Source organism: Halorhabdus sp. CBA1104, from assembly GCF_009690625.1.
Taxonomy (GTDB): Archaea; Halobacteriota; Halobacteria; order Halobacteriales; family Haloarculaceae; genus Halorhabdus.
Genome location: NZ_CP033878.1, coordinates 446847 through 501377 on the forward strand (window position 1 = coordinate 446847; position 54531 = coordinate 501377).

Consider the following 54531-nt stretch of genomic DNA (forward strand, 5'->3'; position numbering starts at 1 on the left):
CGATCTCGAACGTCGAACACGGGGAGAGTGATCTGGACGACTTCGTCGTCAAACTCGCCCAGCGCTCGGGCAAAGGGATCTCCAAACGGCAGCCACAGGTCGACGCGACCCTCCCCGATGGGTCGCGCGCACAGTTGACTCTCGGCACGGAAGTCTCCGATCACGGGACCAACTACACGATCCGGCAGTTCAAAGACGTCCCCTTTACGCCGATCGACCTGATCAACTGGAACACCTTCTCGCTGGACGAGATGGCGTTCCTCTGGTTGGCGATCGAGAACAACAAGTCGATGATCTTCGCCGGCGGGACGGCCTCGGGGAAGACGACCAGCCTGAACGCGATTTCGCTGTTCATCCCCAGCAACTCCAAGATCGTCTCCATCGAGGACACCCGTGAGGTCGAGCTGCCACAGCGAAACTGGGTGGCTAGCGTGACCCGGCCTTCCTTTGGTGACGACGAGAAAGGCGACATCGACGAGTTCGATCTGTTGGAGGCCGCACTCCGCCAGCGCCCGGACTACATCGTCATGGGCGAGGTTCGTGGGGAAGAGGGGCGTGACCTGTTCCAGGTCATGTCCACCGGCCACACCGGATACTCGACGTTCCACGCCGACACCGTCGGCGAGGTGATCAAGCGATTCACGACCGACCCGATCAACGTCTCGAAGACGCTGTTTACGGCGCTGGATCTCGTCTCGATCCAGACCCAAACGCGCGTCCAGGGTCGGAAGGTTCGCCGGAACAAGACGTTGACCGAGATCAACGAGTACACCCCGGAGAACGACGAGATCAACGTCAGGGACGTCTACCAGTGGCAGGCCGAGTCCGACCAGTTCCTGCAGATGGGTTCCTCATCAACGCTCGAAGACATCAAGTTCGACCGTGGGTGGGACCAGGACACGTTGGACGAAGAACTGTTCATGCGCAAGGTCGTCCTCGCACATCTCATCGAGCAGGGGCTGAACACCTACACCGAGGTTGCCGCGACGGTCCAGGCGTTCATCAACGATCCCGAGACGATCATGACGTTGATCGCCAACGGCCAACTCGAACGGAGTCTCGAAGACCTCCGAGAGATGGAATCAGTTCAGATCACCGTCGATCCGGCCAAAGAGGAGATGGTGCCACGACCGGATCCACCCGACGAGTTGGCCGAGGAAGCCCAAGGCGTCATCGACAACGCCCAGCCGTTGTTCGACCGATACAAGGACCAGGCCAGATCTGACATCGTAAACGCACTTGCGGACGTGAGTGGCGACGAGTTGACCGAAGACGAAGACGACGGGACCGTCGACTTCGGTCAGTTCGTGCCCAAAGCGGGTGTCGAGGGACCTGAGAACGAATGAGCCTCGAACGACGCCAATCCGGCTCGCGGATCGGTGAGGCCGGGAGCCTCGGGGATACCTTCTACCCACTGTTCCGCCGGCTGTTCGACGAAGACGGGGACTTCGTTGCCAACGTCGAGACGAAACTGGGCGAGTCGCGGATGGCCGACAACGTCGAGATGTTCCTCTCGCGGGCGCTTGCCGTCGGGACGATCGCCGGGACGTCGCTCTGGCTGGTCGGCATGTTGCTCGGCTACCTGCTCGTGACGACGTTGTTTGCCGGTGGCGCACCGTCGTTTCTCGGACTCGGTCTTCCCGAAAGCATCCTCCCGATCGTCCAGGCACTGAAACTGCCGTTTCTCGTGTTCGTCTCTGGGCTCGTGTTCGGGACGATCGGCTTTCTGGTCGGGTTCGGTTCGCTGGTGTCGATCCCGTACTTTCGGGCCAGCGCCCGGGAACGGGAGATCAACGTCATGCTTTCCGATGCCGTCTCGTTCATGTACGCGCTGTCGGTTGGCGGCCTCAATCAACTGGACATTCTCGAATCGATCGCCGATGCCGACGACACCTACGGCGAAGTAGCAAAGGAATTCCAAAGTATCGTCCTCGAAACAGAGTATTTCGATACGGACTATCGGACGGCGATCCGTAACCAGGCGATCCGGACGCCCAGCGACGAGTTGAGCCAGTTCCTGACGGACATGCTCTCGATCGTCGACTCCGGGGGAACATGACGGACTTCCTCGAGGATCAGAAGGACAAGTACATGCGCACCAGCAAACAGGAGCAACAGCGCATGCTCGAGACTCTGGAGTTGTTCGGCGAGATGTACATGACGCTCTCGCTGTTTCCCCTCTTGCTCATCATCATCCTCGTCGTGATGTCGATGATGGGCAACGCGAGTACGCAGTTGATGTATATCACGGTTTACGGGCTGATTCCGTTGATCAACGTCGCCTTCCTGGTGCTGGTGTCGACGGTCACGTCCGACGAGAGTTCGAGTGGGTACTTACAGCCGGACGACCCCGAGAAAGAGGCCTTGATCGAGGGCCAGACCAACCTCTTCGATCTCGGCTTGATCGAACGGTACAAGGGCGAGTACAGCGTTTTCGACCGGATTAACGACCGTGAAGGGACCCATCAAGCCCTCGAGATCATGCGGTCTCCGCACATCTTCTTCCGGGACAACCCACTGTACGTGCTCGCGTTGACTGTCCCGGCGACACTGACGGCCCTGGTGATCTCCGTCCTGATGGGGTGGGCACCGACGTCCCTAGAAGGGATGATGAGCGATCCACTACAGGGAACGTTCTTCTGGCTGTACGTTCCGGCCTACATCAATTTCATTCCGCTTGCGATCTTCCACGAGTGGAACGTCCGTCATCGGAAGGCGATCATCGGCAAACTCTCCGAGAACCTCCGGAAACTCTCTAGTGCCAACGAGACTGGGATGACGCTGCTCGAATCGTTGAAAGTCGTCGCCAACACCTCGTCGGGCCGACTGGCCGATGAGTTCACGATCATGAACCGGAAAGTCCAGTACGGCACGAGTCTCAAACAGGCCCTGCGGGAGTTCAACAACAAGTATCACGTTCCGCGACTCGCCCGGACAGTCAAGCTTGTCAGCGAGGCTCAGGAAGCCTCGAACCAGATTCAGGACGTCCTCTCGACGGCCGCACAGGCAAGCGAAAATCAGGACGACATCGATCGTGACCGGAAATCCCGGACGCGGATGCAAGTCGTGATCGTGATTATGACGTTCCTGACGCTGTTGGGTGTGATCGCGATGCTGAAAGTGCAGTTCTTCGAGACGATGGCTGGACTCTCTCAGCAGGCCTCGAGTGCGGACGGGGGCAGTTCCGTCCAGAGTATCGGCTCTGACATGCCCGGTCCCGATCTCCTCTCGATGCTGTTCCTGCACGCCGTGACACTGCAGGCCATCTCCTCGGCCATCATTGCCGGCTACATTCGGAACGTGAGTCTCGTTGCCGGCCTCAAATATGCCGTTGCATTGTTGACAGTGACGCTCAGTGTCTGGATCGTTGTGAGTTGAGCCAATGATACGTCGGGATTCGAAGGACGCGAACGAGAAGGGTTGGCGAGAGGCCGACCAGCAGGACCGTGCCCAGACGATGCAAGATTTCGTTCTGGGAATTAGCATCTTCATGATTGGCTTCATGTTCGTGTTGGCGCTGTTTCCGGGGTTGTTGACGCCGTTTGAATCGTCGCTCGACGGCAATACTGAGGCCGCAGCCGATCGCGTCACCGCCGAGATCGTCTCGAACTTCTCGAAGCCCGCCGAGCCAAACGTCCTGAACGCCACACGACTGAACCAGACGGTATTCAACGATTCTCGGTCGGTTGCGGACCTCAAGTCGCAATTTGGACTCCCGAGTGATACAGGACTCAACATAACATTACAGCGACTGGATGGGATGGCACATCTCAACGCGTCCGGCAATCCAGTCACGAACGATCGGACTGCCATCTCGGTGCGGATTGTCGATACCGGGTTCTCTGGCTGTGATCCGGGTTGTCGACTCGTCGTACGGACGTGGTAACATGAGACAGGAACGAACGCGTACATTGGGAACGGGGGACGATGACCGCGGACAGGCATTTACACTCGAAGGGCTCGTCGGTGCAATTCTCATTCTGACGGCACTGTGGTACGCGATGCAGGTCGTCATCATCACGCCGACGACTGGCGGCACTGTCGACCCGGCAGTCCGGGCAGACCTCCGCCAGCAAGCCGATGACACGTTGATGGTGGCTTCACAGTCCGAACGGGAGCGTCTGTCGACGCTCGTCCGAAACTGGTCACAGCAAAGTCGGACTTTCGCAGGCGCTGTCAATCCGGATGTCGGCTATGGGACCCAACGCATACCGGGTTCATTTGGAGATTTGCTGGTCGAGAATTTCGCTACCAGGGGCCGGCTGTACAACGTCGAGATGACGTATCTGGAAGGGGATCCGTCGAACGGAACGGGTGCCGTCACGGTCGCCTCACAGGGAACGCCCTCGGAGAGTGCCGTCGTAGCGACCCATCGGGTCGTCCTCTATGACAATATGACTCTTACGTCGCCGTCGGCTGGAGCGGCGGAATTGTGGGAGTACGATACCCACCCGACGCGTAACCCGGGCAACAAGAGTGGGTACTACCCGGTGCCCAATGCCGTCGACGGTCCTGTCTACAACGTTTTGGAGGTGCGACTGATCGTATGGTGACTGATCGAATCGGGCCACGGGGCGAGCGCTTCGAGGCGGCCAGCCGTGGGCAGATGCTCTTGATCGGCGCAGTGCTTATCGCCGTCACGATTGTCGCCCTGGCACTGGTCATCAACACTGTACTGTACACTGCAAACGTCGGCTCAGCGCAGGAAGCGACCCAGATCAACGACGTCGACGAATTCACCTACGAAGCCACCCGCAATGCTCGCTCGATCATGCTCCGGGTGAACCACGTCCAGCGCAACCGGTCGATCTCAGACGTCAACGCCAACACGACACGGGCTCTCATGGAGTACAGCGACGGCCTGTCTCGTTCGTTCGCGACGACGGGAACAGTCTACGCGAACGTTACCTACAGTGGAACTGTGGTAAATGGCACGCGAATCGTCCAGTGGCAAGACCGGAACTTCTCGGAACCAGGTAACCCGACCAATGGGGACTGGGGAGTTGTACCCGGTTCAACGAGCGACATCGGTTGGTTCCTACTGAACGTGAACGTTCGAGACACGTCGACGACCGAGTCGACGATTTCTGTCACTCACGGGAGTGAGACGCTCAACTACACACTGAACCAATCAGCCAATGATAATCTCAGTGTCATTGTGACTGACGGCTCCGGATCCGTGCTGGACGCTGTGTCGTGCCAGTCGACCGGGGGGCGCGCTCTTGTAGATCTCTATGGTGGGTCGAGCCCAACCGGCGAGTGTACGTTCCCTGGCATCGAGGAGACACTCAACGCGCCCATGACCGTCGATGTCCACAACGGGACTGAAATCACTGGCCAGTACGCGATCGTGACCAATCGAACCTGGGACGGGACTCCCTGGAACGGTCTTCCGACGTGCACTGCTTCTGGGGGAGAACGATGTCTCACACCAGCGGTCTGGCAAGGTTCGATCGATCTCACTTATTTGAGTGAGACTGTCCAACTCAGCCAGCAACGTAACGTCAGCGTCTACGGGGGACCTCATGAACGACCACCAGCAAGACACACAGATATCGCACCGATCAGATTCGAACTGCCATCACCGCCTGGATACTGACAGAGCACTTTCGACACCGATCACGCACACTCTCTCCCTCGGGATCACGACAGTACTCGTCGTGGGGTTGTTGATCGCCGCCAACGGCTATCTGGCAGACCAAAAGCAGTACGCTTCCGATACCGTGATCGAGAGTGTCGGCACTGAACTGGCGACAGAACTGGAAACCGTCGGCAGACTGGCCCGCAATAGCCAGCAAGCCTCGTTGCAGAGCAGCCAGCCACGAGATATCGTCTCGAACGCCTACTCCGTGGAGCTACGATCGCCAGGTGAGTGCACGCTCGGCATGGCGGCGAATGCGTGTCTGGTGGTGGAGATTACCCGAACTGGTGAGAACACGGTGCGTGAGTTTGCCGTTCAAAATCGCTCTGACGTCCGGCTCTCGATCGATCGCGTCGATCAATCTACGTTCGGCGTCTCGGCGACCAAGACGACGGGCGTGACGACTGACGCTGCCGTCGTCCCAGTCGAACAGGACCTACGTGTTGGCGTGGGAGCCGATGTCGGTCGATCCGGTGGCCAGAATATCACCAATCTACAACAGGAGGCGCCGATCATCGAGAACTTCACCATCTCTCCGGGGTTTCCCACCAGCAACGAGACCGTCACATTCAGCGCAAACACGACAGACCCGGATGGAACTGTTGTGAACCATACGTGGTATATCGACGGCACGCCCCATCCCAACGAGGGCAATACTTTCACGACGACGTCTCCACTTCCCCCCGGTGAACACAATGTGACGCTCAAAGTTACTGATAACGATGGACTAACGGCATCGAAACGGCCACGAGGAGAAAACGTCACGACATCCGGATTGACCGGGACGATCGTTGATTCAGGATCGGGATCAAGTGGAGATTACGTCGAATTAGAGCTAACAAATCACTGGCCAAAAGATGTTGTGTTGGGGGGATTAAACGTCGATGCCGGTTCAGGGTACGATTACATTCACTATATCGAAGGGTCAGTAGATGGCGACGAAGATTGTAGATTTTTTGGATGTTCACCAGACACGCCAGATCCAGAGATCAAGATTGATTATACCGACGATGGGAGCTGGAACCACCCGCAAGAATTGAACGGTGCCGACCCAGCAACCCTCACTGATGGTGAGCGATACATCACTATCACGTCAACTGATATGATAGACCGATCAGACACGGCGACGGTCCGCATTCGTGGCCTTCGTGGAGGGGGGGATCCAGCTGACACGACATTCCGCGTCGAATACTGGGTCACCATCGAGGGGGAAGATGTTGCAGTCTCGACGATCGTCAACGGAGGAAGCTAACTGTGAGACCGGATCTCTCTCGCGAGGGAACGACACCCGGCCAAGACAACGCCGACACGTTCCATAGCTCGGTGACATCCAAGGCACAGAGTGACCGGGCTGTCTCTGATCTGGTTGGGTTCATTCTCACGTTTTCTATCATCATGACGTCGGTCGTCCTGGTCTCAACAGTTGGCTTCGCCCAGCTCGACGATTTCAAAACGAACCAGCAACTCGACAATGCTGAGAGTGCCTTCGAGATTTTCGCCAACTCCTTCGATTCGATCGAAGAGGGCGGAGCTATCATTCGCCAGGAATCACTGGATCTCTACCAGGGAACCATCGGTATCGAGCGAGGGTCGACGGCGACGGTGACGCTCAATCGAGCGAGCGGCGCCGATCGCTCTTTGACAGTCCCGCTGCACGCATTGGTGTATTCGAAAGGTTCAACGAACATTTCTTACGAGAGTGGCGCGACCTTTCGCGGGCGAGAAGATGGCGGAACGATCAACCAGCAGCCAGGCTTCGTCTGTACAGATAATGTGGCTGTGTTGTCGTTCGTGACGCTCCAGTCGCCAGAGACATCCGCGAGCGGTGGCGGCGCACTGGAAGTGACAGCGGCAGCGAACGGAACTGACCTCCTGTATCCGATCAATCAATCCGGTCGGGGGTCTGTGAGTGACGTTACTTCGATTTCAGTCTCGTTTGCCTCTGCGCGTGAAGATGCGTGGCTCGATCACTTCGACGAGGCAGCAAACTGGACGGTCTCGGGGCCAACAGCACAGTGTGGGGCTTCAGACTCGCTCGATCGAGTCTTCGTTCGGCGACAGAACGTGACGATCGAGTTTGATCGGTGACAGCCGAATCAGGCGTTTGGCTTGGGTTCTCCCGCCACTTCACCCCTCAATTCTGACATTATTGATATCGATGTCAACAATGCCGCTCGGTTTGGCGCTCTCCTCGCTCAGGCCAACCGTGTATAGCATCAACATGATATTGTCTGTCTCGCTATCGGCCTCCTGGGGAAAGTCGTAGGCGACAATCACTTGGTTACTTTCGAGCGTCAACCCGTTGGTCCTATTGTATAGGCCTCTATTTTTCATCACCGTGGTGAGGTTCGTTTGCCATTCAGACGTTTTCCAGTTGTTCGTCAGGTTATCTTCCAATAGGGTCGCATCCTCACTCGTAAACACAGTCACCTCATCCTCGCCCAATTCTTTCAATCCAGACTTGTTCATCCGCGCACATCGAGTCACTGGCGCTGACTCTGTCCCATCCGTACCATTGATGGCTGTCGTTTGACCTGTTGACACCCAATTATCACAACCCCAATCCGGGGGCTGTCCTGTCATCGCACTAAAGTTCACCATGTCTCCCTCGGAGACTGTGAACGCGTGGCTGAACGTCGACGGGGCGGTGGGATCATTGACGTTGAGGAACGTATTATTGCCCGTCGTGACGTTCGCGATGTCGTCGACGTTTCCGGTAATCTGTGGCGGATAGGCGGCTGTTTTACTCGATAGGTTCGTAGAGAGTGGGAGGTGTCCGACCTGTTTTGTACTCGTTATCTGTTGGCTGAGTGATTCAAATGCCGATTCTAACGCACTGGCATTTGCGGCGTAGTAGTATTCTCCGCCCCCGTTGAGTGCGGTTTGGTTGAGAAAGCCGGGATTGAGGTCACTCTCGCTCGATCCGAATCCGATCGTGAACACCGTCGTCCCGGAATTGTGTGCAAGTGTTGCGATTCGTTTCGTCGCATCATCAGGGCCATTTTTTATATTTCCATTAATATAGAAATCTTGATTCTGGTTATAGCCCTCATTTTTCCCATCAGTCAACATGACGATATACTTGTTACGAGAGGCGTTCGACCGCGTATTCAGGATCTCGTTCGCTCGCCTCATCCCCGTTGCCGTATACGTGTTCGAATTGTATGTTGTCTTATTTGTGGTCGAGTGAAATTTACCGAAGTCACCAGTTAATATACGACCATTCGATCGAAACGTGTGTGCCCTATACGGCCTGTTATACCCAGTACCCCTAAATCCAACGAGGCCAACCCGATCGCCGTCATCGAGATAGGTCGTGAAAGTTCGCATCGCCTGTCTGGCGTCTTCGTACTTTCGATCTCCGCCCGTGCCTGGTGAGGGATCTGCCATCGACCCGGACTCGTCGACGACGAACACCACGTCGAGTGGCGGTCGCGTTATGTTCTCAGCACTGGATATTTTCTGCACGGATCCGATCTCGATGTCGTCGGCAACCGGTTCCGCGTAGACTGTGTATGAGTTATTTGCGTCCTTGCTAACGGAGATCCCGTCACTCGTCACCGTCACATCGTCCATGTAGCTGGCATTGGTCACGTCGACGACGTTGTTCTTTGCGTCGTTCGTTCGCTCGGGTAACGCGCTTTGGTTCAGGCGGATCGTCGCCGTTTCGGTGCCATCGTTGACAACGAGGTAACTTCCACTCCCGGCTGGCGGCGACGATCGAGTATCGTACCCTGTTTCGCCCGCCAGATGTTCGCCCCACGCCTGGTACATATCGCTCTGGATCCGCACTGTGACGTTGTCGGGCCGCTGACAATCTCCCTGCAACAACTGGTTCATCGCTGTGGTCGAATCGGCCGCTGACGAAGTTGCGTTCAAGATAGCCTGGTTGTCCTCGGCGGCAACGCTACCGGTCATATTCGTCAGCGAGAGACTAACCTGTCCGTCCTGGACCGAGACAGTCGGTGGCGTTACGATCGACGCTGCCCCATTTTCCGAGAGCCGCCAGACGCCACCCGCTTCGTAGACGATCGTCGTCCCGGCCTCGTCTTCTAGCCGAATTGAATCGAGAGAGACGTTCGCTGAACAGGTTCCGTTGCCGTTGACTGTGACGTTCACGTATCCGCTGTCCGTGACAAGATCGGGCGATCGCTGGACCGTCTGGTCTGTTTCGGCGAACGAAAAGCCGACCGCGCGCGATTCGCTTGCGGTCGAGAGCGTTGCCAACCGGGAGTCGACCTCCTGCATCATCGTCTGGGTCGCCTCCGCATCCTGTTGTTCCTGCAGCCCGCCGATTGCAGACGCCCCAAATATCACGATCGCAACGGCCCCAGTCATGACGATGCCGACCAACAGGACGTAGCCGAGTAACTCGGACACACCCCGATCTGCACCCACATTCGACGCTATCAGCCCCCGGCGATTCATTGGTAGTGTACACATGGATCGCGTCGTAGAAGTATAAATGTATTCGAGACTGGCTAACGAGCCCACTGATCGTTCCGCTGCCACGCTTCGGTACTGTGTTGGGTACGTCTCAGTCAGCGCCAGCGGATTGGTCCGGCCGGCACCGCACTTGTGTGACGTACGTTTGTGTCAATTCGACCAGGGCAGACCGAAACTCACTCTCAGTCGGATCAGTCGAGAGGTCTCGAAATTGCTCTCGAAAGTACTCGAACCCGAGGTTTGGCGCATCTGTGGCGGCCGCCTGTGCCAAATCGTAGATCCGATGGTCCGGGTCGGCCAGTCCGTGACGCTCGACCAGTGCTACCGCAAACGCTGCGTTGACAGCGGTGATCTCGGGATCGTCGCTACCGCTCGACCGTTCCCACCCGACAGGCTCGCTGGGTCGGTCGATTAGTGCCCCCGCAAGCCCGGATTCGAAGAACCTCGCTAGCTTCGCTGTCGGCGATACGTCGATCCACACGTCGTCAGCGTAGATGTCTCGGGCGTGATTGATGATCTGATAGCACTGGGTGAGCGTTCGTCGCTCGACGCTTCGACCCGCAAGCGCGAGGAAGATAATTTCGTCCGTCGAAAGCGTATGTGATGGATGTCGCTGCTCGTGTTGGTGCATGTGGGCAAACTCGTGTAGCGTCAGCTCCCGTGCCATCACACTGGTCGCTGCCTGCTGGGAGATACTCAGGATGTGGCCATCCGAACCGTGACTGACGCGCGTCCGCTCGTCGGGATCTCGGTGAATCGACACGGACACGGGCTGGTTGAGGCCGTATTCGCTCTCAAAGATGTCTCGCGCCCCGTAGAACGGTTCGGCTGGGCCGGGACCTTCGACCACCAATTCCATGTGTATTGTTCACATGTTTTTGCGGCGTATGACTCTTCTGGCTCCGGCAGCGGCCGGTAGCGAGTTCCGTACCGCTCACCGATTCACTCTGATGTCCTGGCACTGTTGTTACGGTCGGTATTTCCTCTGTTTCGCCGTTCGCGCGTCTTCGATATGCTATCGGCCGAAATCCCGTTGGAAGGTCTTTACCGGTCGTCGTCTATCGAGCGTCCGTGTTCGTCTGTTATTCGCACGCTCACACGGAAACACTACCCTTTTACCGCACCTACCGGTAGAGACCGATATCATGGGCCGACGCAAGAAAATCGTACAGGAATGTGAGACGCTGATGGACAAACCGGAGCACATCCGGAACATCGCCATCGCGGCTCACGTTGACCACGGGAAGACGACACTCACTGACAATCTCCTCGCTGGCGCGGGCATGATCTCCGACGAGACGGCCGGCGAACAGCTCGCGATGGACACCGAAGAGGACGAGCAGGAACGTGGGATCACCATCGACGCGGCAAACGTCTCGATGACCCACGAGTACGAGGGAACCAACCACCTCATCAATCTCATCGACACGCCGGGCCACGTCGACTTCGGCGGGGACGTCACCCGCGCGATGCGTGCCGTTGACGGTGCGCTGGTGGTCGTCGACGCCGTCGAGGGCGCGATGCCCCAGACCGAGACCGTCCTCCGGCAGGCACTCCGGGAGGGCGTCAAGCCGACCCTGTTCATCAACAAGGTCGACCGCCTCATTTCCGAACTGCAGGAAGGTCCCGAAGAGATGCAAGAGCGTCTGCTGGGCGTTATCCGGGACGTCAACGAACTCATCCGCGGGATGACCGAGGAGATGGACGACATCGACGAGGACTGGACGGTCTCCGTCGAGGAGGGGACTGTCGGCTTCGGATCCGCACTCTACAAGTGGGGCGTCTCGATGCCCTCGATGCAGCGCACCGGCATGGACTTCGGCGAGATTATGGAACTCGAACGGGCCGACAACCGCCAGGAACTCCACGAACGGACGCCCCTCTCGAACGTCGTGCTCGACATGGTGTGTGAGCACTTCCCGAATCCCGTCGACGCCCAACCCCGTCGTATCCCCCGGATCTGGCGTGGTGACGCCGACAGCGAGGTTGCCGAGCAGATGCAGTTAGTCGACGAGGACGGCGACGTCGTCCTGATGGTCACCGACATCGGTGTCGACCCCCACGCTGGCGAGGTCGCCGCGGGTCGTGTCTTCTCCGGGACGATCGAGGAAGGCCAAGAGCTGTACGTCTCCGGGACGGTTGGCAAGAACCGCGTCCAGAGCGTCGGGGTCTACATGGGCGGGGAGCGCGAGGAAGTTGAGGAAGTTCCCGCCGGCAACATCGCCGCCGTGACGGGCCTAAAAGACGCTATCGCTGGCTCGACAGTTTCCAGCACGGAGATGACGCCCTTCGAGTCGATCGAGCACATCTCCGAGCCGGTCATCACCAAGAGCGTCGAGGCCCAGCGCATGGACGACCTGCCGAAGCTCATCGAGACACTCCAGCAGGTCAGCAAGGAGGACCCGACGATCGAGATCGAGATCAACGAGGACACTGGCGAGCACCTCATCTCCGGGCAGGGCGAACTCCACCTCGAAGTCGTCACCCAGCGTATCGAGCGCAATCAGGGCATCCCGATCACGACCGGCGAACCGATCGTCGTCTTCCGGGAAGCGCCCCAGGAGGAGAGCCGCGAGGTCGAAGGCATCTCGCCGAACCGCCACAACCGTTTCTACATCACGGTTCACCCGCTCGATGAGGACATCGTCGATGCGATCCAGCTCGGCGAGGCTTCCATGGACATGCCCGAACTCGAACGCCGTGAAGCCCTGCAGGAAGCCGGCATGGACAAGGATACGTCCCAGAACGTCGAGCACATCCACGGCACGAACGTGATCATCGACGACACGAAGGGGATCCAGCACTTGAACGAGACGATGGAACTCGTCCTCGAAGGGATGGAAGACGCCCTCAACGACGGGCCACTCGCGGCCGAGCCGGTCCAGGGCACGCTCATCCGTCTCCACGACGCGCGTCTCCACGAGGACGCCATCCACCGCGGCCCGGCCCAAGTCATCCCGGCAGTCCGCCAGGCCATCCACAATTCCCTGATCGACGCCGAAATCCGGCTGCTCGAACCGATTCAGGACGTCCGCATCGACGTGCCCAACGAGCACATGGGCGCGGCGAGTGGCGAGGTCCAGGGTCGGCGTGGCCGCGTCGACGATATGTACCAGGAAGGCGATCTGATGGTCGTCGAGGGTATCGCACCCGTCGAGGAGATGATCGGCTTCTCCTCAGACATTCGGAGCGCGACCGAGGGTCGGGCCTCCTGGAACACGGAGAACGCCGGTTTCCGCGTCATGGCCGACAATCTCCAGCCCGAGAAGATCACCGAGATCCGCGAGCGCAAGGGCATGAAGACCGAACTGCCAGAAGCGATCAACTACTTCTAGAGACCACCTGGTTTCCACCTTTTTACTTCGGTGGGTTCGCTGCGCGAACCCACCTCGCAAAAATCTGGACCAAAAACTTCCGAGCGCCGAAGGCGCTCGCCGAAACGACGGCGCAAGCGCCGTCGTATGCTTGAGGACAGCCATTTCGTCCATTAAGCTGAAACTCGACCCTACCCCCACTGTCTGTCCCTGTCTCGCCCTTCACGCCAGTAGATATATTTCATCGGACGTCGTGTGTCGTATGGCATGGAGTACACGACACTCGGTTCGACCGGGATGGAGGTTTCAAAGATCGCGCTGGGCTGTATGAGTTTCGGCAGCCAGGACGACTGGATGCTGGATGCGGAAGAGGGCAGGGAACTCGTCGAGCGGGCGATCGACCTGGGCATCAACTTCTTCGATACCGCAAACACCTACTCGTCGGGCGAGAGTGAGGAGATTCTCGGTGACGTCCTTGCTGATTACGACCGTGACGAACAGGTCGTCGCAACGAAGGTCCGGTTCTCTGGAGCCAAAGACCACCGGAATGCGGCGGGACTCTCTCGGAAGACCATCGAGCAGGAGTTAGACCACTCGCTGGATCGGCTGGGTATGGATACCGTCGACCTCTATCAGATCCACCGCTGGGATTACGACACACCCATCGAAACGACGCTGCGGGCACTGGACGATGCGGTCCGACGGGGGCAGATTCGACACATCGGGGCCTCCTCGATGTGGGCCCACCAGTTCCAGCGTGCGCTCCATATCTCAGACCGTGAAGGGCTGGCTCGCTTCGAGACGATGCAGGATCTCTATCACCTGACCTATCGGGAGGAAGAACGCGAGATGTACCCGATCACGAACCGCGAGAACATCGGGGTCATTCCCTGGTCGCCACTCGCAGCCGGGTATCTCACCCGTCCGCACGACGAGTTTACCGAGACCGCGCGCGGCGAGCACGAGATCGATTACGGAACGCCCTATCACGAAGGCCCGGGCAGCGAGGAGATCAACAACCGCGTTGAGGAGCTTGCCGACGAGAAGGGCGTCTCGATGGCCCAGATCGCCCTGGCGTGGCAGTTCCAGAACGAGTACGTCGACGCGCCGATCGTCGGCGTCTCCAGCATCGACCATCTCGAAGACGCAGTTGAGGCCTTAGACATTACGCTGAGTGACTCAGATATCGAATACCTCGAAGAGCCGTACGAGCCGGTGCCGGTGTTCGGCCACGAGTGACCAAGCGGCTGGATGAAACCGGATCACAGCAACGAGCGTACTTTTGCGGCAATTGAACCTCTCAGCGAGCGCTGTTCGCTGAAAAACTGTGCCCGGGAACGGCGCCACAGGTAGGCCCCCACGATACCCAGATTGTAGAACGGAAGGGCGGACAAGGTTGCCCACACTGACGGCACGCCGTCCCAGTCGCTGTGAGTCTTGACGTATCGAGCATCCGTATAGACGAAATACGGAAAGATTCCGATCGTCATGAGGACGAAAAGCGGCCAGGCTATCGTTTCCACACTCGGGACGGTCGCCAGGATTCCGATGCACCCGGTAATGATGCCTACCCCACCGAGTATCTCCGCTCGGCGATCACTCCCGAGGGGCGTCTCCTCGGGTGTGACAACCACAGCGTGAACGCCCTGTCGTTCGACAAAGACTGTCTCGCCATAGAGGTTCGGTAACTCGATGTCGAGTGTGTCGAGCAACCTGGACAGCCCTGTCTCGCTATCGCCGGTGGGCCAGGCAAGATAGGCGGTGGCTGTTTCCATCCCGAAATCAAGTGTCAGGGCAATTGCCGTCGACGGGTCTCCTTCGAGGGGGTATGTCTCGGGAACCTCCCCGGCCTCGACGTGCTTTGCGTCGGTAACGACTGCGCGTCGCGGTTCGTCAGACGAGCCGCCAGGTGGGCGCTCGAAGTCCTCGTCCAATTCGTGGAATCGTGAAATGGCATCATCAGCTTCTGACTCGCCTTTCGTGGGGCTGGTCGGGCTTTCGAATTCCGTTCGTTCGGTAGTAGCACTGTCGACCGTAGTTGCGGAGGTAGAGTCGCCGCTGTGGGGGTTTCTGCCGGCACTTCGACGGTCTGTTCGTCTTCTGCCACAGTGTTTATTCGATGTCATATGTGTAAATTCTGTCGATGAACCGAAAGAGTCACCGTGAACGTGATCGAGCAGTCGTGTTCAAGAGATACTTATACCTCCCCGCCTGTGAATCGGATACGATGTACGCGCCCAGACACGCGTCTTCGCCAGTCGAGGTGAGTCTCAGATGAGCGATCCCCAGGACGAAGTCCGGGCGTACACAGTTCGGCTCGAACTCGTCGACGAACCCGGAGAACTCCTCCGGGCGCTGTCGCCCATCGCCGAACACGGCGGGAATCTCCTCAGCATCTACCACGAGCGCGGGAACCTCACCCCGCGTGGGCATATCCCCGTCGAGGTCGATCTGGAAGCGACGCCCGATCGGTTCGACGGGATCGTCGATGCTCTGCGGGACGCCGGTGTGAACGTTATCGAGGCCGGCCAAGAGCGTTACAGCGAGGAACTGACGGTCCTGTTGGTCGGTCACCTCGTCGACACCGACCTCTCAGATACGCTCTCCCAACTCCGGGCTGAGAACGGTGCCGTGGCCGACCTCTCGCTGTCCGCGCCGGAGGGCGTCGAGGAAGCTTCGAGCGCGCGACTCCGGTTACAGACCGAACAGGGGGCTGTCGAGGATACCCTCAATGCGGTGCGATCCGTCGCCGAGGAGAAGGATTTGCGCGTCGTCGAGCCCCTCGCACCCGGGGGTGAGGCCTGATGGACCTCGCGATTATGGGGACCGGCACGGTCGGTAGTTCCGTCGCCGAACTCGCCGCCGAGTACGGCCACACGGTCACTGCGATGGCCAACGTCGATGCCGCAACCATCGACCCCGACGGCGTGGACGTCACCGCGGCACTCGATCGCCAGCGGACCGATGGGATGGCCCACCTTGGCGACGGCGATCCCGACGAGCTGCTGGCGGCCGAGTACGACGCCCTGATCGAGGTGACGCCTGTCACGCTAGGCGACGCCGAACCCGGATTTAGCCACGTCGAAGCCGCTCTCGAGCAGGACAACCACGTCGTGCTGGCCAACAAGGGGCCGATGGCCGAACGGTACGCCGACGTGCGCGCCCTCGAACGGCAAAGCGCGGGCAGCGTCCGCTTCGAGGCGACCGTCGCCGGCGCGATCCCAGTTCTCTCGACCATCGAGGATTACGGGCCTGGCACGATGACGGCCGTCCGGGGGATCCTCAACGGAACGGCGAACTTCATCCTCTCGCGGATGGCCGCCGAGGGGCTGGACTACGAGCACGTCCTCGCCGAGGCCCAAGATCTTGGCGTCGCCGAGACGGACCCCTCCTTCGACGTCGAGGGGACTGACGCCGCGCTGAAGTGCGTGATCCTGGCGAACGTCCTCGCGCAGGGCGACCGAGCGTACACGCTCGAGGATGCAACTGTCGAGGGTATCAAAGACGTCCCAGGGAGCGCGCTCGAACTCGCCCGCGAGGACGGCCGGACGATCCGGCTCGTCGGCGAAGTGGCCGACGGCGAGGTCCGCGTTGGCCCGCGACTCGTCCCAGAGCACAGCGAACTCGCGGTGACGGGCACGACGAATATCGTCCAACTCGAGACCGAAAACGCAGGCCGGCTCAACCTCTCGGGCCGTGGCGCGGGCGGTCCCGAGACAGCGACTGCCATTCTCTCGGACGTCGGCCGGCTCGAGTGAACACGCTCGATAGAGGACGATCATCGATATCATCAGAAGACACTCATTTGCTTCAGACGGGGCCACCGGCTCGAACAGACCAACGACTGTGGCCCGTACCGTGGGACGCGTTCGCAAACTACCCGACACAATCGGGTCGCGATTTGTGGCGTATCGAAACCGTTTTAATTACTTCTGCCGAACGATTGCGACACAGCGCCTCTGCGCGTGAGATTACAATGAGTGAGGACATAGCGCACCAGAACCTCGCCATCATCGGACACGTCGACCACGGGAAGTCCACTCTCGTCGGTCGCCTCCTGTTCGAGACCGGCAGTGTTCCGGAGCACGTCATCGAGCAGCATCGAGAAGAAGCCGAAGAGAAGGGCAAAGGCGGCTTCGAGTTCGCCTACGTGATGGACAACCTCGCCGAGGAGCGCGAGCGCGGGGTCACCATCGACATCGCCCACCAAGAGTTCGACACTGACAAGTACAACTTCACGATCGTCGACTGTCCCGGCCACCGGGACTTCGTGAAGAACATGATCACGGGCGCGTCCCAGGCCGACAACGCCGTGCTCGTGGTCGCCGCCGACGACGGCGTCCAGCCCCAGACCCAGGAGCACGTCTTCCTGGCCCGTACGCTGGGCATCGACGAGCTCATCGTCGCCGTCAACAAGATGGACCTCGTCGACTACGAGGAATCCCGCTACCGGGAGACCGTCGAAGAGGTTACGCAGCTGCTCAAGCAGGTCCAGTTCAACACGGACAACGCCAGCTTCATCCCGACGTCGGCCTTCGAGGGCGACAACGTCGAGACCCTCAGCGACAATACGCCGTGGTACGACGGGCCGACGATTCTGGAGTCCCTCAACGACCTCCCCGAACCCCAGCCGCCGACGGATGCGCCGCTGCGGCTGCCGATCCAGGACGTCTACACCATCTCGGGCATCGGGACTGTCCCGGTCGGTCGAATCGAGACCGGCGAGATGTTCCCCGGTGACGACGTGACCTTCCAGCCCAGCGACGTGGGCGGCGAGGTCAAGACCGTCGAGATGCACCACGAGGAAGTCGACAGTGCGGGCCCCGGCGACAACGTCGGATTCAACGTTCGTGGCATCGGTAAGGACGACATCCGTCGCGGCGACGTCTGTGGCCCGGCTGAGGAGCCGCCGTCGGTCGCCGAGACCTTCCAGGCGCAGGTCGTCGTCATGCAGCACCCGAGCGTGATTACCGCCGGCTATACGCCGGTCTTCCACGCTCACACGGCACAGGTTGCTTGTACGATCGAGTCTATCGACAAGAAGATCGATCCCTCCTCCGGCGAAGTCGCCGAGGAGAACCCCGACTTCATCCAGTCGGGTGATGCGGCGGTCGTCACTGTTCGACCGCAAAAGCCACTCAGCATCGAGCCGTCGAGCGAGATTCCCGAGCTCGGCAGCTTCGCCATCCGTGACATGGGCCAGACCATCGCGGCTGGCAAAGTGCTCAGCGTCGACGAGCGCGAATAATGCAGCAGGCACGCGTCCGTCTGGCGGGGACGAGTCCCGAGGATCTCGATGCCATCTGCGATGAAGTTGGCGAAATCGCGAACAAGACTGGCGTCGAGCTTTCCGGTCCCGTCCCGCTACCGACGAAGACGCTTGAGGTTCCCGCGCGGAAGTCACCTGACGGCGAGGGGACTGCGACGTGGGAGCACTGGGAGATGCGCGTCCACAAACGGCTGATCGACATCGACGCCGACGAGCGCGCACTCCGTCAGCTGATGCGTATTCAGGTCCCCAACGACGTCAGCATCGAGATCGTCCTCGAAGACTGACTGCGATCCGGCACCATCGGCGTAGTCGGCCCGTCGTGAGGACGTCAATCGCTCTCACGCGTACGCGGGATCGTCGCATTCAACTATCCCCGTCCGCGAACTCTCAGCGCGGGCTCGTAGATCAGTGGCAGATCGCTTCCTTCGCAAGGAAGAGGCCCCGGGTTCAAATCCCGGCGAGTCCATGACGCCCTTTCATCCTGGCGAACTATTGTGATCGGTTTACCTAGCGAACGACGGAGTTATCCCAATCAGCGCCACTGCTCCCGAAGTCGGATACCTTCTCTAATCGACCAGCCTCGTCTACAGAAGGCACCCAAGATTGCCTATCGTTGTATATCGGCCGCGAAGCATTACTGAGCGGAGTTGGACGTTCATCTCCGATGATGCGAGTGGGATGAGGCCAAGTGGACGGTAAATGGTGGCATTGCCGCGAATCGACAGTTTCCAGGTCGCTTATCGCTGATGGGAATTCGGTTGGGTTCGTCGATACGCTGGAGACTGAACAGTTGCATCGAATCTACCACTACCGAGGAGTGGCCCAAGCGAGACCGTCCGTGCTCTTTAGGCGGCCAGCACAGGGAGACCGATCGTCAACACGAGGCCGACGATAGCGACTGCCCATCCCATTGCGACCTGGCTCGTCGTGTACGCACTCTGGGGGGCAGTACTCCTGTACGGTGGCTCTTGTGCCGGGGGCGTGGGGTTGTTCGGGTCGTACGCCGGGCGGTCTCCGTCGTGGTCGTCGGCCATACGTTTGCGTTCGCGTAGCGAGCACTTCGACTTACCGGAACGAGCAACGTCGGGATGGTTTCTTCGTCGTGAGCAATCGGATGTCGTGTGAACCTATTCAGACCGAGCTGAGGGCGTTCGTGCGGATTACTTTTGACCGTGCCCCGTATAACACGAGCCAGATGACGCTCACCAAACGGATCATTCCGTGTATCGATGTCGACCTCGACGAGGACGGCAATGCAGCCGTCTATACGGGTGTGAACTTCGAAGACCTCCAGTATACGGGCGATCCCGTCGAGATGGCCAAGCGGTACAACGAGGCGGGTGCCGACGAGTTCGTCTTTCTGGACATCACCGCCAGTGCCGAGGGGCGGGCGACGATGCTCGAAACCGTCGAGCACGTCGCCGACGAAGTGTTCATCCCCTTGACCGTCGGCGGAGGGATTCGGACTCGTGGGGACATCAAAGAGACGCTGCGGGCCGGCGCGGACAAGGTATCGATCAACACCGGTGCGATCGAGAACCCGGGTCTCATCGAGGAAGGGGCGACCGCTTTTGGCAACCAGTGCATCGTCATCTCCGTCGATGCCAGGCGGCGCTACGACGAACAGGGCGAACACTACGAGCGAGTCGATGGGGAGTCCGTCTGGTTCGAGGCCACTGTCAAGGGCGGCCGCGAGGGGACGGGAATCGATGTTATCGAGTGGGCCAGGGAAGCCGAACAACGCGGTGCAGGTGAGCTATTCGTCAACTCGATCGACGCCGATGGGACCAAGGACGGCTACGACATCCCGCTGACGCAGGCGGTCTGTGACGCCGTCGACACGCCGGTGATCGCGTCTTCGGGCTGTGGTGGACCCGAAGACATGTACGAGGTATTCACTGAGGCCGGCGCAGATGCGGGACTCGCGGCTTCGATCTTTCACTTTGGCGAATACTCGATCGAGGAAACCAAACAGTACCTCGACGAGCACGAGGTACCGGTCCGGCTGTGAACGAGTGGCTCGACAGACAGGGTGGTGCTGGGGTGGAAGTCACGAGAGTTTTGTACGTGTAAGTCGGCCGTACGGACATGAAGTGGCGCTGTCCGCAGTGTGGCAAACCACACGAGCGGAACGATCCGCCGTGTGATAACTGCGGACATCACAATTTCGAGCGGGCCGTGGTCCCCGAGGCACCGAACAGCGACCGGGAATCGTTTGTCTGGGTCTGTGCGGAATGTGGCCGACAGCACCAGCGTAACAACCCACCGTGTGCCCGCTGTGGACACGGGATATTCGAGAAACAGCCCCTCGAAGCCGAGGAGATCAATCTGTCGACGCGTGGCTACCTCGATCTGATCGGCCGGGTGGAACTAGCAGCCATTGGCGTGCTGATCGGATTACTCGCCGTCGGCGCGCTTGCGATCACCGGAGTCGTGACGGTGCCCGGACTCACGCCCCAGGGGCCGCCGACCGTCGAGAACGTACCCGGCAACGCCACTGCGGCTGACGGACTGTCTCTGGGGGACGTCGAGACTGCGTATCTGGCGGGACTCAACGACCGCCGTGGGGCCGCTGGGAGTACCCCGCTCGAGCGGGCCGCGACGCTCGATGCGGTCGCCACGTACTACAACCAGCACCGGGTCAAGTCCGTCTACGGGGACGGCACGCTACCCGCACGTGACGAACTCGAGGCAAACTTCGCTGTCCAGTGTCGGGCAAGCATCTACTCCCTCGGACCGGTCCAACCGAACTGGACGTCCGTCGATTCGCCGGCAGCACTCGGTGAAACGCTGGCTACCGACCGACTGGTAGATGAAGCTGGCACCGTCCAGCGAACAGCGAGTCGGACGGGTATCGACATGCATCGCGCGCCGGATGGCACGCTCTTCGTTACCCAGGTTATCTGTTAACCAGTCATCGAAGTCACACGCAAAAACTAGCAATACATATAACTGGTCAATCGGCTGACCGAGTGCAAACGAATAGAAACATCCATACAATACTTCGGAAAACGTTGCCTGAATGCCGTCGTTATCTTACGAACCGGTCACGTACGAGGAACTGTCGCCCGATCGACGACCCACTCTCACCCAGGCGCTCGTCCCGATCGGCGTCATGCTGGGATTACTCACGCTGTGGATGGTTTTCCTCCCGATCGAAGAGCCCAGTCCGCACATGCCGCTGCTGTGGAGTGGCACGTTTACTGGCCTGATCGGGTGGTACTGGTTCGACCGCAGTTGGGAGGAACTCTACGAGGGGATCATCGACGGCCTCCAGATGGGTATGCAGGCAATCTTGATCCTGATGATCGTCTACATGCTCATCGCATCCTGGATCGCAGCGGGGACGATCCCGACACTGATCGTCTACGGGTTAGAAGTGCTCACTCCGTCGGTGTTTTTGCCTGTCGCGGCCGTGCTGGCCTTCGGAACTGCGTTTACGGTCGGCTCGTCTTGGACGACCGCTGGGACACTCGGGGTGGCCTTCATCGGGATCGGGACCGGGCTGGGTATCCCGGAACCGATGACGGCTGGGGCCGTTCTCAGTGGGGCCTACACTGGCGATAAGATTTCGCCGCTGTCGGATACGACGAACCTCGCGGCGGCCGTAACTAACACCGATCTCATGGACCACGTCAGCGCGATGCGTGTCGGGACCGGGGTCGCATTCGGCCTCTCGGTACTCGCTTATGCCGTGCTGGGCCTGCAAGCAGGGGGTGAGATCCCAGTCGGGCAACTCGAGACGATCATCACGGGACTCGAAGGCTCGTATACGATTTCTGCGCTGACGTTCGTCCCCTTCGTCGTCGCGTTTGCACTCGCATTGCGTGGCCATCCGGCGATCCCCGCGCTGTTGGCTGGTGTCTTCGTCGGTGCTGGGACGGCCGTGGTCGTGCAGGGACTCGCGCCGGTCGAGGCCTGGCAGACGATCCACTTCGGGACTGAACCCGCGACCGGCGTCGAGTCGATCGACAAGCGGCTCGCAGTTGACGGCCTCTCGGGGGCGATGTGGGTCATTTCACTGGTGATGATTGCACTGTCGCTGGGTGGCATCTTCGAACGGACCGGCATCTTGGCAGTCCTCGCCCACGGGCTCGCACGAACGATCCGCGGGGTCGGGAGCCTCACGATCGGGACGGCCGTCTCTGCGTTCTCGATGAACGTGCTGGCGGCCGAACAGTACATGAGTATCGTCGTCCCGGGATTGACGCTGCGAAACCTCTACGACGAGTACAACTTGGACAGTTCGAACCTCTCCCGGGCGATCGAGGCGGCCGGCACGACGACCAGCGCACTGATCCCGTGGACGACCGGGGGTATCTATATGGCTGGCGTGCTCGGCGTCCCGACGCTCGAATACGCGCCGTACTATCTGCTCGGCTTTCTCTCACCGCTCGTGTTGATCGTGATGGGCCTGACTGGCTGGCAGATTCGATTCCAAGAACACGCCGGAGAATCTGCTGGGCCGTCAGTAGCCGACGTCCAGCCGAACGTCGACGACAATTGAATTACGCTGCAGTGTCGTAGGCCGTTTCGAGGGCGTCGGCTTTCTCGACGACGCGTTCGGCCCCCGTCTCGAGGGCGTCCAGGGCATCGGTGTCGTCGTCGGTCTTGATCGTGAGAATGGGATCGGTCTGTCCACCGGACTGCTCGGGATTCATGTCGTAGGTCGCGGCGGCAACGCCGTCGGTTTCGAGCAACGCGCCTTTCAGTACGTTCATGAAGGTGTGATCCTCGCCTGCGACCTCGATCGATAGGGAGGTGTCGCCCTTTTCGATGACCCGTAGTTCCATGCCCGAACCTACGGCCTCGCGCGCATCAACGTTACGCTACAGGACCGAATGCTGACCCGATGCGGGCGGTTCGACGGCCCGGGAGAGCCTTCCAGGGGATCGAGACGGCTTGGTAAGGGTTAAACGTCGGGACCGGAAACAGGACGGTATGAGCGAGAGCCAACAGAAACGGACGCAGAAGTGTGTCTCCTGCGGGATCAACATCTCGGGGACCAACGCCGCTGCGTTCGACTGTCCCGACTGCGGACGCCGCATCTACCGGTGTCCGACCTGTCGCAAGCAGAGTACGCTGTACGAATGTCCCGAATGCGGGTTCACGGGCCCGTAACGACACGCACATAACTACCTACCGCAAGTCATACCCATGGGAAAAGTAGCAGCCGCGATCAAGGTGATGCCGGAAAGTCCCGAAATCGATTTGGACGCCCTCGAGGACCGCCTCGAACAGTCCCTCCCCGAAGGCGCAAAGATCAACGGGTTCGACCGCGACGACGTCGCGTTCGGCCTCGTCGCGCTCATCCCGACGGTCGTCGTCCCTGACGACGCTGGCGGGACCGAGGCCGTCGAGGAGGCCTTCTCTGACGTCGAAGACGTCGAGAGTGTCTCCGTCGAGGACGTCGGCCGCCTGTAGGGCCGGAACGCACGTTTTATAAGTCCAACCGGATTATCGAACTCCAAGAATGCCCAGTTCGAACGGACCACTCGAAGGCACGCGTAACAAGCTCAAAAACGACCCGCGAGAGCGCGGCACCTCGCCGCCGGACCAGGCTGTCGAATCGTTCGACATCGGCCAGAAAGTCCACCTGGCGATCGACCCCAGCGTCGCTGACGGCCGATTCAACCCGCGATTCTCGGGCCATACCGGCGAAGTTACCGGTGAACAGGGGAAAGCCTACAAGGTGCAGATCAACGACGGCGGCAAGGACAAGACCATCATCGTCAAGCCCGCACACCTGCGCGCACAGACCGAGGACTGAGGGATGACGATCTTCAAGGAGAAGCTCAACGAGGAGTTTCTCACCTTCGCCGAGGCGAAAGAACTCCTCGTAGACATCGAGCACGAGCGTGCGGCCGACGAAGACCGGGAGATGCGCTACGAGCTGACCCGCGCGATCGAGCACGTCAACCGCTTTGCGACACTCGATCCCGAGGAGTCCCGAGAGTTCGCCGAGGAGTTGCTCGACCTAGAGAAAGTCGACGAGCCGACCGCCTACAAGATCGTCAACCTCCAGCCACGCGACCGGGACGAACTCCGTGCGATCTACGCCCAAGAGCGATACACGCTGGACGGCGACGAACTCGACGCGATTCTCGACGTGGTCGCAAAGTACGTCTGATTCCCTGCCGGCAACGGGATCCGGCCGTCGCGATGCCCGGCAGGCCCGCGTGATTTTAAGTGCCCCCTCACCGTAGCGATGGGACATGAGTACCGACGGAAGCGACTCGGATCCTGGCCGGGCCGTGATTCTCGATCATCTCCCACACGGTCGTTCGGAAGACGACCGCCCCCAATACCAGAAACAACCCCTCGCCTACGCGGTAACTACCGAGAACTTCCGGCTGGTCGAGTTGACCTTGCTCGCAGACGCGAGCCTCTCGATCGGCGACCGAATTTCCATCGAGACGGATATGATCGACGTCATGCGGGACGTCGAGTACGAGGATCTCTCGGGTGGTGCACAGTCAGAACTGGACTACGCCATCGAGGAAGTCATCGAGGACAACGAGCAGCGCTTCGTCGATTTCTTCAACGACGCCCAGCCGATCACGACCCGCCTTCACGCGCTGAACCTCCTGCCGGGGATCGGCAAGAAACTCCGGAACACGATCCTCGATGAACGAAAGCGCAAGCCATTCGAGAGCTTCGCGGAACTGGCAGACCGCGTTGGCGGTCTGCACAACCCACAGGAGGTACTTGCTGACCGGATCATGGACGAGATTCGTGAAGAAGACCTCAAATATCGGACGTTCGCCCGGCGCGAGGAATGAACGACGGTACCGAGAGCGATCCGACGGCAAGCGGACACCGAGATCCGGACGCGCTGCTCGCCCGCGCCGGGGCCGCTGGCAATCCCGACCGCGACCAGCACTTCCTCGTCGACGATCGGGTCCTCGACCGGATTCCGACCTACGCGAGGGAGGCCGCTGTCGATTGCTCGCACGTGCTGGAGATCGGCGCCGGGAATGGCGCACTTACCGATCGACTACTCGCCGTCGCCGATCGTGTGACGGCAATCGAGCGCGACCCCGATCTGGCGACGTTTCTCCGCGAGGAGTTCGCCGACGCGATCGGCGAGGGTCGGCTGACGGTCATCGAAGGCGACGCCCTCGAGGTCGAACTGCCCGCATACACTGCGTCGATCTCGAATCTGCCCTACGGTGCCTCCAGTGAGATCCTCTTCAGGCTGCTCCCGGACGGCAACCCACTGATCGCGATGGTCCAACAGGAGTTCGGAGAGCGGATGGCCGCCGCGCCGGGAACCGACGAGTACGGCCGACTGTCGGTGACGGCGGGCCACTACGCCGACGTCGAACTCGTCGAACCGGTCCCGCCAGAAGCATTCTCGCCGCCACCAGCCGTCGACAGCGCGATCGTTCGGGCACTCCCGGGCGAGCCCGACTACACCGTTCCCGACGACGCATTCTTCCTGGACTTCGTGAAGGCGGTGTTCACCCAGCGACGCAAGACCGTCCGGAACGGGATCCGGAATACGGCCCACATTTCCGGGTTGGACGATCCCGGCGCGGTCGTCGAGGCCGCCGACGAGGAACTGCTGAGCAAACGGGCCGGCAAGCTCCCGCCTGCCGAGTTCGCCCAGTTGGCAACCCTGGCGTACGACGTCGGCCTTAACGATGACTGACGACGAGGCGTCGACCGAACGGGACGACGATCGCCCGGCCCTGGCCGAACAGCGCAGCGTCGATTCGGTTTACGGGGCAAGCGAGGACTCCCACCTACTTGCGGAGGCCGTCGTCGAGGCGGTCGAAGCGGGCGAGCGCGCTCTGGATGTGGGGACTGGCTCGGGCTATGTCGCCGCTGCACTCGCCGAGGCTGGCGTCGACGTGGCTGGCACGGACCTGAACCCGGCAGCCTGTCAGCAGGCACGCGAAGTGGGGATTCCGGTCGCGCGCGCGAACCTGCTCGATCCGATCCCCGCCGATGCGGTGGATGTGGTGGCGTTCAACCCGCCGTATCTGCCGGCCGACCCCGACACGGACTGGGGCGACTGGATGCAAACGGCCCTCTCGGGTGGTGAAGACGGGCGTGCCGTGGTCGATCCATTCCTTACAGATGTCGCACGGGTGCTTCGGGAGGGTGGACGGGCGTTCCTGCTCGTCAGCAGCCTCACCGGGATCGAGGAGGTTCGCGATTTTGCTAGAGAGCAGGGCCTCGGCTCGTCGATCGTCGCCGAGGACTCTTTCCCTTTCGAGCGGCTGGTCGTTTTGCGGTTGGCCCCCGATTGACGCTCGTCACACCTCACATAGCTCGAACTCGATTCGCTCCACGTCAGCCCCCTTCGACAAGCGGTTCGTTCTCTCGATCGGGCCGTTCTCGGCCGTCCGGTCGACATGAGTCTCGCCACAGGGACACATGTCGAAGTCAGCGGGCTCGAAGTCGATCCCGTGGTGACTGTCGTCGTGGTCCTTCAGGACATCGACGACCGTCGCCTCGAATGCCGTCATGTCGTCTGCATCTGGCAAAGCGCAGGTCGGTCAGACGGCCTGCTTCGGGAGGCCAACCTACAAACGTTCCCGCGGGTAAGTCTCCCATCGGTCGTCTAGGCCCGTTCTCACTTTGCGGGAGTGCGCCCGGGGACATGAATAGGCTGGCATGCAACGCCCGCTCACTATGGGTTTACGAGCCTTTCTGAACGACGAAGAGCGGACGACCCTCACTGAGCAAGTCGATCCACGGTTCGAACTCCCGGCGCTGGCTGTCCAGGAGGAATCCCAGCCGACCGTCTTCGATGACGTCGAGGGGTATCAGAACGTCCGCGCGGTGGCCAACACGCTTGGTTCCCGTGAGATGATCGGCCGGGCGCTCGACGTCGAGCCCTCGGCAATCGTCGACGCGATGGGCTCGGCGATGGACGATCCGCTCTCCATCGAGGAGACGGCCGCCCCCTCGTTCGAGCACGTCGCGAGCGAGCCGACCATCGACGAACACGTGCCGATTCCGGTGTTCTACGACGAGCACGAACGCCAGTACTTCGCTTCCTCGGTCGTGATCAGCGAGGATCCCGAGACTGGTGTCACCAACTGCTCGTTCCACCGAATGATGTTCGAGGAAGGGAATCGACTCGTCATGCGCCTGGTCGAGCGCCACCTCCACGACATCTACTCCCGAACCGAGGGCGGGCTCGACGTCGCGGTCGTGATGGGTGTCCATCCGGCGGTCGAGTTGGCGGCCGCCACGTCGTTTGCGCCCGAGAAGAGCGAACTCGCGCTGGCCAATCGCCTGCTCGATGGCGACCTGGCGACCGCTGCGGTCGACGGGATCGAAGTGCCGGCCGACGCCGAGATCGTCATGCGGGCGACGATCACCGACGAGCGGGCCGAGGAAGGGCCGTTCGTGGATCTCTCCCGGACGTGGGATCGCACGCGCTCTCAACCTGTCGTGACGGTCGCGGACCTCTACATGCGGCCCGACCCCTACGCGCGGATCATCGTCCCCGGCCGAACTGAGCATGCTCACCTCATGGGTATCCCACAGGAGCCCCGGATCTACCGGATCGTCGAGAACACCGTCCCGACGGTCCAGAACGTCGTGTTGACGCCCGGTGGGTGTTCGTGGCTGCACGGGGTCGTCCAGCTCGAAAAGCGCAGCGAGGGGGATCCAAAGAACGCGGGGATGGCCGCGCTTGCGGCCCACCCCTCGATGAAGAAGGTCACGGTCGTCGACAGCGATATCGATCCGGCCGATCCGGCAGCCGTCGAGTGGGCGACTGCGACCCGGATGCAGCCCGACGAGGACATCACCGTGATCGAGAACGCCAAGGGATCGTCGCTCGATCCGTCACAGGACTACGATCGCGGAACGCTCGCGAAGTGGATCGTCGACGCGACGGTGCCAGGCAATCGTGACCGGGCGGACTTCGCCGAGGTGACGGTCCCTGGCGCTGAGGAGATCGATCTCGCCGACTATCAGTGACCTACCGGACAACACAACCATGCATCTGACACAGCACGAGGAAGACTTACTCGAATCGGACAACGACGCCGTCCGGAAGGCGATGGAACTGCTCGTCAAACTCGGGGATATCTACGGCGCCGAGGAGATGATCGAGATCGAGTCCGCCCAGGCCTCGGGCATCTCCTACAAGTCGATCGGCGACCCCGGTGTCGAGTTTCTGGAGGGATTCGCCGAGGAGGGTGCCGAAACGTCGGTCCCGACGTTCGCCAACCCCGCCGGGATGGACTTCGAGCGCTGGGAGGAACTGGGCATCGACGAGGCTTTCGCCGACAAACAGCAGCGTATTCGTGACGCCCTCAAGGAGATGGGGATCGTCCTCTCGTTTACGTGTACGCCGTATCTCGCGGGCAACCTCCCGCGGCGCGGCCAGCACGTCGCGTGGGCCGAATCCTCGGCCGTCTCCTTCGTCAACAGCGTCGTGGGCGCCAAAACCAACCGCGAGGGCGGTCCCTCGGCGCTGGCCGCGGCGATCACCGGGCGGACACCGAAGTACGGTCTGCACCTGGAAGACAATCGCCAGCCGACTTATCGCATCGATGTCGAGGCCGACATCGAGAGCCAGGCCGACTTCGCAGCGCTTGGCTCCTGGACGGGCCGACTCGTCGAGGACGGCAAGCCGTACTTCACTGGGGTCGATTCGGGCGGGACGGACGATCTGAAGGCCCTGGGTGCGGCGATGGCCGCCACCGGCGCGGTCGCGCTGCACTTCCTCGAGGGCGTGACGACCGAAATGGAGCCCCCGGAGAACGTCGAGACAGTGACCTTCGGCGAGGGCGAACTCACCGAGGAGTACGCGGAACTCACGACCGCGGACGATCCGGAGCTTGTGGTCATCGGGTGTCCACACTGCTCGCCCGAGGAGATTCAGGACGTCGCGGCGACCGTCGAGGGCAAGAGCCTCACGAGCGATCTGTGGGTCTGTACGAGCGCCTCGGTCAAGACCTGGGCCGACCGGAATGGGCTGACCGAGACGATCGAAGCGGCCGGTGGGAAAGTGCTTGCCGACACCTGCAACGTCGTCTCGCCGATCGAGGAACTGGGCTATGAATCCAGCGCAACCGACTCCGCGAAGGCCGCGACGTATCTGCCCGGCTTTTGCAACCAGGACGTAGCGTTCAACGACAAGGAGACGCTGCTCGCGGAGGTGACCGAGTGATGACAGCAGAATCGACCAACGGGACGGCAGACGGTGCGATCGACGCCGAACCGATCACTGAAGGAATCGGCCGTGGTGAAGTCCTCCGTTCGCCCGTCCCGATCAGTTTCTACGGCGCGGTCGAACCCGACACCGGTGAGTTCATCGAGGATGGCCACCCGCTTGAGGGTGAGAACATTGCGGGGAAAGTGCTGGTCTTCCCGCGCGGAAAGGGTTCGACGGTCGGCTCCTACGTCCTCTACGGGCTGGCGAACAACGGCTGTGGGCCCGCTGCGATCGTCAACGAGGAGACCGAGACCATCGTCGCCACGGGCGCGATCCTCGGGGAGATTCCCTGTCTGGACTCGCCTGAGGTGGCCCTCGAAACGCTCGAAGACGACGAGACAGTCGAGGTCGACGCCGATGCGGGCGAGATACGTCGACAATGACCGAGACGCGCTTCGTCGTCGGCGTGACGGGTGCTTCGGGCATCCCGATCGCCGTCCGGACCGTCGAGGCTCTGGCTGAACACGGCGCGGTTCACACCGTCGTGACCGAGGCTGCCGAGTCGGTGATGGCTCAGGAGTCGGGGTCCCGCGAGGCGACGATGGGGCGGCTGCGAGCGGCCTCGGAGCAACTCTACGGGGAGAGCGAAGTGGGGGCGCCGATCGCTTCGGGCTCGTTCGATACCGACGGGATGGTGGTCGTCCCGGCCTCGATGAACACTGTCGCGGCCGTCGCGACCGGTCGTTCGGACTCGCTGGTGACACGGGCGGCCGACGTGACGCTGAAGGAACGCCGTCGACTCGTCGTCGTGCCTCGGGAGACGCCGCTGAGCCAGCGCCATCTGGAGAACCTGACGAAACTCGCGGAGCTTGGCGTCGACGTCGTGCCCCCCGTGTTGGGATTTTACTTCGATCCACAGGAGCCAGCCGACTTCCTCGATCACGTCGTCGGGAAGGTCCTCGAACGCTTCGACCTCGACCACGACTGCTACGACGCCTGGACCCCCGAGTGAGGGGCCAAACGGCCAGCGACGGGTCTGTGGTGCGACTTACGTCGCCTCTAACTGGCAAGGCCCAAGCGTCTTCGTCGTCGAGTGCTGTTCGATGGACGTGCTGACCCGGCTCGTCGTGATGATCGGGCTGCTTGCAGTCGGTGTGGGATTGCGAACAGGTGACATTTTGACCGCGAGACGCGTCGGGTGGCTCAACAGTGTCGCCTTCTACGTCGTCCTCCCAGCGCTGGTGTTCGATTCGACCCACGACGAACCCCTGGGCGAAATCATCTCGGTGCGACTGCTAGTCGGCGTGGTCGCCCTCGTGGCGGTGACGGCGGTGATTGCGATGGTGGTCCATCGACGACTCGAATCGCCATCCGCACGAGCGGCGGCCACAGTCCAGTCCTATCACACCAATTTGGGCTACATTGGCCTCCCGGTCGTGGCGAGTGCGCTCGGCGAGCGGGCGGCGGCTATCGGCAGTGTCGTCCTCGGGATCGGTGCCCTGGTCCAGATTCCGCTGACGGTCATGCTCCTCGTCCGGATCACTGGCGCTGGGACGAACGTCCGGGATGAACTCGGGCGACTGGTAACGAACCCAGTCTTGATCGCGTTGCTCGTCGGACTCGCAGTCTCGCAAGCACCCTTCGCCGTCACTGGCCGGCCTGCCGCGGGTATCGCGTTGGTTGCCGAGGCGGCCCTGCCCATCGCGCTCCTCTGTGTCGGGGGCTCGATCGAACTCGAATCGATCGACTTCGATCGCTCGATCGTCGGGCGCGTCTTGGCGCTGAAACTGCTCGCCATGCCTGCCATCGCTTGGTTGGTCTTGCTCGCCGTCGGGGCCACACCTGCCACACTCCGGACGGTAGTCGTCATGTTCGGTGCGCCGACGGCCGTCTCGACGTTCATTTACGTCACTGAGATGGGTGGCGATCGTCGTCTGGCTTCGGTGAACGTCTTTCTCACGACAGTGGCCTCGGCGATCACACTTTCGGCGTTGATCGCACTCGCACCCTGAGCTATCGGTCGATTCGACCGTCGGCCCCGCGGCCGAACGTGTTCTGTCGCCGCCCTCGTCGTTCCCAGTCGCTGGGAGCGAACGCTTTCCATTTATATGTGCTCGACCTGTTTTCTACCTGTATGTCAGACGACGTTGTCGACCTGCTGCGAAAAGCGTACGTAGACGAGATCGAGACCGCGATGAACTACCTGGCCAACGGGACCTATCTCGAGACGGTCCGTGGTGAGATCGTCGCCGAATCGCTCAAAGAGGACGTCGAAGAGGAACTCCATCACGCCGAAGAACTCGGCTACCGGCTCCGATACTACGGCGAAGTGCCGCCGGCATCGGCCGATTTCGAGGCCAACCAGGACTCCCTTCAGCCCCCGGCCGAAGGGAGCGACGTCCTGACGGTCATCGACGGCGTTATCGAAGCCGAGGAAGATGCCATCGAGACCTACGAAGCACTGATCGAGGCCGCCGAAGCAGCCAACGACCCCGTTACAGAGGACCTGGCAACGGAACTGCTCGCGGACGAACAGGCCCACCGGGCGGAATTCCTTAGCTACCGGCAGGACTTCGCCTGAATCGACCCGGGGCCGATCGGACAGGCTGTAAAGGGAAGATTTTACTCCGGAGAGTGGCAATCCGGTACCGGTGAATACCGTGTCTATTGATCAAGCGCCTGACGGCGATCTTGCCGACCGAATCGAGTCGTATCGCCAGACGGCACCGGCCGTCCGCAAGGACATCATCGAGATGGTCTATGCGGCCCAGTCGGGCCATCCTGGCGGGTCGCTGTCGGCCGTCGAGTTTCTACTCTGGTTGTACAACGAAGAACTGAACGTCGACCCCGAGCAGCCGGACGACCCGGACCGAGATCGGCTCGTCTACAGCAAAGGCCACGCCTGCCCCGTGCTGTACGCGCTGCTGGATCGCTACGACTTCATCGATTGTGACCCTAACGAGGAGTTTCGCCGCCTTGGTGGCGAACTGCCGGGACACTCCTCACCGAAAGTGCCGGGTGTCGAGTTCCCCTCTGGATCGCTCGGTCAGGGCCTCTCGTACGCGAACGGGCAGGCCTTGGGTGCGGAGTACGACGACGACGATTTCGATGTCTACGTCGTACTCGGCGACGGTGAAGTCCAGGAAGGCAACATCTGGGAAGCTGCGATGTCCGCCGGCGAGAAGGAACTGGACGTCGTCGCGATCGTCGACCGCAACAAGAAGCAAAACGACCTCCCCGTCGCCGAGACGATGGAGATCGACCCGCTGGCCGAGAAGTTCGAGTCCTTCCGGTGGGACACCTGGGAAGTCGACGGTCACGACTTCGAGGAGATCGCCGCGGCCTTCGAAGAGATCAACGAGACTGATGGTCCGCGAGTGTTGATCGCCAACACGGTCAAAGGCCACCCGATCGACTTCATGGAGGCCCAGCCCAACGGCTATCACGCCGGTGCGATCACCGACGATGAACTCGAGGAGGCGATGGACGAGCTTGGGTTCGACGCTGCCGATGTGGAGGTGGACCAATGAGTGAGAAGATTTCGACCCGGAACGGCTTCGGGAACGGCTTGTTGCGTGAGGCTGAGGAACGCGAGGACTTCATCGTCATGGACGCCGACCTGGCAAAGTCCACGCGTGGGGGCTGGTTCCGCGACGAGTACCCCGAACGCTGGATCAACGTCGGCATCTCAGAACAGGACCTCTTTGCCACTGCTGCGGGGATCGCCGAGACGGGGCATCCGGTCTTTGCCAACACGTTCGCGATTTTCTCACAGCGTGGCTTCGAGCAAGTCCGCCAGCAGATCGCCCGTCCGAAACAGAACGTGACGGTCGTTGGTAGCCACGCCGGCGTCATCACCGGCGAAGACGGCCCGAGCGCCCAGACGGTCGAAGACATTTCGGCGTATCGTGCGCTCCCGAATCTGCGTGTCATCTCGCCCGCGGACGCCGTCGAGGCGAACGCGCTCGTCACCGCACTCGCCGACGACGACGACCCTGCCTATCTCCGACTGGTTCGTGAGTCGATCCCCGTCATCCACGACGAAGACGACTACGAACCGCAAATCGGCAAAGGCGAGGTACTGCGAGACGGTGGAGATATCACGCTCATCGCCCACGGCGCGATGGTCCACGTCGTCCAGGAGGCCGCCGATATCCTGGCCGAGGCTGGCATCGACGCTCGTGTGATCAACATGTCGACGATCAAGCCCCTGGACGAACAGCTGGTCGTCGAATCCGCCAAACAGACCGGCGCAGTCCTGACCGCCGAGGACCACAGCGTCATCGGTGGGCTGGGCAGTGCTGTTGCGGAAGTACTGGCCGAGCAACAGCCGACGAAGATGACCCGCGTCGGCATCGACGACGAGTTCGGGACCTCGGGCAACGGGCTCGATCTCTACGAACACTTCGGCTTCACTGGCGACGCGATCGCCGAAGAAGCCAAAGAGCTGCTGGCCTGAACGTCGAAAGGCCTTTTTGTGGCAGTCGCCTAATAAAGGATACCTATGCGTACGTACATCGATTCGGCGTTCGTTGACGAGGTACGAGAAGCCGACGAGCTGGGACTGGTCGACGGGGTAACGACGAACCCGTCGCTGGTGTCTTCGACCGATCGCCAGTACCGTGACATCATCGACGAGCTCGACGAGTTCGTCGACGGGCCGATCAGCGTCGAAGTGATCGCCACGGACTATGAAGGCATGCTCGAAGAAGCCCGAGAATACGATACCTGGGGCGACAATATCGCCGTCAAGTTGCCGATGACCCGCGACGGCATGATGGCCTTGCAGACGCTGACGGCGGAAGGCGTCCAGACCAACATCACGCTGGTGTTCTCGGTCAACCAGGCGTTGATCGCTGCGAAGAACGGCGCGACGATGGTCTCGCCGTTCATCGGCCGGCTAGACGACAACGGCCACGACGGCGTCGGCCTCATCGAGGACATTCGGACTGTCTACGACAACTACGGCTTCGAGACCGACATCCTCGCAGCCTCGATCCGGAACCCCCGCCACGTCCAAGCGGTCGCCAAGGCGGGCTCGGATATCGTGACGCTGCCGCCGGATGTCGCCGACGCGATGTTCGATCACCCCCGCACCGACAGCGGCCTCGAGGCCTTCCTCGACGACTGGGGCGACCGCGAGAGTCCCGCCCTGAAGTAGACCCGTCTGACTCTCTGTTGCCGTCTCGGCTTGCTGTGCCGTTTTCTCGACCGTCCGATGATCCGCTGATCTGACTCCCGTATATCGATCGTGTCGGGTTTCCGATCCCGGCATATAGGCGAGGGTCTCGCACGGTCTTTTTACTGGGTGCCACTAACGCACTGTCGCCTGTGGTGGCAGACGAATCGGCACCGAGAAACGTTTTGGACGCTGACGATTCGAGTCTGGCGGCGCTGGTCGCCGATATGCTCGAACGCGAGAGTGACGTCGCCGTCGAGACGATCGCCGACGCTTACGGCCGGGCTGTGGAAGTACTCAACGGAGCGGACGGCGGCGCGCGCTTTGGCTTCGTCGAAATCGGCGTGATTGGGAGGGAATCTGTGCCCAGTGGCTGCTCACTCTGCCATGCCCCAGACGTCGTCGTCCCAGGAGCGGGCTCGGTCGTCGTAGACTGGCTCGTCACGGTCGAGGTCGTCGATACGGGCGTGATCGGCCGCTTCGAGTTCGAACTCGAAGAGAGCGATGTTTTCCTCGATGTGTTCCCGAGATTTCGAACGCGGCAAGACGACGACGTCTTTCTCGACTGCCCACCGAAGCACGATCTGGGCGGGCGTCCGCTCGTATTTCTCGGCGAGTTCTTGAATCGTCGGGTCGTCGAGCACGTCGGTCCGGGCGAGGGGGGCCGCAGCCTCGATGACGATATCGTTGTCTCGGCAGTACTCGACAAGGTCGGGCCGCTGGAAGTAGGGGTGAAACTCGATCTGGTTGACGGCGATCGGCACCGAGCTGACGTGCTGGGCCGCGCTGAGTTGATACCGATCGAAGTTCGAAACGCCGACATTGCGGACGAGCCCCTGTGATTTCAACGTCGCCATCGCGTCCATCGTCTCTCGGACGGAGATCGCCGGGTTCGGCCAGTGAATCAGGTACAGGTCCAGATAGTCCGTCCCCAGGTCGGCCAGCGTCGACTTCGCTGCCTCGATCACCGACTCGTAGTTGAGATGTTTGGGGAGGACTTTCGAGGTGAGGAAGATATCACCACGGTCGTGGTCGGTGAGGACCTCGCCCAGAGATGCCTCGTTCATGTATCCCTCGGCGGTATCGACGTGGGTATACCCAGTCTCGAGGGCGGTTTCGACCGGCGTTTTGACCGCATCGCTCTCTAACTCGTAGGTTCCTTTGCCGACGACTGGTAGCTCGTCGCCGCTCGGGAGCGTGGTGGTCGGGATCGACATAATCGGGCTGGATTTTCGAGCGGGCCGGCCTTAACGTGCCCGCTCGACTGCGACGGCCTCCGGCACGCCGGTTCACTGTTCGGCCACGGCCGCTCCGATCGCTCGGAGGACCGAACCAGGGTTCTCGGCGGTCGCGATCGCCGACGCCGCGCCGACCGCATCAACGCCCAGATCGAAAGCGCGGCTAACGTCCGTGGCGGATGTGATCCCACCGCCGATCCGGACGGCCGTCTCGGGGGCGTTTGCGTCCCGCATGTCGAGAAACGCCTTGACCCGTTCCGGGTGAGTCTGCGTGATCGGGGCTTGCCCCCCGATGTCATCGGGACGCTCGAAGAGGAATTGGTCGGGGTCGAACGGGGCAACGGCGCGGCCGGCTTCGACGCTGTCGACACAGACGATCGCATCGAGCCCCGCGTCTCGACAGCGCTCGACTTTCCGCTGGATGTCCGCGATCGTATCGCGGTTCTCGGCGTGGTTGATCACGGCGCCGACTGCGCCCCCATCCGAAAGCGTCTCCGGGAGGATTTTCCCCATGCCGCGTCCTGGATCGACGGGATCGACCGCTGGGGCGATGACCGGTAGCTCCGTCTCCCGTGCCAGCAGGCGTACGTCGGGGAGCTGGGGCGTGAGGACGAACGTCCCGCCGGTCTCGGTGGCGATCCGTTCGATCATCCCCGCGAGTTCGAGACCATCGGACCCGCCCGTGCCCGGATAGAGCTTGTAGTTGACCTGGAAATGTGGATAGGGCAACCTCATACGCCCGGGCTTCCCGGGTGAGGGACAAAACGGTTTCTACGGGACAGTCGGCAAAACCGCTGGTCGACGGGTCGAACCGAAATGTCTTATTGCCCCTCCGGACAAGGGTCAGATACATGATCACGGGTACGTCGACTGCGCAGGCGATCGCGACGGGTGTCTCGGACGAGCTGGGCGAACCGCTGGTCGACCTCGAGGACGACGGGACGGCTGTGACGGGCGACGGCGTGACCGTCGAGGACGACGACCGGATCGTCGTGGTCGGCTCGACGACCACTGCGCGTGCCCATCTCGAACTGATGGAACTCCAGGAGCGAGCCAACGCTTTCGAGCCAGCCGAGGTTGTGACGGTGATCCCCTATCTCGGGTACGCCCGCCAGGACAAGCTGTTCGAGCCGGGGCAAGCCATCTCGGCACGGGCGGTCGCACGCGCCATCAACGCCAGCACCGACCGAGTCTACTCGGTCAACCCGCACAACATCTCCGTACTGGAGTACTTCGACGTACCCTCGGCACCCATCGACGCCGCCCCGCAGCTGGCCGAACCCCTGCCGGCGGACCTCGCCGATCCTGTCTTTCTCGGTCCCGACGAGGACGCTGAATGGCTCGCAAACTCCGTCCGGGACACCTACGGCGACGGCCACGTCGAGAACTTCGAGAAGATTCGTCACTCTGCGACGGAAGTCGAGATGACGGCCGAAGGCAAGGACTTCTCGGGCAGCGATGTCGTCCTCGTCGACGACATGATCGCGACCGGCGGGACGATGAGCGAGGCAGTCAACATCCTCGACAACCAGGATACCGGTCGCGTCTACGTCACCTGTATCCACCCCTGCTCGTCGAAAACGCGCTCAGTAGACTCCACCGGGCTGGTGTCCAGTCGCTGTACGCGACCGACACGATCGACCGCTCGATCAGTCAGGTCAGCGCTGCCAAACCCATCGCTGACGCACTGGCAGAATAATCAGTTTCTGACGCTCCTGTATACGACGCCCCCGGAAGACTGCTCACTCGGCGTCGATGCCGATCGCCGCGCGCAGTTCCGCCAGCGCTGCCGGGACGTCTTCGCGGCCGAACAGTGACGAGCCGATGACGAAAGTATCGGCCCCCGCGGTGGCACATTCTGGCCCCGTCTCGCTGTCGACGCCACCGTCGACTTCGATCTCGACGTCGCTGAGTGCGGCCAGTCGCTCGACTTTCTCGACGGTTTCGTGCATGAACGACTGCCCCCCGAATCCGGGTTGGACGGTCATCACCAGCGCCAGGTCGATGTCGTCAAGGAGGGGCTCGATCGTCTCGACCGGCGTGTCTGGATTGATCGCGACGCCGGCGTCCAGATCGGCGTCGTGGATCTGGTCGACGACGGCCGCCGTGTCCTCACAGGCTTCGGCGTGGACAGTCAGCCTGTCGGCACCGGCCGTCGCGAACGCGTCGACGTAGCGATCGGGCTGTTCGATCATGAGGTGGGTGTCGAAATAGACGTCCGTCCGAGACCGGAGCGATTCGATGACCGGCGGCCCAAAGGAGATGTTCGGCACGAAGTGGCCGTCCATGACGTCTAAGTGCAACAGTTCGACTGAATCGACTGCTTCGACCGCGCCGGACAGATCGGCGAAGTCGGCCGCGAGGATCGACGGTGCGATACGCATGGTACTTCGGGATTGCAAACGAGGCAGTAAAACGGTATCTATCGTGGTAGGGTCCCTCTCGGGTCGTATCGAATCCCGAAGCTTAAGTCCGTCTGTTGGCATACGCCGGACATGGAATTTTGCGACGACTGCGGCTCGATGATGAAAACCGAGGGTGATCGGTGGGTCTGTGGCAGTTGCGGTGCCGAGAAGACCCGCAAACAGGACACGGAAGATGGCATGGTCACGACCCAAGGCCAGCAGGAAGGCGAAATTGTCGACCTCAGCGAGAGCGAAGAGGACGCCCGCCCCTCGACAGACGCCCACTGCCCGGAATGTGGCAACGATCGGGCGTTCTGGGAGATGAAACAGATCCGGGCCGCAGACGAGTCCGAAACCCGGTTTTTCACCTGCACCGAGTGCGACCACAAGTGGCGCGAAGACGACCATTGACCCGTGTCTGAGGAAACATCAGACGTCGACGCGCAGTATCCGACGGTTCCACTAGAGCGCCTCGAGAACAGTGGCTGGGCGCTTCGCGACGAGCGCCTCGAGGTCCGGGCCCGCGTCATGGGCGTCACCGTCCACGCACACGAACGGCGATTCGAGGACGATGGGCTCCGTGAGCGCGTTCGGGCTGGTGGTGGGCCGGATCACCTCTGGCGGCTGTTCTACGCGACGCGACTGACCTTCAGCCCGTCGCTGCCCCCCGCGTTCGGCCCCGCGATGGCCCTGCCAAAGGTCCGCAGTGCTGCCTGCGAGGAGTTCGCCGACCAACTCCGCGACGAAGGACTGACCGACGTCGAACAAGGCGACGACGAGCGTATCGAGACCGACTCCGGCGCGCAGGCGAAAGTGACACGCTACGACGCAACGCTCCCGGTCGAAACGGATAACGACCAGTGTGAGGTGCCCATGGAAGGCTGGATCGGTATCTGGAACGACGACGCGATGCTTCTCGCCGGTGGGTTGTATCCGACGGAATCGCTAGCTGAGGCGCTATCGATTCCGGACGTGGATTACGATCCGGAAGGGAGTCACGAAGAGTTGCGAGCGTTGATCCGCCAGGTGAACGCGTGACGTCGCAGGAACGAACAGCCACGAGAGTTAATACGTCGGCCGTTCGTTCACCGAATGGACACGATGCACGGGATCAGCTCTGATGAGAAGCGTGGCGTAATCTCGGTTCTGGGCATTCTGCTGATGCTGTTTGGCGCAATTGCCGGGTCGTTCGTCATCGGCATGGGTGACACCCAGCAGCGAGGGACAGCACCACCACAGGTACAGTTCGAGTTCGAATCGGACGAGACGGGAGCGGTGACGATCACTCACACGGGTGGTGATATGGTTCCCCGATCGGAAGTCGAAATACAGAGTCCCGGCAGTGCCGGTGAGTGGACGACCTCGGGATCCGACGGCGAGATCGCCGCCGGTGACGAGATCACTGTCACGGGGCTCGAACGTGGGGATACAGTCCGTATCGTCTGGGAATCGCCCGAAAGCGACGCGTCTGCCGTGCTCGCGACTTACGACGTTCCCTGATTCAGGTCTTCTGGGGCCGCTCGCTCGTAGGTCACGAACGCTAGTTCCTCGGTCCGCCGCCGGTCGCGGACCGTCCAGGCTTCCTGTTCCCATTCGGGGAAATACGCGTCACCCGCCGGCGTCTCCGGGACCTCGGTGATGAGCATCCGGTCAGCCACCGGGAGGAACTGCTCGTACACTGTCGTTCCGCCGGCGACGTAGGCGACATTCGACCCGGTTTCAGCCGCGACGTCGATCGCCGTGTCGATGTCTGCGGCGATCCGGACACTCGTATCTTCATCCGGGCCTGTGTCGTCCGGCACAAATCCGGACCGTGAGAGGACGATATTCGTCCGTCCGGGAAGTGGCCCGTCTAGTCGCTCGGCGATGGACTCGTAGGTCCGCCGGCCCATGATCACGGGTTTGCCCATCGTCGTCTCCTTGAAGTGGGCCAAGTCCTCCGGGTAGTACCACGGGATCTCCCCGTCACTGCCGATGACCCCGTTCTCGGCGACGGCGGCCAGGATGACGAGTTGAGTATCGCGTCCGCGCTTGTCTGATGTTTCGTCCACCATCGGTCACTCCGCGACAGCAAATTCGAGCCCCGGTGCCGACTCGTAGCCCCGAAGCTGGATGTCCTCGAATTCGAGGTCCGGGAGTGGTTTTTTGGCGACGTCGATGGTCGGCCGCTCGCGGGGCTCGCGAGTCAGTTGCTCCAGCAGGTTTGGCACGTGATCGGCGTGCTCCGCACCGGGTTCGGGTGGCGCTTCCGCCTCGATCCAGTCTTTGACGGCACCGTACTCGCTCCGGTCTTCGACCGCCTGGACGCGCTCGCGCAGTTCTGTGCGGTTGTCCCGGTACCACTGGCCGCGCTCGCCACCGCCACAGTAGATGTGGGCGTCGACGACCGTGTGAGAGAACCGGCCGACCTCGAAGCCAGTCCGATCGGCGACGACGTGAGCCAGCAGCGCGTAGGCGGCGATGTTGAACGGGATGCCCAGCGCCACGTCGCCCGAGCGCTGGGTGAGATGGACGTTCAACTGGTCGCCCTGGACGTTGAAGACGAAGGTGTAGTGACACGGCGGAAGCGTGCTCACCGCCGCGTTCGCGGGATGCCAGGCGTTGACGACGAGCCGGCGGGACTGGGGGTTCTCCTGAAGTTGGTCCATGACGTACTGTAACTGGTCGAAGGTTCCCTCGTCGGTGACCCAGCGGTGGCTGTCGTCGGGCCAAGACTCGCCGGGGAGTCGGTCATCGCCCTCGGGAATGGGGTACCGTCGCCAGAAGCGCCCGTAGGCTGTATCGAGGTGGCCGTCCTCGTCGGCCCAGTCGTTCCAGATTCCCGTCTCCTCGCGGAGATTGCGAATGTGTTCTTCGCCCGAAAGGTACCACAGCACCTCGTGGAGCATCGAGTTCCAGCGAAAGCCGTCCATCTGCTTGGTCGTGAGCAGGGGATAGCCCTCCTGGAGGTCGACTTCGTAGCTGTATCCAAAGGCCGAGAGCGTGTCCACACCGGTCCGGTTGGGCTTGTACGTCCCCTCCGTCAAAACGTGTTCGACGAGATCGAGATACTGCTGCATTCTTGAACGAAGTCACGCGCCGCGAGCGTTAATAGCTGGCTACTCCGATCCGCAGACTGTCCCGCTATCCTCACGCTCGCGTACAGACGAACACGGTCCGGTCGTCTTCCGGGCCATAGCCACCGACGGTTTCGACGGTGAGGCCCGCTTCGCGGAGGGCCTCGGCGATCGTGGCGTCCTCGAACGGCGTCATGGGGCGCGAATCGACGAAAAACTCGCCGTCGGGCGTCACTGTCATCGATCGCCAGTCGAGTCGCCCATCACAGGCGACGTGCTGTGAGAGGCGTGCATAATCACCGTGTTCTGTCGTCCCCACATCGAGGGCCGGGTGGTTCCCGTCGGGTGGGAGCGGCGAATTGTCGAAAACGAGGATTCCATCGGACGCGAGGCGTGTCTCGATGGCGTCGATAGCGGGCTGGAGATCGTCGGGAACGAGGTGATTGACGACGCCCCGGATCATGACGATCGCGTCGAAGGCGCCATCCACGGTGAGATCGGGGAGTGTTTCCTGTCGGAAGTCGACCTCGTATTTCTCCCGGGCGACCTTGAGCATCCCGTCGTACTTGTCGATCGCCGTCACATCGAATCCCGCGGCGGCGAACCGCCTCGTGTGCTCGCCGGTCCCACAGCCGATCTCCAGCAGTCGCTCCCCGTCGACATCGAAGCGATCGATCACGTCAGTGACGAAGGAGACGTCCCTGTCGTAGTCCCACTCGGACTGGATGGCGTCGTACAGTTCCGGGTGATCGGTGTACAATCGCTCGGGCATGCCGCGTTCCACGGACGGCCCCGAGGAATTGATTTCGGCTCGGGCTGGGGCAGGCTCAAACCAGTCGCGCGAACGTCAGATACCCCGTATGCCCGACGCCGGCCGTCGACGGTCGCGACCCACGCGAATCGAAGTCCATCTCTCGCTGGATCGTCTCCAAGGTCTCGATTTCTGACAGCCCGACCTCGCGAGCTGTCTCGACGACTGCCTTAGAGCTCTCGACGAACGGCGAATAGACCGCCACGAAACCGCCGTCGGCCAACAGGTCTGGGGCATGCTCGACAAGTTCCGGGGCGTCTCCCGTATCGAGCGTCAACACGTCGAATGGGGCATCGTCCCGGAGTTCGTCCAGCTGTTCGGTCCCATCGCCCGTCCGCACGTCGACGGCCTCGCTAACCCCAGCCAGCGCCATGTTCTCGCGGGCCACCTCGGCAAACTCGCCGTCCTGTTCGTAGGTAACGACCGACGCGCCCATGCGGCCCATGTATCCGGCGAGCACGCCCGTGCCCGTGCCGACGTCGAGGACACGATCGCCGCCAGCGACGCCGGTGTGGCCGACAATCAGGCCCACATCCCGGGGCATCATCGGCGCGCCGGTCCGCTCGAAGTGCTCGAACAGATCCGGGCCGCGCAGTGCCCGCACGTCGAAGGCGGTGCCGAGATGGGTCTCCAAGGTGTCTCCTGGCTGGGCGTCCGCCGGGATTTCCAGCACCCCCAGATCGGTCTCTAAGGTCTCGCCACGTTCGCGGAGGTACTCTCGTCCCTCCCCGACGAGCAGGACGCTCACTCGAGGTTGGCGACCGCTGCCGCGAGGTCGCCGTCAGCTTCTTCGAGGGCTTGGCGGGCCGTCGCTTCGTCGACGCCGGCTCGCTGGACGACGATATCGACGTCAGCCTGCGGGATCCCTGCCTCAGCGTCGTCGGCTGCCGTGTCGGCGTCCTCGCTCGCGCCACCGTCACGGCGCTCGGGTTCGCCGACGATCTGGTAGGTCTTCTGGCCTTGTGCCTCCATCAGTTGGACCTCGGCGTCGTCGAAGACAAGATCGCCGTCGGGCGTTTTGATGATGACCTCCTCGGCATCGATGTCTTCCATGTCGATTCCCATCTGTTCCATCATCTGCTTCATCTTCTGCGGATTCAGACCGCCGCCGCCTCCTCCAAACATACACTGGCGTCCGCTATGCGTAATAAAAAGCCTGGCGACGTCAGGTTCGCTTCTCTCTCGGTGTCAGTCGTCGGCCCCGTCCCGGACGGCGACAGCCATCCCGGTCTCGAAGTCCGCCATCGCCGTTGCCGGCAGTTCCGCTCGCCCGACCGCGAGCAACTGATCGTCCGCCCGGACGACGAGTACCTCGTCGTCCTCGCGGATCGACGGGTCCGCGTCAGTGACGAACTTCGCGAAGGCATTGCGACCATCACGGACGTACGGATCGCTCTCCTCGCCGACGACGACGCGATTGCGTGGCTCGGCAAGCGCGGCCGTGAGTCGCTGCCCCCCAGCGTAGCCAAGCGTGAACCGGCCATCGAGACCCAGGGTGACGAGCCGTCCGTCGGGGCCATGAATTTGGCGTGGCCGGCCCGATTTCGACCGGGAGACAGACAGCGCTTCCCGATCGGCAAACAGTGCTTCACCGGCACCGCTGCCGAACTGATACTCGGCGATCCGCGAGAGGCGACGCCATTCGGTCATGGTCCGTTCGTTGTCGACGCGACGGTTTAACCGCTGCTATCAGCCACGGCAAGCGAGACCGGGTAGTGCTCGATTTATGCGGCCGGGGGTGATACCGGTGAGTATGGCTGTCGACTCACAGAAACAACTCCTCGGGTTCGTGTTACTGGTCGTTTCGAGCGCTGTCATGCTCGCCGGTGGTGTGTCCGATATCGTTCCGGCCGTGGCTGGCGCACCGGCCGCTCTGGGTCTGGCCGCGGGCGCACTCCTCGTCGGAACGGCAGCCCAAGGCCGGCCAGTCTAGGCGAGCCCACTCACAGCAGGAACCGATCCGTGTCCTCGCTGAGGTCGGTGAACGACTCCGCACGGTCGATCAACTCCTCGGAAGTCGATTCGCCGAATGCGAACACTTCCACTTTGACGCCCTCGTGTCTGACGTGTGAGACCAGCCGCGAGAAGTCACCGTCCCCGGTACAGAGAACGAGTGTATCGACGTGCGGGGCCAGCGACACCGCGTCGAGACTCATTCCGACGTCCCAATCGGCCTTCTTCGAGCCGTCCGCGAACGTTTTGAGATCCTTGATCTTCGTCTCGAAGCCGATGTCGATCAGTGCTTCGAAGAACCGCTGTTCGTCGTCGGCGTTGGCCCGAATGACGTACGCGATCGCTCGCGTCAGCCGCCGGTCTGCGACCGCTGCCGAGAGGAGCGATTCGTAATCGATGTTCTGGGAGTACAGGCTCTGAGCCGTGTGATAGAGATTCTGGGAATCCGCCAGTACGCCGACCCGCTGGTCGGGATGGATATCGGTCATTGGTCACTCTCCGACCGGTGGCCGCAAAGGGTTTGTGGCGACTCCGTGCCCCGGTGTCCCGAGCCATGCGTGCTATTGAATGTCGTGGCAACCGTTACATTGATGAGGGAATATCGTGAATGTTCGGTGTGGTACACAATGTCGATGGGCTCTTACGACGATGAGGAACACGAGCGCCGTGAGCGAAAGAACAGTTCGGTCGATGCCAGTTTCGACGACGACCGGACTGTCTACCACGGGAGCGTCGAGTACGAGACCGATGACTCGACGGAAGAGCTCCTCGAGACGTACAAGGAGATCCAGTCCGACTGATCGAGTCTCGTTCGCTGTGGCCCAGCGTCGGCGGGATATCCCCGACGATCATTCGGTAGTCCCTTCCCAGCCAGCCGGCTGCGGTGCTCCACGTGGCGCTTCGATCGATTCGGCCAGAGCCGGATCGGCCGTCTCGGTACGTGCCCGTCGTTGCCAGTCGTCGATGGCGCCTCCAACCCAGGAGTCGGTGGTCTGGATCCGCTCACGCGTCCGTTCGTAATAGCTTTCCTCGATTTCGACAGTCCCCGGACTCGCCGCCGCGGCGACAGCCACGAACTCGGCCCGATCTCGGGCCGTCGCTTCGCCGTCACGGATCCGAGCCACGGCTGCCTCGATGCGGTCCGGCTCCGGGTGAGCGAACACGCGGGTCCCTACCGCTCCCGGTCCCAACATCGGCTCGGCGTCCGGCGGTGCTTCGGTGTCCAGTAACCGATGGCCGCCGTGTTCGCGTTCGACCCGCTCGCACTCGGTTTCGGCCCCAAGCAGCAGATTCGACCCGGGATACGTCTGGCACGTCTCGGGATAGCTTTCGGCGTCGTGGATCCGACACTGGAGGGAGTCGGGATCGAGGAATACACACGTCGACAGCCAGGTCGGCTCCGCTCCGAACGGCCCGACCGGCTTGGGGACGTGTCGAAGCCCGATCAAGAACGTCGGTCGTCTGTCGATCGCGGCCAGCTCGACGCCGCCGACAGTGACGCTATCGCCGTCTCCCGTCCACAAGCGCGGCGTCAACGCGTCTCCTTGCCCTCCCTCGACGAACCGCCGGATTTCCTCGCGACGGAGCGAGACCAGGTTGTAGGCGTCGTCGAGTGGCTCGTACGGCCCGCGACGTTCGTGTTCGAGCGCCCCATCGGCGAGTGGGCGCCAATCGATACAACAGCCGGCACACCCCTCGCAGTCGACCTCCATGCATGTAGGTGGGTAACACGGGCTCAAAAATCGTCGGCCCCCGGTGACACGGCGAGTAGTTGGTTCCTCTCAGACTTCGAAGGTTGCGAGTGTCCGGCCCGCGCGCTCACAGACGGGGTGGTACGTGAGTTCTACCGTCGCCCCGGCCTCGAGGGCTACCGTGACCGTATCCCCAGGCGCGACTGCACCCATCGATCCCGACGTTTCGCCGGCCCAGCGGCCTGGCTCGTCTTGATCGAGTGACTCGTCAGTCCGGAACCCCTCCCCGCACAGATAGAGCCGCGTTCCCGGGATCGCATCGCCACCGGCGTGTACGATCGTGGCTGCCCGCTTGTCGGGACCGTCGGTCACCTCGAAGCGTACCGCGGGTGTCGTTCGCACGGCCCGTTCGAGCGCGGGGAGTGGGGTCAACGTGTCCTGTGTGAGTGTCGATATCGTCGCTGTGACCACGCCGACGCGCCCTCGATGTCCGACGTCGACGCCGTCGTATTCGGAGAGTGGCCCGGCGGTAGCCAGCCGGTCGATTTCGTCGGTCGGCACGTTCGAACCTGGCGGGAAGACGAACCCGAAGGTGACCTTCGCCAGCTGCTCGTTGAACCGCCAAGCTGCGCCGGTCGCCTGAACGTTCGTCAGTGGGACCCTCCCCCCGCCCGTCTGGCCGACGATGATATCACCATCGCCCAGCACCTTCATCAGATCGGCGAACGTATCGTCTACCGCCCGATAGCGGGATCGATCGCCGTCTTTTGCGTCGATCACTGTCTCGACGATACCCGCACCGTCAACAACACCGGGTCCGAACAGGATCGCTTCGTCCGACACCGCGACGTGCGTACTCTCGTCTGGAGAGACGTACAGGCTGTAGCCGTCGTACTCGCCCGTCGCCTGGAAGCCCGCAGCGCGGAGCTTCTCTGCAGCTCGCTCAGCTGTACTGGTGTGTTCGAGAACAGCAGCGAAGTGACCGATCCGATAGACCCCGGATAGATCCGTAAACGACATCCCGAGGACGTCGACAGCGCGGGCAATGCTCGCAGCGAACCCGTTTTGAACGTCCGGGGCGACGGCGTTGGATCGCTTCAGTGCCGTCGGCGTCATCAGCAAGAGGTTGAACTGCTCGATCGTCCCCAGTGTCTCCGGTGATGGGACCCACGAGAGTGTGTTCGTCCCCATCACTCCCGACAGGCCCTCGTCGAGACAGCCAGCCAGCAGTGGCGTAGCCGCGACGCTGGCCACGCCAACGCTTCGGAGCACGTCTCGACGTCGCCACATATCTATCTCCTCAACCCCCACAGAAGTGAAACTTTTGGAGCCGGCTAGCTTACAGTTGGCCTTCGATGCGTGAGGCCACTGAGACCGCGGCACACAGATCAGGTCCGCGTGCGTGCCGATCGGTAGGGTTAACCGCGATCATGGGTTGGCCACTATCGTGGATCCGTCTCGCATCGTCGATGCGTTCCCTGCTCCCGAATACCGGGGTAATCAGGCCGCTGCGCTCGATCGTATTCGCGACGCCTTCGACAGCGGCAAGGATGTCGTCCTCGTTCGCGCGCCCACCGGCAGCGGCAAGTCGCTACTTGCCCGCGCGATCGCTGGCTGTGCCCGGCCGGGCAGCCAAGCCAGCGCAACTGAGGCGATCGGTGCCTACTACACGACCCCGCAGGTGTCTCAACTAGACGACGTTGCCGCCGATTCGCTGCTCTCGGATCTGGCGATCGTTCGTGGCAAGTCAAACTACAAGTGCATCCTGCCGGGTGAGACCGACACACCCGTCAACGGTGCGCCGTGCGTCCGCGAGCGGGAGTTCAACTGCGAGGTCAAACACCGGTGTCCGTACTTCTCGGACCGAGAGATCGCTGCCAATCAGTCGATCGCGGCGATGACCCTCGCGTATTTCATGCAGACGGCCGGCTCGGATGTCTTTGGCACGCGTGATGTCGTCGTCATCGACGAGGCCCACGGCCTGGGTGAGTGGGCCGAAATGTACGCCAGTATCGAGTTGTCGCCCGACACAGTGCCGGTGTTCGACGAGCGACCGCCGCCGGCGATCGACGATCTCGACACGGCAGCCGACTACGCTGCGGGCCTGGCCCGGACGTGTGATCGACGCCTGACTGACCTCCGCTCACAGGCCGAACTCGATCCCGACGAGGCCCAGGAACGCGATCGACTCACGGAGCTGCAGTCGGATCTGTCGTGGTTTCGCGAGGAGTATCGCGACCCTGAGAGTCCGACCACCTGGGTCCTCGATCAGCCGGACGGTGAGGGAACTCGCGTCACGATCAAGCCCCTCAATCCGGAGCGGTACCTGACTCACACCGTCTGGGACCGCGGGAACAAGTTTGCGCTGCTTTCGGCGACGATCCTGAACAAGGAGGCCTTCTGTGCCAGTGTCGGCTTAGATCCCGACCGCGTGGCGCTGGTCTCGCTCGATCACACGTTCCCGGTCGAGAACCGTCCGTTGTTCGACGTCACGCAGGGCAAGATGACCTACGAGCACCGCGAGACGACGACTCCGATGGTCGCCGAGACCCTCCTCGCCCTCATGGGGCGCCACCCCAAGGAGAAGGGCCTCGTCCACTGTCACTCCTATGCGATCCAAAACGAGCTGGCCGACCACCTCGACTCTCTCGGCGTGGACCGACGGGTGCGCAGCCACGACAGCGAGGACCGGGACGGCCAACTCGCTGCCTGGAAGCGTAGCGACGACCCCGAAGTGTTCCTCTCGGTGAAAATGGAGGAAGCGCTGGATCTCGAAGGCGATCTCTGCCGGTGGCAACTACTCTGTAAAGCGCCGTATCCGAACACGCGTGATTCTCGCGTCGCCCGCCGACTCGAAGACGGGGCCTGGGCCTGGTACTACCGGACCGCTCTCCGGACGGTGATCCAAGCTTGCGGACGGATCATCCGTGCCCCCGACGATCATGGGGCGACGTACCTGGCGGACTCGAGTCTGCTGGATCTCTTCGAGCGCGCTCGCAGCGACATGCCCGGCTGGTTCCAAGAGCAGGTCGACCGCATGGGACATCCCACTCTGCCAGACCCCGATCCCGACGCGGCACTGTCTGGCCTGGGCGTCAACGGTTCGAGTGGTGGGGGCGGCCGATCGGGTTCGAGCGGGTCCCGCCGCTCGCGACGCAATTCCCGGTCGGGATCGAACCCTGTCGCGGACGTCTGGGACACCGAGTGAGGGCCACGAACAGACCGTGAGAGCCGTCGGCACGATCACACCCTTTTTATACTAATCCGGTATAAAAAGAACGTATGACGACACCCGACGACTACCTCCGAGAACAGCTTGCGGAAAACGACCTCTCGACCCCCGACACTGCGATGGTGCTCGGGTCCGGGCTCGGCGGTATGACCGCAGAGATGGATATCGCGCTGTCGATCCCCTACGAGGAAGTCCCGACGCTCGAAGCTTCGACCGTCGAAGGCCACGTGGGCCGGTTCGTCGTCGGGACGGTTGGCGACGTCGACGTTCTGGCGATGGACGGCCGCGTCCACTATTATGAGTCCGGTGACATGGCACCGATCGTGGCCCCGATCCAGACGCTCGGTGAACTCGGCTGTGAACGGCTCGTCATCACGAACGCCGCCGGCGGGGTCAACGCTGACTTCGAGCCCGGCGACATCATGCTCATCGAGGATCATCTCAACATGATGGGGACCAACCCACTGCTCGGCCGGGCGGGACTGGGCGACGGACCGATGTTCCCGGACATGACCAACGCCTACAGCCCGGACCTGCTCGCGGAGGCTCGGGACCTGGCTGATGAATCCGACTTGACCATCTACGACGGTGGCGTCTATGCGGGCATGATGGGGCCGAGCTACGAGACGCCGGCCGAGATCGAGATGCTCGACACCCTCGGTGCGGACGCCGTCGGCATGTCGACGGTGCCCGAGACGATCGTCGCCAATCAGGTGGGGATGGACGTCGTTGGGATGTCCACCATCACGAACTACGCCGCCGGGGTCGTCGGCGACCCGCTCTCCCACGAGGAAGTCGTCGAAACGATCGACGAAATCGAGGACAACCTCCGGACGTACGTCGCGACGCTGCTAGAGCGAATCGACGAGTAACGTTCGAGCGACAGCGGCACCACTTTTTAGATGATGCTGATGGCAGCGTAGCCGACCGACGATCCGATCATCAACACGACGAGGAATACTGCGAGCATCTGCTGGCGATCCATACCCGCCAGTCGTGACTCCGCGGAGAAAGGTGTTATCCTCGCCGCCGGCGCGTCAGTCTACCCGTGCGTCGATCACGACGTGGGCGACTCCTTCGCTGTAGGTCTTTATCTCGTTGGTGTCGAGAATCTCGACGGTCCGACCACGCTCGGATGCGGCCGTTCGCAGGCGCTCGATCGGTCGTTCGAAGACCAGGCGCTGTGGTGTGGCTTCGTGGAGGTGGACGACTCCACCGGGTTCGAGTGCCTCGAGTGCGGCGTCGAGATACTCGTAGGCGTCGTAGTAACCCATGACCACACGCTCGGCATCGACCCGCTCGACGACGTCCCGACAATCCGCTCGGTAGGGCCGCACGTGATCGGTCACGTCGTTGAGGCGCGCGTTCTCGAGTAAGTACTGGAAGGCCGTGGGATTACGCTCGACGGCCGTCACGTCCGCGCCCGCCCGGGCCATCGGGAGCGTGAAGTAGCCGATCCCGGCGAACATGTCCAGCACTGACTCGTCCGCGTCGCCCTCGACATCGCTGCTTGCGGCTTTGGCGCTCGCTCGATCCGTCGTCTCGCTTTGCTCGACGACGCGCCCCATCCGAGCGCGTTCCTCCTTGTTGCCGGGCGAGAACATAACCTCGCTGAGATCGAGCGCGTAACGCGTGCCGTGTTCTGTGTGGATCGTTTCTGTATCGCCCTCGCCAGCGATCACCTCGACATCGGGCTCGCGATGCTCACCGGCGATGCCACCGCGATCGAGAACGGTGTCGGCCTCGCCGTGGATCGATAGTAACGCCTCGCCGAGTTCGTGTGGGCGAGGCGCGTCCCCGCTGTCGACGAGGACGACGCTGCCGATCACGGCCCACGACGACGGTGCCTGGGTAATCTCCGTGTCAGTCCAGCCACGCTCTCGCAGGTGATCGGGCAGTGTCCGCAATCGGGGGTCGCCGACTTGCCGGACGACCTCGCGAAAGTCGACTGCTTTGGGGACTGTCGTCACCGGGATCGAGACCCCGCCGTCGCCGTCGGCCCGAACGTGCCGATCGCTGTCGTAGACGCCTGCCTCCTGCAGGGCGTCGATCGCCTGCTGGGCACGGGGCCGCTCGACGACGACGGCCAGATCACCCTCGGCACTGACGGCCTCGATCGCGGTATCCGCGTTCGGATCGTCGCCACTGTCCGTGTGGCCACTGTCTTTCGGCGGCTCACTCATTTTCGTCCCTCGGCAGCACGTGCAATCCGGCTCTCGATTTCAACACAGGGACTTCGTCGCTACCCTCCTCGAGGTAGTCCGGCCGCGGGATCGACTTCGTCTCGTAGGTGTCTGGATCGAGTACTTGGACGGCGTTTTCGTCCTCGATTGCGACGAGGGTCGTTCGGACGCTATCGCTCCGGTCGCCCAGTCGCGTCGCGTCCGGCGCGTCACCGTCCTCGAAACCCGCTTCGTAGTCTCTGCCGGTCTTCAGTCGCGTCCCCTTGAGGTTACTCTGGACACTCCGGACCAGGACGGGGCCATCGCCGTCCTCGGGATCGATAATCTCGCCCGGCGCGTAGGGCGGCAGTCGGACCGCGTAGGTGACCCGGTAGACCTTCTCGCCGTCCTCGTCTTCGGTGATGAGTCGCTCGGAATCCGAAAACGAGCCGCCAAACTCCGAGACGAGGCGCTGGGCGATCTTCTGGCCGATCTTCGTCGTCGAGACTTTGATGTTCAGCCCGCCATCGACCGAGCCGACATCGGTGACGAACGCCTCACGATCACCCGTCGCTTCCATCTCGGCGACGATCTCTCGGGCGATCGCCTCGGCGCGTTCCTCCTCCTCGTCGGTCGGCGTCCGATCGACAGCCCGGATCTGGACGGTACTGGCAAAGGAGCCCCCGGCGATGCGGCCACACCGCTTGCAGGTCTCCCGAGAAATCTTTACCGGGACGATAACTTCCTCCGAGAGGGCTGTTCCCCGAACGACGCCCGTGAACGTACAGTGCATGCGGATCGTGTTGCGATCGACCTGTTCGGGCGCGACCTGCCAGGAAACGTCCGTCGCCTCGATATGGACGCCCAGGGCCTCGCTGGTGACGTCGACGGCGACATCGGTGTAATCCTCGGCACCTACGTCGACCCAGCGGTTGCCCCGGTGGACGGCCCCACACTGTGAACAGACCCGTACCTCGATCCGGTCGGGCGCGTCCACGAGGTCGAACTGCTCGAAGTAACAGCTATCACAGAGCGCACTATCCGGATCGCGGGCCTCGCTTCCCGGCCGATTGCGCGGATCTTTCTCGAGAGGATCACCACAGCGCGGACAGAACGCACCCGATCGCGTCATCGCACGAACGTATGGCCCAGCTCTGTAAAAACGACGCGTTATCGCCGGCATCCTTCTGGCGCGTGATCGGCTGGGTGGAGTGACTGTTTCGTGGGTGAGAACCTGGCGTGTCGATGGTTTACTTGGGAGGCCAACACTTTTGGCTCGGTCCGACAAAGTTCTCACGTATGCTTCCAATTATACCGCTCCAACTGGGAGAAATGGGGATCATCCCCATTGTCGGATTAATACTGTTGGCCATTGCCGTGGTGACCGTCTGGCAGATGGTCGTCATTACCGACGCGACTGAGAAGAAAGCCCTCACCGTCCTCGGGGAGTATCGGAAGCTCCTCGAACCCGGGATCGCGTTCGTGCCCCCGTTCGTCTCGGCGACTCACACCTTCGACATGCGGACACAGACCTTAGACGTCCCGCGCCAGGAAGCGATCACGCGGGACAACTCCCCGGTGACCGCCGACGCCGTCGTCTACATCAAGGTCATGGACGCAAAGAAGGCGTTCCTCGAAGTCGACGACTACAAACGGGCTGTCTCGAACCTCGCCCAGACGACGCTGCGGGCCGTCCTTGGCGACATGGAACTGGACGACACGCTGAACAAACGCCAGGAGATCAACGCCAAGATCCGCCGGGAACTCGACGAACCCACAGACGAGTGGGGCATCCGCGTCGAGAGCGTCGAAGTCCGGGAGGTCAACCCGAGCAAGGACGTCCAGCAGGCCATGGAGCAACAGACCTCCGCCGAGCGCCGCCGCCGCGCCATGATCCTCGAAGCCCAGGGTGAACGCCGCTCCGCCGTCGAGGAGGCCCAGGGTGAGAAGCAATCGAACATCATCCGTGCCCAGGGTGAAAAGCAGAGCCAGATCCTCGAAGCCCAGGGTGACGCAATTTCGACCGTCCTGCGCGCCAAATCCGCCGAGTCGATGGGCGAACGGGCGGTCATCGAACGTGGGATGGAGACCCTCGAAACGATCGGCGAAGGCGAGTCGACGAAGTTCGTCCTGCCACAGGAACTGACGTCGCTCGTCGGCCGGTACGGCAAGCACCTGACGGGTTCAGACACCCAGACCGACAGCGAGATGCTCGAAGGCCTCGACTTCGACGAACAGACCCGCGAGATGCTCGGCCTGGACGACATCGAAAAGATCCTCGGCCAGATCGATCAGGAAGCCGAAGTGGACGTCGCAGAGATGGAAGAGCAGGCCCAGGCAGTCAAATCCGGCGCGGAAACGGCCGACATCAAGAACCCCGACGAAGTGATCGAGGAGATGGACGCCGACCTCGAAGCCGACGACAGCTGACCAGAGGCGAAGCCGTTTTGTCACTCGGTACCGTCTTCCCCGATAATGGCCGACGAGCCAGTCGACGAGAGCAAGCGGGCGACGCTTCGTCGATTCGCGGCACTGGGGGCCGCCAGCCCGCTCGTTGCCCTCGCTGATTCAGGAAGCGACAGCACTGCCCCGGATGCCATCGCCGGCTATCTCTCGCGGACGCCCGGGGCACACTTCTCGAAGATTCGCGACGATTTGCAACTGGGAACGGGCGAGACCCAGCACCACCTCCGCCAGCTACTCACCGAGGGGACGATCGAAAGCGAGCGCGACGGGGAGTATCGGCGGTTCTTCCCGGCCGACCGCTTCGACGCCTTCGAGCGAACTGCCCTGGGGTATCTCCGTCGTGAGACGCCACGCGGGATGATCGTCACTCTCCTCGAACGACCGGATGCGACCGCCAGTGAGGTTGCCGATCGCCTAGACGTTTCGACCCCGACCGTCAGCAAACACGCCGGGCGACTCGAAGAAGCAGGTCTCCTGACGCGAGAAGACGGCTACGAACTCAGACAGCCCGAGACGCTCCTGTTGCTCGTCGTTCAG

General features: G+C 61.9%; 60 protein-coding genes, 1 tRNA gene and 2 pseudogenes (2 of these 63 running past the window's edge). 43 read left to right on the plus strand and 20 right to left on the minus strand.

All coding sequences use genetic code 11. From position 1 onward, the window contains the following. The 7 genes and pseudogenes from Hrd1104_RS02355 to Hrd1104_RS02385 all read left to right on the plus strand — a co-directional run. Window positions 1-1346, plus strand: the 3' portion of a protein-coding gene (locus tag Hrd1104_RS02355; RefSeq protein WP_154551238.1) for a type II/IV secretion system ATPase subunit. The gene continues 1204 nt to the left of window position 1, outside the view; only the last 1346 of its 2550 coding nucleotides appear in the window; its start codon lies beyond the left edge, outside the window; its stop codon occupies window positions 1344-1346. Beyond that, a pseudogene (locus Hrd1104_RS02360) lies at window positions 1343-3378 on the plus strand (type II secretion system F family protein). Before Hrd1104_RS02355 ends, Hrd1104_RS02360 begins: the two are co-directional and overlap by 4 nt. Before the next feature lie 4 nt (window positions 3379-3382). Continuing rightward, window positions 3383-3886 (plus strand): hypothetical protein, encoded by a 504-nt coding sequence (locus Hrd1104_RS02365; RefSeq protein ID WP_154551239.1) that lies wholly within the window; start codon window positions 3383-3385, stop codon window positions 3884-3886. A 1-nt stretch (window position 3887) separates the two neighbouring features. Beyond that, on the plus strand, window positions 3888-4553 hold the full coding sequence (locus Hrd1104_RS02370; protein WP_154551240.1) for a hypothetical protein: 666 nt from the start codon (window positions 3888-3890) through the stop codon (window positions 4551-4553). After that, window positions 4547-5599: a hypothetical protein gene (locus tag Hrd1104_RS02375; protein WP_154551241.1), complete on the plus strand. Its 1053-nt coding sequence runs from the start codon at window positions 4547-4549 to the stop codon at window positions 5597-5599. Before Hrd1104_RS02370 ends, Hrd1104_RS02375 begins: the two co-directional genes overlap by 7 nt. 61 nt (window positions 5600-5660) lie before the next feature. Next, on the plus strand, window positions 5661-6893 hold the full coding sequence (locus Hrd1104_RS02380) for a PKD domain-containing protein (RefSeq protein WP_195837613.1): 1233 nt from the start codon (window positions 5661-5663) through the stop codon (window positions 6891-6893). Between the two features lie 2 nt (window positions 6894-6895). Beyond that, entirely contained in the window at window positions 6896-7729 is an 834-nt protein-coding gene (locus tag Hrd1104_RS02385) for a hypothetical protein (RefSeq protein WP_154551243.1), read from the plus strand. A 39-nt stretch (window positions 7730-7768) separates the two neighbouring features. Here the strand turns inward: Hrd1104_RS02385 and Hrd1104_RS02390 are convergent, their stop codons facing one another. Together Hrd1104_RS02390 and Hrd1104_RS02395 are read right to left on the minus strand one after the other, a co-directional pair. Further along, a complete protein-coding gene (locus Hrd1104_RS02390; protein WP_195837614.1) occupies window positions 7769-10021 on the minus strand; it encodes a VWA domain-containing protein in 2253 nt (750 codons plus the stop codon). A gap of 157 nt (window positions 10022-10178) precedes the next feature. After that, window positions 10179-10946, minus strand: coding sequence for a DUF5781 family protein (locus Hrd1104_RS02395; protein ID WP_154551245.1), 768 nt, complete (start codon window positions 10944-10946; stop codon window positions 10179-10181). 286 nt (window positions 10947-11232) lie between these two features. Here Hrd1104_RS02395 and Hrd1104_RS02400 point away from each other — a divergent pair, with 286 nt between their 5' ends. Together Hrd1104_RS02400 and Hrd1104_RS02405 are read left to right on the plus strand one after the other, a co-directional pair. Beyond that, window positions 11233-13422, plus strand: coding sequence for an elongation factor EF-2 (locus Hrd1104_RS02400; protein ID WP_154551246.1), 2190 nt, complete (start codon window positions 11233-11235; stop codon window positions 13420-13422). Between the two features lie 246 nt (window positions 13423-13668). Further along, entirely contained in the window at window positions 13669-14640 is a 972-nt protein-coding gene (locus Hrd1104_RS02405; protein WP_154551247.1) for an aldo/keto reductase, read from the plus strand. Window positions 14641-14663: 23 nt separating this feature from the next. Here the strand turns inward: Hrd1104_RS02405 and Hrd1104_RS02410 are convergent, their stop codons facing one another. Beyond that, complete coding sequence (locus Hrd1104_RS02410; RefSeq protein WP_154551248.1) at window positions 14664-15335, minus strand: hypothetical protein; 672 nt, start codon at window positions 15333-15335, stop codon at window positions 14664-14666. Between the two features lie 340 nt (window positions 15336-15675). Between Hrd1104_RS02410 and Hrd1104_RS02415 the strand changes: the two genes are divergently transcribed. The 5 genes from Hrd1104_RS02415 to Hrd1104_RS02435 all read left to right on the plus strand — a co-directional run bounded on the left by Hrd1104_RS02415 (window position 15676) and on the right by Hrd1104_RS02435 (window position 19139). Next, window positions 15676-16206: an amino acid-binding protein gene (locus Hrd1104_RS02415; protein ID WP_154551249.1), complete on the plus strand. Its 531-nt coding sequence runs from the start codon at window positions 15676-15678 to the stop codon at window positions 16204-16206. Next, the gene (locus Hrd1104_RS02420) at window positions 16206-17159 is read left to right on the plus strand and encodes a homoserine dehydrogenase (RefSeq protein ID WP_154551250.1); all 954 of its coding nucleotides are present in this window, start codon (window positions 16206-16208) and stop codon (window positions 17157-17159) included. Before Hrd1104_RS02415 ends, Hrd1104_RS02420 begins: the two co-directional genes overlap by 1 nt. A 218-nt stretch (window positions 17160-17377) precedes the next feature. Continuing rightward, window positions 17378-18649, plus strand: a complete 1272-nt coding sequence (gene tuf / locus Hrd1104_RS02425) for a translation elongation factor EF-1 subunit alpha (protein ID WP_154551251.1) — start codon at window positions 17378-17380, stop codon at window positions 18647-18649. After that, window positions 18646-18957 carry a 30S ribosomal protein S10 gene (gene rpsJ / locus Hrd1104_RS02430; protein WP_199268329.1) on the plus strand — a complete coding sequence of 104 codons (312 nt, stop codon included), beginning with the start codon at window positions 18646-18648 and terminating at the stop codon, window positions 18955-18957. The genes tuf and rpsJ overlap by 4 nt, the downstream gene beginning before the upstream one ends. Before the next feature lie 110 nt (window positions 18958-19067). Beyond that, window positions 19068-19139: transfer RNA gene (locus Hrd1104_RS02435), tRNA-Ala, on the plus strand. Between the two features lie 379 nt (window positions 19140-19518). On the opposite strand, the gene Hrd1104_RS02440 is transcribed toward Hrd1104_RS02435, so the two are convergent. Next, window positions 19519-19707, minus strand: coding sequence for a hypothetical protein (locus tag Hrd1104_RS02440; protein WP_154551253.1), 189 nt, complete (start codon window positions 19705-19707; stop codon window positions 19519-19521). 161 nt (window positions 19708-19868) lie between these two features. Between Hrd1104_RS02440 and hisF the strand changes: the two genes are divergently transcribed. From hisF to nhaC, 3 genes are all read left to right on the plus strand, one after another. Beyond that, on the plus strand, window positions 19869-20684 hold the full coding sequence (hisF, locus tag Hrd1104_RS02445; RefSeq protein ID WP_154551254.1) for an imidazole glycerol phosphate synthase subunit HisF: 816 nt from the start codon (window positions 19869-19871) through the stop codon (window positions 20682-20684). Between the two features lie 77 nt (window positions 20685-20761). Next, window positions 20762-21583, plus strand: a complete 822-nt coding sequence (locus Hrd1104_RS02450) for a hypothetical protein (protein WP_154551255.1) — start codon at window positions 20762-20764, stop codon at window positions 21581-21583. 112 nt (window positions 21584-21695) lie between these two features. Continuing rightward, the gene (gene nhaC / locus Hrd1104_RS02455) at window positions 21696-23180 is read left to right on the plus strand and encodes a Na+/H+ antiporter NhaC (protein ID WP_154551256.1); all 1485 of its coding nucleotides are present in this window, start codon (window positions 21696-21698) and stop codon (window positions 23178-23180) included. A 1-nt stretch (window position 23181) separates the two neighbouring features. Here nhaC and Hrd1104_RS02460 read toward each other — a convergent pair whose 3' ends face one another. Beyond that, the gene (locus Hrd1104_RS02460; RefSeq protein ID WP_154551257.1) at window positions 23182-23466 is read right to left on the minus strand and encodes a DNA-directed RNA polymerase subunit L; all 285 of its coding nucleotides are present in this window, start codon (window positions 23464-23466) and stop codon (window positions 23182-23184) included. Window positions 23467-23614: 148 nt separating this feature from the next. Here Hrd1104_RS02460 and Hrd1104_RS02465 point away from each other — a divergent pair, with 148 nt between their 5' ends. From Hrd1104_RS02465 to Hrd1104_RS02495, 7 genes are all read left to right on the plus strand, one after another. Then, window positions 23615-23794, plus strand: a complete 180-nt coding sequence (locus Hrd1104_RS02465; protein ID WP_154551258.1) for an HVO_2753 family zinc finger protein — start codon at window positions 23615-23617, stop codon at window positions 23792-23794. A 36-nt stretch (window positions 23795-23830) separates the two neighbouring features. Beyond that, complete coding sequence (locus Hrd1104_RS02470) at window positions 23831-24097, plus strand: elongation factor 1-beta (RefSeq protein ID WP_154551259.1); 267 nt, start codon at window positions 23831-23833, stop codon at window positions 24095-24097. 49 nt (window positions 24098-24146) lie between these two features. Further along, a complete protein-coding gene (locus tag Hrd1104_RS02475; RefSeq protein ID WP_154551260.1) occupies window positions 24147-24443 on the plus strand; it encodes a 50S ribosomal protein L21e in 297 nt (98 codons plus the stop codon). A 3-nt stretch (window positions 24444-24446) separates the two neighbouring features. After that, complete coding sequence (locus tag Hrd1104_RS02480) at window positions 24447-24803, plus strand: RNA polymerase Rpb4 family protein (RefSeq protein ID WP_154551261.1); 357 nt, start codon at window positions 24447-24449, stop codon at window positions 24801-24803. 85 nt (window positions 24804-24888) lie between these two features. After that, window positions 24889-25455 carry a DUF655 domain-containing protein gene (locus tag Hrd1104_RS02485; protein WP_154551262.1) on the plus strand — a complete coding sequence of 189 codons (567 nt, stop codon included), beginning with the start codon at window positions 24889-24891 and terminating at the stop codon, window positions 25453-25455. Continuing rightward, window positions 25452-26327, plus strand: a complete 876-nt coding sequence (locus Hrd1104_RS02490) for a 16S ribosomal RNA methyltransferase A (protein ID WP_154551263.1) — start codon at window positions 25452-25454, stop codon at window positions 26325-26327. Before Hrd1104_RS02485 ends, Hrd1104_RS02490 begins: the two co-directional genes overlap by 4 nt. After that, entirely contained in the window at window positions 26320-26931 is a 612-nt protein-coding gene (locus Hrd1104_RS02495; protein WP_154551264.1) for a HemK2/MTQ2 family protein methyltransferase, read from the plus strand. Before Hrd1104_RS02490 ends, Hrd1104_RS02495 begins: the two co-directional genes overlap by 8 nt. 6 nt (window positions 26932-26937) lie before the next feature. Here the strand turns inward: Hrd1104_RS02495 and Hrd1104_RS13545 are convergent, their stop codons facing one another. Further along, entirely contained in the window at window positions 26938-27168 is a 231-nt protein-coding gene (locus tag Hrd1104_RS13545; protein WP_195837615.1) for a hypothetical protein, read from the minus strand. Between the two features lie 148 nt (window positions 27169-27316). Here Hrd1104_RS13545 and Hrd1104_RS02505 point away from each other — a divergent pair, with 148 nt between their 5' ends. The 9 genes from Hrd1104_RS02505 to fsa all read left to right on the plus strand — a co-directional run bounded on the left by Hrd1104_RS02505 (window position 27317) and on the right by fsa (window position 34962). After that, the gene (locus tag Hrd1104_RS02505; protein WP_154551265.1) at window positions 27317-28618 is read left to right on the plus strand and encodes a UbiD family decarboxylase; all 1302 of its coding nucleotides are present in this window, start codon (window positions 27317-27319) and stop codon (window positions 28616-28618) included. A gap of 19 nt (window positions 28619-28637) precedes the next feature. Continuing rightward, complete coding sequence (locus Hrd1104_RS02510) at window positions 28638-29816, plus strand: aconitase X catalytic domain-containing protein (RefSeq protein ID WP_154551266.1); 1179 nt, start codon at window positions 28638-28640, stop codon at window positions 29814-29816. After that, window positions 29816-30244: an aconitase X swivel domain-containing protein gene (locus Hrd1104_RS02515; protein ID WP_154551267.1), complete on the plus strand. Its 429-nt coding sequence runs from the start codon at window positions 29816-29818 to the stop codon at window positions 30242-30244. The genes Hrd1104_RS02510 and Hrd1104_RS02515 overlap by 1 nt, the downstream gene beginning before the upstream one ends. After that, entirely contained in the window at window positions 30241-30813 is a 573-nt protein-coding gene (locus tag Hrd1104_RS02520; RefSeq protein WP_154551268.1) for a UbiX family flavin prenyltransferase, read from the plus strand. Before Hrd1104_RS02515 ends, Hrd1104_RS02520 begins: the two co-directional genes overlap by 4 nt. Window positions 30814-30904: 91 nt before the next feature. After that, window positions 30905-31813, plus strand: coding sequence for an AEC family transporter (locus Hrd1104_RS02525; RefSeq protein ID WP_154551269.1), 909 nt, complete (start codon window positions 30905-30907; stop codon window positions 31811-31813). A 122-nt stretch (window positions 31814-31935) separates the two neighbouring features. Further along, entirely contained in the window at window positions 31936-32382 is a 447-nt protein-coding gene (locus tag Hrd1104_RS02530; RefSeq protein WP_154551270.1) for a ferritin-like domain-containing protein, read from the plus strand. 70 nt (window positions 32383-32452) lie between these two features. Beyond that, complete coding sequence (locus tag Hrd1104_RS02535; RefSeq protein ID WP_154551271.1) at window positions 32453-33331, plus strand: transketolase; 879 nt, start codon at window positions 32453-32455, stop codon at window positions 33329-33331. Further along, window positions 33328-34260: a transketolase family protein gene (locus Hrd1104_RS02540; RefSeq protein WP_154551272.1), complete on the plus strand. Its 933-nt coding sequence runs from the start codon at window positions 33328-33330 to the stop codon at window positions 34258-34260. The genes Hrd1104_RS02535 and Hrd1104_RS02540 overlap by 4 nt, the downstream gene beginning before the upstream one ends. Window positions 34261-34305: 45 nt before the next feature. Further along, window positions 34306-34962: a fructose-6-phosphate aldolase gene (fsa, locus tag Hrd1104_RS02545; protein ID WP_154551273.1), complete on the plus strand. Its 657-nt coding sequence runs from the start codon at window positions 34306-34308 to the stop codon at window positions 34960-34962. Between the two features lie 395 nt (window positions 34963-35357). Here fsa and Hrd1104_RS02550 read toward each other — a convergent pair whose 3' ends face one another. Next, entirely contained in the window at window positions 35358-36197 is an 840-nt protein-coding gene (locus Hrd1104_RS02550) for an aldo/keto reductase (RefSeq protein WP_154551274.1), read from the minus strand. Window positions 36198-36269: 72 nt separating this feature from the next. Further along, window positions 36270-36953: a triose-phosphate isomerase gene (locus Hrd1104_RS02555; RefSeq protein WP_154551275.1), complete on the minus strand. Its 684-nt coding sequence runs from the start codon at window positions 36951-36953 to the stop codon at window positions 36270-36272. 116 nt (window positions 36954-37069) lie between these two features. On the opposite strand from Hrd1104_RS02555, the pseudogene prs reads away from it, so the two are divergent. Then, a pseudogene (prs, locus tag Hrd1104_RS02560) lies at window positions 37070-37917 on the plus strand (ribose-phosphate diphosphokinase). A gap of 43 nt (window positions 37918-37960) precedes the next feature. Here prs and rpe read toward each other — a convergent pair. Further along, window positions 37961-38602, minus strand: coding sequence for a ribulose-phosphate 3-epimerase (gene rpe / locus Hrd1104_RS02565; RefSeq protein WP_154551276.1), 642 nt, complete (start codon window positions 38600-38602; stop codon window positions 37961-37963). A gap of 111 nt (window positions 38603-38713) precedes the next feature. On the opposite strand from rpe, the gene Hrd1104_RS02570 reads away from it, so the two are divergent. Genes Hrd1104_RS02570 through Hrd1104_RS02580 form a run of 3 tightly spaced genes read left to right on the plus strand, consistent with a single transcriptional unit; the run spans window position 38714 to window position 40123 of the window. Continuing rightward, window positions 38714-39034 carry a transcription factor S gene (locus Hrd1104_RS02570; protein ID WP_154551277.1) on the plus strand — a complete coding sequence of 107 codons (321 nt, stop codon included), beginning with the start codon at window positions 38714-38716 and terminating at the stop codon, window positions 39032-39034. A 3-nt stretch (window positions 39035-39037) separates the two neighbouring features. Continuing rightward, entirely contained in the window at window positions 39038-39661 is a 624-nt protein-coding gene (locus tag Hrd1104_RS02575; RefSeq protein WP_154551278.1) for a hypothetical protein, read from the plus strand. A gap of 54 nt (window positions 39662-39715) precedes the next feature. After that, a complete protein-coding gene (locus Hrd1104_RS02580) occupies window positions 39716-40123 on the plus strand; it encodes a type IV pilin (protein WP_229770515.1) in 408 nt (135 codons plus the stop codon). On the opposite strand, the gene Hrd1104_RS02585 is transcribed toward Hrd1104_RS02580, so the two are convergent. The 6 genes from Hrd1104_RS02585 to Hrd1104_RS02610 all read right to left on the minus strand — a co-directional run bounded on the left by Hrd1104_RS02585 (window position 40108) and on the right by Hrd1104_RS02610 (window position 44140). Beyond that, on the minus strand, window positions 40108-40674 hold the full coding sequence (locus tag Hrd1104_RS02585; protein WP_370454816.1) for a dihydrofolate reductase: 567 nt from the start codon (window positions 40672-40674) through the stop codon (window positions 40108-40110). The genes Hrd1104_RS02580 and Hrd1104_RS02585 overlap by 16 nt on opposite strands. 6 nt (window positions 40675-40680) lie before the next feature. Beyond that, window positions 40681-41682, minus strand: coding sequence for a thymidylate synthase (gene thyA, locus Hrd1104_RS02590; RefSeq protein ID WP_154551280.1), 1002 nt, complete (start codon window positions 41680-41682; stop codon window positions 40681-40683). Between the two features lie 70 nt (window positions 41683-41752). Beyond that, window positions 41753-42451 (minus strand): bifunctional 2-polyprenyl-6-hydroxyphenol methylase/3-demethylubiquinol 3-O-methyltransferase UbiG, encoded by a 699-nt coding sequence (locus tag Hrd1104_RS02595; RefSeq protein ID WP_154551281.1) that lies wholly within the window; start codon window positions 42449-42451, stop codon window positions 41753-41755. Window positions 42452-42506: 55 nt separating this feature from the next. Next, window positions 42507-43238, minus strand: a complete 732-nt coding sequence (locus tag Hrd1104_RS02600) for a methyltransferase domain-containing protein (RefSeq protein WP_154551282.1) — start codon at window positions 43236-43238, stop codon at window positions 42507-42509. Next, window positions 43235-43615, minus strand: a complete 381-nt coding sequence (locus Hrd1104_RS02605; RefSeq protein ID WP_154551283.1) for a nascent polypeptide-associated complex protein — start codon at window positions 43613-43615, stop codon at window positions 43235-43237. Before Hrd1104_RS02605 ends, Hrd1104_RS02600 begins: the two co-directional genes overlap by 4 nt. Before the next feature lie 63 nt (window positions 43616-43678). Further along, the gene (locus Hrd1104_RS02610; RefSeq protein WP_154551284.1) at window positions 43679-44140 is read right to left on the minus strand and encodes a PUA domain-containing protein; all 462 of its coding nucleotides are present in this window, start codon (window positions 44138-44140) and stop codon (window positions 43679-43681) included. A gap of 103 nt (window positions 44141-44243) precedes the next feature. Here Hrd1104_RS02610 and Hrd1104_RS02615 point away from each other — a divergent pair, with 103 nt between their 5' ends. After that, the gene (locus Hrd1104_RS02615; protein ID WP_154551285.1) at window positions 44244-44423 is read left to right on the plus strand and encodes a hypothetical protein; all 180 of its coding nucleotides are present in this window, start codon (window positions 44244-44246) and stop codon (window positions 44421-44423) included. A gap of 10 nt (window positions 44424-44433) precedes the next feature. On the opposite strand, the gene Hrd1104_RS02620 is transcribed toward Hrd1104_RS02615, so the two are convergent. Next, window positions 44434-44931: an NYN domain-containing protein gene (locus tag Hrd1104_RS02620; protein WP_154551286.1), complete on the minus strand. Its 498-nt coding sequence runs from the start codon at window positions 44929-44931 to the stop codon at window positions 44434-44436. Between the two features lie 138 nt (window positions 44932-45069). Here Hrd1104_RS02620 and Hrd1104_RS13015 point away from each other — a divergent pair, with 138 nt between their 5' ends. Next, window positions 45070-45243, plus strand: coding sequence for a DUF5786 family protein (locus Hrd1104_RS13015; RefSeq protein ID WP_195837616.1), 174 nt, complete (start codon window positions 45070-45072; stop codon window positions 45241-45243). A gap of 48 nt (window positions 45244-45291) precedes the next feature. On the opposite strand, the gene Hrd1104_RS02625 is transcribed toward Hrd1104_RS13015, so the two are convergent. Together Hrd1104_RS02625 and Hrd1104_RS02630 are read right to left on the minus strand one after the other, a co-directional pair. Further along, window positions 45292-46155, minus strand: coding sequence for a YkgJ family cysteine cluster protein (locus Hrd1104_RS02625; protein WP_154551287.1), 864 nt, complete (start codon window positions 46153-46155; stop codon window positions 45292-45294). 69 nt (window positions 46156-46224) lie between these two features. Continuing rightward, window positions 46225-47424 carry a hypothetical protein gene (locus Hrd1104_RS02630; RefSeq protein WP_154551288.1) on the minus strand — a complete coding sequence of 400 codons (1200 nt, stop codon included), beginning with the start codon at window positions 47422-47424 and terminating at the stop codon, window positions 46225-46227. Window positions 47425-47581: 157 nt separating this feature from the next. Between Hrd1104_RS02630 and Hrd1104_RS02635 the strand changes: the two genes are divergently transcribed. Further along, window positions 47582-49342, plus strand: coding sequence for a helicase C-terminal domain-containing protein (locus tag Hrd1104_RS02635; RefSeq protein ID WP_154551289.1), 1761 nt, complete (start codon window positions 47582-47584; stop codon window positions 49340-49342). Window positions 49343-49416: 74 nt separating this feature from the next. Further along, a complete protein-coding gene (locus tag Hrd1104_RS02640; protein ID WP_154551290.1) occupies window positions 49417-50238 on the plus strand; it encodes a purine-nucleoside phosphorylase in 822 nt (273 codons plus the stop codon). Window positions 50239-50403: 165 nt separating this feature from the next. Here the strand turns inward: Hrd1104_RS02640 and Hrd1104_RS02645 are convergent, their stop codons facing one another. Together Hrd1104_RS02645 and Hrd1104_RS02650 are read right to left on the minus strand one after the other, a co-directional pair. Beyond that, window positions 50404-51549, minus strand: coding sequence for a class I SAM-dependent methyltransferase family protein (locus Hrd1104_RS02645; protein ID WP_154551291.1), 1146 nt, complete (start codon window positions 51547-51549; stop codon window positions 50404-50406). Beyond that, on the minus strand, window positions 51542-52660 hold the full coding sequence (locus tag Hrd1104_RS02650; protein WP_154551292.1) for a 60S ribosomal export protein NMD3: 1119 nt from the start codon (window positions 52658-52660) through the stop codon (window positions 51542-51544). The genes Hrd1104_RS02645 and Hrd1104_RS02650 overlap by 8 nt, the downstream gene beginning before the upstream one ends. Window positions 52661-52827: 167 nt before the next feature. Between Hrd1104_RS02650 and Hrd1104_RS02655 the strand changes: the two genes are divergently transcribed. Then, window positions 52828-53958 carry an SPFH domain-containing protein gene (locus Hrd1104_RS02655; RefSeq protein WP_154551293.1) on the plus strand — a complete coding sequence of 377 codons (1131 nt, stop codon included), beginning with the start codon at window positions 52828-52830 and terminating at the stop codon, window positions 53956-53958. 45 nt (window positions 53959-54003) lie between these two features. Next, window positions 54004-54531: the 5' portion of a MarR family transcriptional regulator gene (locus Hrd1104_RS02660; RefSeq protein ID WP_154551294.1), read on the plus strand. It continues 75 nt past the right edge of the window; 528 of the gene's 603 nt are visible here — the first part of the coding sequence; it begins with the start codon at window positions 54004-54006; the stop codon falls past the right edge of the window.

Bases quoted from the DNA above. Each gene is read 5' to 3' on its own strand.
- Hrd1104_RS02365 (WP_154551239.1), top strand. From the start codon at position 3,383: ATGATACGTCGGGATTCGAAGGACGCGAACGAGAAGGGTTGGCGAGAG.
- Hrd1104_RS02370 (WP_154551240.1), top strand. From the start codon at position 3,888: ATGAGACAGGAACGAACGCGTACATTGGGAACGGGGGACGATGACCGC.
- Hrd1104_RS02375 (WP_154551241.1), top strand. From the start codon at position 4,547: ATGGTGACTGATCGAATCGGGCCACGGGGCGAGCGCTTCGAGGCGGCC.
- Hrd1104_RS02395 (WP_154551245.1), bottom strand. From the start codon at position 10,946: ATGGAATTGGTGGTCGAAGGTCCCGGCCCAGCCGAACCGTTCTACGGG.
- Hrd1104_RS02400 (WP_154551246.1), top strand. From the start codon at position 11,233: ATGGGCCGACGCAAGAAAATCGTACAGGAATGTGAGACGCTGATGGAC.
- Hrd1104_RS02405 (WP_154551247.1), top strand. From the start codon at position 13,669: ATGGAGTACACGACACTCGGTTCGACCGGGATGGAGGTTTCAAAGATC.
- Hrd1104_RS02415 (WP_154551249.1), top strand. From the start codon at position 15,676: ATGAGCGATCCCCAGGACGAAGTCCGGGCGTACACAGTTCGGCTCGAA.
- Hrd1104_RS02420 (WP_154551250.1), top strand. From the start codon at position 16,206: ATGGACCTCGCGATTATGGGGACCGGCACGGTCGGTAGTTCCGTCGCC.
- tuf (WP_154551251.1), top strand. From the start codon at position 17,378: ATGAGTGAGGACATAGCGCACCAGAACCTCGCCATCATCGGACACGTC.
- Hrd1104_RS02440 (WP_154551253.1), bottom strand. From the start codon at position 19,707: ATGGCCGACGACCACGACGGAGACCGCCCGGCGTACGACCCGAACAAC.
- hisF (WP_154551254.1), top strand. From the start codon at position 19,869: ATGACGCTCACCAAACGGATCATTCCGTGTATCGATGTCGACCTCGAC.
- Hrd1104_RS02450 (WP_154551255.1), top strand. From the start codon at position 20,762: ATGAAGTGGCGCTGTCCGCAGTGTGGCAAACCACACGAGCGGAACGAT.
- nhaC (WP_154551256.1), top strand. From the start codon at position 21,696: ATGCCGTCGTTATCTTACGAACCGGTCACGTACGAGGAACTGTCGCCC.
- Hrd1104_RS02460 (WP_154551257.1), bottom strand. From the start codon at position 23,466: ATGGAACTACGGGTCATCGAAAAGGGCGACACCTCCCTATCGATCGAG.
- Hrd1104_RS02465 (WP_154551258.1), top strand. From the start codon at position 23,615: ATGAGCGAGAGCCAACAGAAACGGACGCAGAAGTGTGTCTCCTGCGGG.
- Hrd1104_RS02470 (WP_154551259.1), top strand. From the start codon at position 23,831: ATGGGAAAAGTAGCAGCCGCGATCAAGGTGATGCCGGAAAGTCCCGAA.
- Hrd1104_RS02475 (WP_154551260.1), top strand. From the start codon at position 24,147: ATGCCCAGTTCGAACGGACCACTCGAAGGCACGCGTAACAAGCTCAAA.
- Hrd1104_RS02480 (WP_154551261.1), top strand. From the start codon at position 24,447: ATGACGATCTTCAAGGAGAAGCTCAACGAGGAGTTTCTCACCTTCGCC.
- Hrd1104_RS02485 (WP_154551262.1), top strand. From the start codon at position 24,889: ATGAGTACCGACGGAAGCGACTCGGATCCTGGCCGGGCCGTGATTCTC.
- Hrd1104_RS02490 (WP_154551263.1), top strand. From the start codon at position 25,452: ATGAACGACGGTACCGAGAGCGATCCGACGGCAAGCGGACACCGAGAT.
- Hrd1104_RS02495 (WP_154551264.1), top strand. From the start codon at position 26,320: ATGACTGACGACGAGGCGTCGACCGAACGGGACGACGATCGCCCGGCC.
- Hrd1104_RS02505 (WP_154551265.1), top strand. From the start codon at position 27,317: ATGGGTTTACGAGCCTTTCTGAACGACGAAGAGCGGACGACCCTCACT.
- Hrd1104_RS02510 (WP_154551266.1), top strand. From the start codon at position 28,638: ATGCATCTGACACAGCACGAGGAAGACTTACTCGAATCGGACAACGAC.
- Hrd1104_RS02515 (WP_154551267.1), top strand. From the start codon at position 29,816: ATGACAGCAGAATCGACCAACGGGACGGCAGACGGTGCGATCGACGCC.
- Hrd1104_RS02520 (WP_154551268.1), top strand. From the start codon at position 30,241: ATGACCGAGACGCGCTTCGTCGTCGGCGTGACGGGTGCTTCGGGCATC.
- Hrd1104_RS02525 (WP_154551269.1), top strand. From the start codon at position 30,905: ATGGACGTGCTGACCCGGCTCGTCGTGATGATCGGGCTGCTTGCAGTC.
- Hrd1104_RS02530 (WP_154551270.1), top strand. From the start codon at position 31,936: ATGTCAGACGACGTTGTCGACCTGCTGCGAAAAGCGTACGTAGACGAG.
- Hrd1104_RS02540 (WP_154551272.1), top strand. From the start codon at position 33,328: ATGAGTGAGAAGATTTCGACCCGGAACGGCTTCGGGAACGGCTTGTTG.
- fsa (WP_154551273.1), top strand. From the start codon at position 34,306: ATGCGTACGTACATCGATTCGGCGTTCGTTGACGAGGTACGAGAAGCC.
- Hrd1104_RS02550 (WP_154551274.1), bottom strand. From the start codon at position 36,197: ATGTCGATCCCGACCACCACGCTCCCGAGCGGCGACGAGCTACCAGTC.
- Hrd1104_RS02555 (WP_154551275.1), bottom strand. From the start codon at position 36,953: ATGAGGTTGCCCTATCCACATTTCCAGGTCAACTACAAGCTCTATCCG.
- rpe (WP_154551276.1), bottom strand. From the start codon at position 38,602: ATGCGTATCGCACCGTCGATCCTCGCGGCCGACTTCGCCGATCTGTCC.
- Hrd1104_RS02570 (WP_154551277.1), top strand. From the start codon at position 38,714: ATGGAATTTTGCGACGACTGCGGCTCGATGATGAAAACCGAGGGTGAT.
- Hrd1104_RS02580 (WP_229770515.1), top strand. From the start codon at position 39,716: ATGGACACGATGCACGGGATCAGCTCTGATGAGAAGCGTGGCGTAATC.
- thyA (WP_154551280.1), bottom strand. From the start codon at position 41,682: ATGCAGCAGTATCTCGATCTCGTCGAACACGTTTTGACGGAGGGGACG.
- Hrd1104_RS02595 (WP_154551281.1), bottom strand. From the start codon at position 42,451: ATGCCCGAGCGATTGTACACCGATCACCCGGAACTGTACGACGCCATC.
- Hrd1104_RS02605 (WP_154551283.1), bottom strand. From the start codon at position 43,615: ATGTTTGGAGGAGGCGGCGGCGGTCTGAATCCGCAGAAGATGAAGCAG.
- Hrd1104_RS02610 (WP_154551284.1), bottom strand. From the start codon at position 44,140: ATGACCGAATGGCGTCGCCTCTCGCGGATCGCCGAGTATCAGTTCGGC.
- Hrd1104_RS02615 (WP_154551285.1), top strand. From the start codon at position 44,244: ATGGCTGTCGACTCACAGAAACAACTCCTCGGGTTCGTGTTACTGGTC.
- Hrd1104_RS02620 (WP_154551286.1), bottom strand. From the start codon at position 44,931: ATGACCGATATCCATCCCGACCAGCGGGTCGGCGTACTGGCGGATTCC.
- Hrd1104_RS13015 (WP_195837616.1), top strand. From the start codon at position 45,070: ATGTCGATGGGCTCTTACGACGATGAGGAACACGAGCGCCGTGAGCGA.
- Hrd1104_RS02625 (WP_154551287.1), bottom strand. From the start codon at position 46,155: ATGGAGGTCGACTGCGAGGGGTGTGCCGGCTGTTGTATCGATTGGCGC.
- Hrd1104_RS02630 (WP_154551288.1), bottom strand. From the start codon at position 47,424: ATGTGGCGACGTCGAGACGTGCTCCGAAGCGTTGGCGTGGCCAGCGTC.
- Hrd1104_RS02640 (WP_154551290.1), top strand. From the start codon at position 49,417: ATGACGACACCCGACGACTACCTCCGAGAACAGCTTGCGGAAAACGAC.
- Hrd1104_RS02645 (WP_154551291.1), bottom strand. From the start codon at position 51,549: ATGAGTGAGCCGCCGAAAGACAGTGGCCACACGGACAGTGGCGACGAT.
- Hrd1104_RS02650 (WP_154551292.1), bottom strand. From the start codon at position 52,660: ATGACGCGATCGGGTGCGTTCTGTCCGCGCTGTGGTGATCCTCTCGAG.
- Hrd1104_RS02655 (WP_154551293.1), top strand. From the start codon at position 52,828: ATGCTTCCAATTATACCGCTCCAACTGGGAGAAATGGGGATCATCCCC.